Source organism: Promicromonospora sp. NPDC057488 (genome assembly GCF_042802395.1).
In the GTDB taxonomy this organism is placed as follows: domain Bacteria; phylum Actinomycetota; class Actinomycetes; order Actinomycetales; family Cellulomonadaceae; genus Promicromonospora.
The window spans coordinates 1-57,223 of sequence record NZ_JBHVEG010000002.1 but is presented as its reverse complement, the minus strand read 5'-3'; the positions used below and the strand labels follow the sequence as shown (position 1 = coordinate 57,223).

General features: G+C 69.6%; 55 protein-coding genes and 1 pseudogene (1 of these 56 cut by a window edge). 47 read left to right on the top strand and 9 right to left on the bottom strand.

From position 1 onward, the window contains the following. From mobF to ACFU5G_RS00895, 3 genes are all read right to left on the bottom strand, one after another. Window positions 1–3,787, bottom strand: the 5' portion of a protein-coding gene (mobF, locus tag ACFU5G_RS00905; RefSeq protein ID WP_377239803.1) for a MobF family relaxase. It extends 1,532 nt beyond the left edge of the window; 3,787 of the gene's 5,319 nt are visible here — the first part of the coding sequence; it begins with the start codon at window positions 3,785–3,787; the stop codon falls past the left edge of the window. Between the two features lie 371 nt (window positions 3,788–4,158). After that, window positions 4,159–5,910, bottom strand: a complete 1,752-nt coding sequence (locus tag ACFU5G_RS00900) for a hypothetical protein (protein ID WP_377239801.1) — start codon at window positions 5,908–5,910, stop codon at window positions 4,159–4,161. 131 nt (window positions 5,911–6,041) lie between these two features. Then, window positions 6,042–6,443 carry a multiprotein-bridging factor 1 family protein gene (locus tag ACFU5G_RS00895; protein ID WP_377239798.1) on the bottom strand — a complete coding sequence of 134 codons (402 nt, stop codon included), beginning with the start codon at window positions 6,441–6,443 and terminating at the stop codon, window positions 6,042–6,044. A gap of 405 nt (window positions 6,444–6,848) precedes the next feature. Here ACFU5G_RS00895 and ACFU5G_RS00890 point away from each other — a divergent pair, with 405 nt between their 5' ends. The 30 genes from ACFU5G_RS00890 to ACFU5G_RS00745 all read left to right on the top strand — a co-directional run bounded on the left by ACFU5G_RS00890 (window position 6,849) and on the right by ACFU5G_RS00745 (window position 36,268). Then, window positions 6,849–7,664, top strand: a complete 816-nt coding sequence (locus ACFU5G_RS00890; protein WP_377239796.1) for a hypothetical protein — start codon at window positions 6,849–6,851, stop codon at window positions 7,662–7,664. Window positions 7,665–8,122: 458 nt separating this feature from the next. Beyond that, a complete protein-coding gene (locus tag ACFU5G_RS00885) occupies window positions 8,123–8,641 on the top strand; it encodes a hypothetical protein (RefSeq protein WP_377239794.1) in 519 nt (172 codons plus the stop codon). A gap of 36 nt (window positions 8,642–8,677) precedes the next feature. Next, on the top strand, window positions 8,678–9,415 hold the full coding sequence (locus ACFU5G_RS00880) for an SAF domain-containing protein (protein ID WP_377239792.1): 738 nt from the start codon (window positions 8,678–8,680) through the stop codon (window positions 9,413–9,415). Beyond that, on the top strand, window positions 9,415–10,251 hold the full coding sequence (locus ACFU5G_RS00875) for a hypothetical protein (RefSeq protein ID WP_377239790.1): 837 nt from the start codon (window positions 9,415–9,417) through the stop codon (window positions 10,249–10,251). The genes ACFU5G_RS00880 and ACFU5G_RS00875 overlap by 1 nt, the downstream gene beginning before the upstream one ends. Beyond that, complete coding sequence (locus ACFU5G_RS00870) at window positions 10,248–11,798, top strand: CpaF family protein (protein ID WP_377239788.1); 1,551 nt, start codon at window positions 10,248–10,250, stop codon at window positions 11,796–11,798. The genes ACFU5G_RS00875 and ACFU5G_RS00870 overlap by 4 nt, the downstream gene beginning before the upstream one ends. After that, window positions 11,795–12,661 (top strand): type II secretion system F family protein, encoded by an 867-nt coding sequence (locus tag ACFU5G_RS00865; protein ID WP_377239785.1) that lies wholly within the window; start codon window positions 11,795–11,797, stop codon window positions 12,659–12,661. The genes ACFU5G_RS00870 and ACFU5G_RS00865 overlap by 4 nt, the downstream gene beginning before the upstream one ends. Further along, window positions 12,658–13,563 (top strand): hypothetical protein, encoded by a 906-nt coding sequence (locus ACFU5G_RS00860; RefSeq protein WP_377239783.1) that lies wholly within the window; start codon window positions 12,658–12,660, stop codon window positions 13,561–13,563. The genes ACFU5G_RS00865 and ACFU5G_RS00860 overlap by 4 nt, the downstream gene beginning before the upstream one ends. A 36-nt stretch (window positions 13,564–13,599) precedes the next feature. Beyond that, the gene (locus ACFU5G_RS00855; RefSeq protein ID WP_377239781.1) at window positions 13,600–14,064 is read left to right on the top strand and encodes a TadE/TadG family type IV pilus assembly protein; all 465 of its coding nucleotides are present in this window, start codon (window positions 13,600–13,602) and stop codon (window positions 14,062–14,064) included. A 53-nt stretch (window positions 14,065–14,117) separates the two neighbouring features. Further along, complete coding sequence (locus ACFU5G_RS00850; RefSeq protein WP_377239779.1) at window positions 14,118–14,510, top strand: TadE/TadG family type IV pilus assembly protein; 393 nt, start codon at window positions 14,118–14,120, stop codon at window positions 14,508–14,510. Between the two features lie 35 nt (window positions 14,511–14,545). Continuing rightward, the gene (locus tag ACFU5G_RS00845; RefSeq protein ID WP_377239777.1) at window positions 14,546–14,974 is read left to right on the top strand and encodes a pilus assembly protein TadG-related protein; all 429 of its coding nucleotides are present in this window, start codon (window positions 14,546–14,548) and stop codon (window positions 14,972–14,974) included. Window positions 14,975–15,195: 221 nt separating this feature from the next. Beyond that, window positions 15,196–18,591, top strand: a complete 3,396-nt coding sequence (locus ACFU5G_RS00840; protein ID WP_377239775.1) for a LysM peptidoglycan-binding domain-containing protein — start codon at window positions 15,196–15,198, stop codon at window positions 18,589–18,591. Window positions 18,592–18,672: 81 nt separating this feature from the next. Further along, window positions 18,673–18,984, top strand: coding sequence for a hypothetical protein (locus ACFU5G_RS00835; RefSeq protein ID WP_377239773.1), 312 nt, complete (start codon window positions 18,673–18,675; stop codon window positions 18,982–18,984). 406 nt (window positions 18,985–19,390) lie between these two features. Then, window positions 19,391–20,149, top strand: coding sequence for a bifunctional DNA primase/polymerase (locus ACFU5G_RS00830; RefSeq protein WP_377239771.1), 759 nt, complete (start codon window positions 19,391–19,393; stop codon window positions 20,147–20,149). Further along, window positions 20,146–20,535, top strand: coding sequence for a hypothetical protein (locus ACFU5G_RS00825; protein ID WP_377239769.1), 390 nt, complete (start codon window positions 20,146–20,148; stop codon window positions 20,533–20,535). The genes ACFU5G_RS00830 and ACFU5G_RS00825 overlap by 4 nt, the downstream gene beginning before the upstream one ends. 38 nt (window positions 20,536–20,573) lie before the next feature. After that, complete coding sequence (locus ACFU5G_RS00820) at window positions 20,574–21,482, top strand: hypothetical protein (RefSeq protein WP_377239767.1); 909 nt, start codon at window positions 20,574–20,576, stop codon at window positions 21,480–21,482. Continuing rightward, entirely contained in the window at window positions 21,475–22,527 is a 1,053-nt protein-coding gene (locus ACFU5G_RS00815; RefSeq protein ID WP_377239765.1) for a ParB N-terminal domain-containing protein, read from the top strand. The genes ACFU5G_RS00820 and ACFU5G_RS00815 overlap by 8 nt, the downstream gene beginning before the upstream one ends. Before the next feature lie 2 nt (window positions 22,528–22,529). Beyond that, window positions 22,530–23,231, top strand: coding sequence for a hypothetical protein (locus ACFU5G_RS00810; RefSeq protein WP_377239762.1), 702 nt, complete (start codon window positions 22,530–22,532; stop codon window positions 23,229–23,231). A 9-nt stretch (window positions 23,232–23,240) separates the two neighbouring features. Beyond that, window positions 23,241–24,431: a M23 family metallopeptidase gene (locus ACFU5G_RS00805; protein ID WP_377239760.1), complete on the top strand. Its 1,191-nt coding sequence runs from the start codon at window positions 23,241–23,243 to the stop codon at window positions 24,429–24,431. A gap of 200 nt (window positions 24,432–24,631) precedes the next feature. Further along, a complete protein-coding gene (locus ACFU5G_RS00800; RefSeq protein WP_377239757.1) occupies window positions 24,632–25,663 on the top strand; it encodes a hypothetical protein in 1,032 nt (343 codons plus the stop codon). A 300-nt stretch (window positions 25,664–25,963) separates the two neighbouring features. After that, a complete protein-coding gene (locus ACFU5G_RS00795) occupies window positions 25,964–26,272 on the top strand; it encodes a DUF6112 family protein (RefSeq protein ID WP_377239753.1) in 309 nt (102 codons plus the stop codon). Window positions 26,273–26,363: 91 nt separating this feature from the next. After that, complete coding sequence (locus tag ACFU5G_RS00790) at window positions 26,364–26,738, top strand: DUF6112 family protein (protein ID WP_377239750.1); 375 nt, start codon at window positions 26,364–26,366, stop codon at window positions 26,736–26,738. Window positions 26,739–26,887: 149 nt separating this feature from the next. After that, window positions 26,888–28,117, top strand: coding sequence for a conjugal transfer protein TrbL (locus ACFU5G_RS00785; protein WP_377239747.1), 1,230 nt, complete (start codon window positions 26,888–26,890; stop codon window positions 28,115–28,117). Window positions 28,118–28,121: 4 nt separating this feature from the next. Next, window positions 28,122–29,576, top strand: a complete 1,455-nt coding sequence (locus ACFU5G_RS00780) for an SCO6880 family protein (RefSeq protein WP_377239744.1) — start codon at window positions 28,122–28,124, stop codon at window positions 29,574–29,576. A gap of 53 nt (window positions 29,577–29,629) precedes the next feature. Continuing rightward, window positions 29,630–30,049 carry a hypothetical protein gene (locus ACFU5G_RS00775; RefSeq protein ID WP_377239742.1) on the top strand — a complete coding sequence of 140 codons (420 nt, stop codon included), beginning with the start codon at window positions 29,630–29,632 and terminating at the stop codon, window positions 30,047–30,049. A gap of 51 nt (window positions 30,050–30,100) precedes the next feature. Continuing rightward, a complete protein-coding gene (locus ACFU5G_RS00770; RefSeq protein ID WP_377239740.1) occupies window positions 30,101–30,556 on the top strand; it encodes a hypothetical protein in 456 nt (151 codons plus the stop codon). A gap of 107 nt (window positions 30,557–30,663) precedes the next feature. After that, complete coding sequence (locus tag ACFU5G_RS00765) at window positions 30,664–31,650, top strand: hypothetical protein (protein ID WP_377239738.1); 987 nt, start codon at window positions 30,664–30,666, stop codon at window positions 31,648–31,650. Between the two features lie 74 nt (window positions 31,651–31,724). Next, window positions 31,725–32,195 (top strand): hypothetical protein, encoded by a 471-nt coding sequence (locus ACFU5G_RS00760; RefSeq protein WP_377239736.1) that lies wholly within the window; start codon window positions 31,725–31,727, stop codon window positions 32,193–32,195. Then, window positions 32,192–33,742 (top strand): ATP-binding protein, encoded by a 1,551-nt coding sequence (locus ACFU5G_RS00755; RefSeq protein ID WP_377239734.1) that lies wholly within the window; start codon window positions 32,192–32,194, stop codon window positions 33,740–33,742. The genes ACFU5G_RS00760 and ACFU5G_RS00755 overlap by 4 nt, the downstream gene beginning before the upstream one ends. An 862-nt stretch (window positions 33,743–34,604) precedes the next feature. After that, window positions 34,605–35,687 (top strand): DNA-processing protein DprA, encoded by a 1,083-nt coding sequence (locus ACFU5G_RS00750; RefSeq protein WP_377239732.1) that lies wholly within the window; start codon window positions 34,605–34,607, stop codon window positions 35,685–35,687. A 50-nt stretch (window positions 35,688–35,737) separates the two neighbouring features. Beyond that, on the top strand, window positions 35,738–36,268 hold the full coding sequence (locus ACFU5G_RS00745) for a hypothetical protein (RefSeq protein WP_377239730.1): 531 nt from the start codon (window positions 35,738–35,740) through the stop codon (window positions 36,266–36,268). Window positions 36,269–36,363: 95 nt separating this feature from the next. On the opposite strand, the gene ACFU5G_RS00740 is transcribed toward ACFU5G_RS00745, so the two are convergent. Continuing rightward, on the bottom strand, window positions 36,364–36,507 hold the full coding sequence (locus tag ACFU5G_RS00740; RefSeq protein ID WP_377239727.1) for a hypothetical protein: 144 nt from the start codon (window positions 36,505–36,507) through the stop codon (window positions 36,364–36,366). A 283-nt stretch (window positions 36,508–36,790) separates the two neighbouring features. Between ACFU5G_RS00740 and ACFU5G_RS00735 the strand changes: the two genes are divergently transcribed. The 17 genes from ACFU5G_RS00735 (at window position 36,791) to ACFU5G_RS00655 (ending at window position 51,946) form a co-directional block, all read left to right on the top strand. Continuing rightward, window positions 36,791–37,891, top strand: coding sequence for an ArdC-like ssDNA-binding domain-containing protein (locus tag ACFU5G_RS00735; RefSeq protein WP_377239725.1), 1,101 nt, complete (start codon window positions 36,791–36,793; stop codon window positions 37,889–37,891). A 17-nt stretch (window positions 37,892–37,908) separates the two neighbouring features. Further along, window positions 37,909–38,541: a hypothetical protein gene (locus ACFU5G_RS00730; protein WP_377239723.1), complete on the top strand. Its 633-nt coding sequence runs from the start codon at window positions 37,909–37,911 to the stop codon at window positions 38,539–38,541. Window positions 38,542–38,570: 29 nt separating this feature from the next. Further along, a complete protein-coding gene (locus tag ACFU5G_RS00725; RefSeq protein WP_377239720.1) occupies window positions 38,571–40,409 on the top strand; it encodes a type IV secretory system conjugative DNA transfer family protein in 1,839 nt (612 codons plus the stop codon). After that, window positions 40,409–41,422 carry a hypothetical protein gene (locus tag ACFU5G_RS00720; protein ID WP_377239718.1) on the top strand — a complete coding sequence of 338 codons (1,014 nt, stop codon included), beginning with the start codon at window positions 40,409–40,411 and terminating at the stop codon, window positions 41,420–41,422. The genes ACFU5G_RS00725 and ACFU5G_RS00720 overlap by 1 nt, the downstream gene beginning before the upstream one ends. A gap of 181 nt (window positions 41,423–41,603) precedes the next feature. Then, the gene (locus ACFU5G_RS00715; RefSeq protein ID WP_377239715.1) at window positions 41,604–42,635 is read left to right on the top strand and encodes a hypothetical protein; all 1,032 of its coding nucleotides are present in this window, start codon (window positions 41,604–41,606) and stop codon (window positions 42,633–42,635) included. Then, on the top strand, window positions 42,544–43,761 hold the full coding sequence (locus tag ACFU5G_RS00710; protein WP_377239712.1) for a hypothetical protein: 1,218 nt from the start codon (window positions 42,544–42,546) through the stop codon (window positions 43,759–43,761). The genes ACFU5G_RS00715 and ACFU5G_RS00710 overlap by 92 nt, the downstream gene beginning before the upstream one ends. A gap of 191 nt (window positions 43,762–43,952) precedes the next feature. After that, a complete protein-coding gene (locus ACFU5G_RS00705; protein ID WP_377239710.1) occupies window positions 43,953–44,957 on the top strand; it encodes a hypothetical protein in 1,005 nt (334 codons plus the stop codon). Window positions 44,958–45,019: 62 nt separating this feature from the next. Further along, on the top strand, window positions 45,020–46,000 hold the full coding sequence (locus tag ACFU5G_RS00700) for a hypothetical protein (protein WP_377239707.1): 981 nt from the start codon (window positions 45,020–45,022) through the stop codon (window positions 45,998–46,000). A gap of 108 nt (window positions 46,001–46,108) precedes the next feature. Next, window positions 46,109–46,423, top strand: a complete 315-nt coding sequence (locus ACFU5G_RS00695) for a hypothetical protein (RefSeq protein ID WP_377239705.1) — start codon at window positions 46,109–46,111, stop codon at window positions 46,421–46,423. A gap of 74 nt (window positions 46,424–46,497) precedes the next feature. After that, window positions 46,498–47,187 (top strand): hypothetical protein, encoded by a 690-nt coding sequence (locus ACFU5G_RS00690; protein WP_377239703.1) that lies wholly within the window; start codon window positions 46,498–46,500, stop codon window positions 47,185–47,187. 6 nt (window positions 47,188–47,193) lie between these two features. Further along, complete coding sequence (locus ACFU5G_RS00685; protein WP_377239701.1) at window positions 47,194–47,583, top strand: hypothetical protein; 390 nt, start codon at window positions 47,194–47,196, stop codon at window positions 47,581–47,583. 271 nt (window positions 47,584–47,854) lie between these two features. Beyond that, entirely contained in the window at window positions 47,855–48,265 is a 411-nt protein-coding gene (locus ACFU5G_RS00680; RefSeq protein ID WP_377239698.1) for a single-stranded DNA-binding protein, read from the top strand. Then, on the top strand, window positions 48,262–49,149 hold the full coding sequence (locus ACFU5G_RS00675) for a hypothetical protein (protein ID WP_377239696.1): 888 nt from the start codon (window positions 48,262–48,264) through the stop codon (window positions 49,147–49,149). Before ACFU5G_RS00680 ends, ACFU5G_RS00675 begins: the two co-directional genes overlap by 4 nt. A 104-nt stretch (window positions 49,150–49,253) precedes the next feature. Then, the gene (locus ACFU5G_RS00670; RefSeq protein ID WP_377239694.1) at window positions 49,254–50,111 is read left to right on the top strand and encodes a hypothetical protein; all 858 of its coding nucleotides are present in this window, start codon (window positions 49,254–49,256) and stop codon (window positions 50,109–50,111) included. 47 nt (window positions 50,112–50,158) lie between these two features. Next, entirely contained in the window at window positions 50,159–51,160 is a 1,002-nt protein-coding gene (locus ACFU5G_RS00665) for a hypothetical protein (protein ID WP_377239692.1), read from the top strand. Window positions 51,161–51,202: 42 nt separating this feature from the next. Then, window positions 51,203–51,724 (top strand): hypothetical protein, encoded by a 522-nt coding sequence (locus ACFU5G_RS00660; protein WP_377239690.1) that lies wholly within the window; start codon window positions 51,203–51,205, stop codon window positions 51,722–51,724. Between the two features lie 33 nt (window positions 51,725–51,757). Further along, window positions 51,758–51,946: a hypothetical protein gene (locus ACFU5G_RS00655; protein WP_377239688.1), complete on the top strand. Its 189-nt coding sequence runs from the start codon at window positions 51,758–51,760 to the stop codon at window positions 51,944–51,946. A 27-nt stretch (window positions 51,947–51,973) separates the two neighbouring features. Here the strand turns inward: ACFU5G_RS00655 and ACFU5G_RS00650 are convergent, their stop codons facing one another. From ACFU5G_RS00650 to ACFU5G_RS00630, 5 genes and pseudogenes are all read right to left on the bottom strand, one after another. Further along, complete coding sequence (locus tag ACFU5G_RS00650; RefSeq protein ID WP_377239686.1) at window positions 51,974–52,615, bottom strand: hypothetical protein; 642 nt, start codon at window positions 52,613–52,615, stop codon at window positions 51,974–51,976. 288 nt (window positions 52,616–52,903) lie between these two features. After that, on the bottom strand, window positions 52,904–54,175 hold the full coding sequence (locus ACFU5G_RS00645) for a tyrosine-type recombinase/integrase (RefSeq protein WP_377239684.1): 1,272 nt from the start codon (window positions 54,173–54,175) through the stop codon (window positions 52,904–52,906). Then, a complete protein-coding gene (locus ACFU5G_RS00640) occupies window positions 54,121–54,360 on the bottom strand; it encodes a helix-turn-helix transcriptional regulator (protein ID WP_377239874.1) in 240 nt (79 codons plus the stop codon). Before ACFU5G_RS00640 ends, ACFU5G_RS00645 begins: the two co-directional genes overlap by 55 nt. A 295-nt stretch (window positions 54,361–54,655) precedes the next feature. Beyond that, window positions 54,656–55,612: pseudogene (xerC, locus tag ACFU5G_RS00635) on the bottom strand (tyrosine recombinase XerC). A gap of 987 nt (window positions 55,613–56,599) precedes the next feature. Then, a complete protein-coding gene (locus tag ACFU5G_RS00630; RefSeq protein ID WP_377239682.1) occupies window positions 56,600–57,178 on the bottom strand; it encodes a hypothetical protein in 579 nt (192 codons plus the stop codon). Between the last annotated feature and the right edge of the window lie 45 nt (window positions 57,179–57,223).

Here is a 57,223-nt window from a genome sequence, read left to right as displayed (position 1 = left end):
GGGTGGCCTTCTGCCGGGTCCACCAGGTCCACGCATGGCCGGTGATCTCGACGACCAGGTCACGCTCCCCCGCTTCGACGAAGGGCTCCTGAGCACCGGCCATGGACGCCTTGCCATCCGTGCCGGTCGGGGCGCCCGGCCCCGTCGCGCTGCTCTCGGTGCCTGCTTCCTGCCGCGGTGCCTCGGCCGACGGCGTGGTCGCGAACGGGTCACCGGCCCCGTCCGCGCCGGCGGCCGGGACGTCAGCCCAGAGCATCGTGTCGGTGGTGTCGGGCGAGGTGGTGATCCAGACCGGCAGTCCCCGCTCGTCGTGGTCATGGTGTCGGGGCAGGCCGATGCGGTGATGGAGGACCTTCGCGATAGACCGCGCGTTCCCGAACCCGGTCCCGGCCGCGCGGCGGACCACGGTGGCCGGGTCGATGCCGGCGGCCTCGTGCATGGACAGCCGCTTGGCCAGCACCGGCCAGACCTCATCACTCAGGACCCAGTCCGCGACCCGGCCGGGCAGCACCGATCGCACGGCCTCGGCGAGGCGGCCGGTGCGGTCGGGTTCGAGGAAGGAGAGGTAGGCGTCCTCGTACTCGGGGACGAGGCGGGCCAGGGAGTGCGCGTAGTCCCACTCGTCCTCGATGACCCGCGAGGCGGACTGTTCCTCGCCGTCGCGGTCCAGGACACCCTTCAGAGCGTTCAGCACCGCCCGCTCCAGGTCCGGCTGGCGGTGCGGGTCGAGGTCCAGGACGTCGTCGGTCTCGACGTACACCCGGTTGGAGTCCGCGCCACGGGTGATGGCGGTGTAGAGCTCGTTGCGGGTCATCCCGACGCCGACCATTGCGTGGGAGGTGTCGACGGTCATGCCCTGGACCCGGTGGATCGTCGCGGCGTACCCGAGCTCGACATGCTGAGCGACGTAGTCTGCCGGGAGCACTACGGTCGCGCCGGTCTCCAGGTGCCGAGCCTGGACGGCACCGTTCTCGTCGCGGGCGGTCACGCGCCAGAGGTCGCCGTTGCGGACCCAGTCCTTGCCCCAGTCGATGTGCCCGTCGTCGTGCCGGGCACGCAGGTGGCGGTTGTTCAGCCGGGTCACGATCACGTCTCCGATCCCGGCCCGGTTCTCGTCATGCAGGACCACGCCGTCGTCCTCGACCTCGCCTCGCGTGACGCGGTGCAAGCGGGCGCGGGCGGACAGCTCGTTGACCAGGGTGTTGGTCGCGGCGATCATGACCGTCTTGCGGCCTTGGTCGGAGTCGGTCTGCCAGTTCGCGAACATCTCCTCCGCCATCTGCGCCGCACTGCCGCCCTGGGTGCGGCGCCCGGTGATGTAGAAGTCCAGGCCCCGGTGGTCGCCGTCGCGCAGCTGGAGCGAGGCGGTCGCTTCGCCGGGGGTGTGGAAGCGGTGGATCTGGGTCAGCTCGACCGCACCCGCCTGCTGCGCGACCAGCCGCAACGCGCCGCCGGCGGCGACGGCACCGAGCTGGGCCGGGTCACCCAGCAGCCGGACACTCCCACCAGCGGCCCGAGTGAAGGCAAGGACGTCGGCGAGAGCGAGCGTCCCGGCCAGGCTGGCCTCGTCGACCAGGACCACCGTCCCGGGCTCCACCGTGAGGCGTTCGCGCAGACGTTCACTTCCCTCGCCGCGGTTGGCCAGGAGGAACATGTCCAGGGTCTCCGCGGTGATCCCGTCGCCGAGGTCGGCTCCGAGGACTTCCGCGGCGGCGGCCGACGGCGCCAACGCGATGAGCCTGCCGCCCGACTCCTGGACCACTGTCGCGAAGGCGCGCATGGCGGTCGTCTTTCCGGTCCCGGCCGGGCCGATGCCCGCCGCCAGCACCGTGCTGGCTGCGAAGTGGGCGACCAGGTCCCGTTGCCCGCGGTTCAGGACCCGGCCGCGGTCAACCCGGACCTGGTCGATCGTGCGCTCCACCGCGCCCGGGTCGATCACCAGACCACCCGGGGTGCGGGCCGCGGCCAGGAGCTGGTCTTCGGCTTCCAGGACCGCGAGGGAGGTGTACCGGGTGGAGCCGTGGACAAAGTAGACGCTCTCGCCGTCCTTGCGCCGCATGACGTCCGGAGGCTCATTCAGGTCAGGGGGCGTGATCACCAGGCTGCCGGCTTCCGCATGTCCGGAGATGGTCGCGGACAGGGCGAGGAGGTCGGTGCCCTGGGGGGCGTGCTCCCGTGCGAGGCGCGTGGCTTCTGCCTGCAGGTGGTAGGTCGTCCACGTTGCCCGCTTGCCGACCACGTTCGTCAGGCACAAGTCGACCAGGTCGCCCTGAGCGAGCACCTCCTGTGCGAGTTCCGCGAGTGCCGCTTTGCGGCCGGCAGGTGTGCGCCACCGCAGCGGCCGGAAGACCTGGGCCTGCGGCCACTTGTGAGCGAGCCGCTCCACGGAATCCGTGACGTCCTTGGCCGCCCACCGGGCGACCCCCCGACCGGCCAGATCCTGCGCGACGGCAGGCCACAGGTCTTTGAGCTCGTGGACCGCGACCCGCCTCACGTCCGGATGGGGGTTCAGGGCGCGGGCGAGCATCCGCGCCACCGCGTCCGGGCCGCCCAGGACCACGAAGGCCACCTGCGCCCACTGCGGGAGCCGGTGACGCAGCCCGACCGGGGCGCCCTTGCCCTGCCGGGTGTCCAGGTTGGCCTGCTGCGTCAGCCCATAAGCGGTCTTCGGGGCCGGCTCGTGCCCGTACTTCGCCCGGTACTGCGCCCGCAGCGACTCGTAGGACTCCTGAATCGCGGCCCGCCGCCGGGAGAACGCATCCCGCAACACCTTCGGGATACCGACGATCTCGCGCACGCCCTGCTTGCCCCGGCCCCTGGTCTCCGTGTGGAACGCGACCCCGAGGACCTCGACCAGGAGCTGCTCGATGCGGGTGTTGTACCGCTCGGAGGCGGCAGCGCCCAGCGAGTACAGCACCCGACCATCCAGGGCCCGCCAGATCCCGTCGACACCGAGCACCTTCGTGGAGAGCGCGACATGGGTATGCAGGTTCGGATCCCCGGCCCGGGAGTCGAGATGGTCGAATGCGACAGCGGTTAGACCGTGGGTGTCGAGCTGCCGCACACCACCCGCACCCCCACGAGTGAGCGCCGCCTCGGACTCGATCCACGCCAGCGTGTCCTGCCAGGCCTGGGTGTGCGCCTTCGTGATCGCCTCCCGCGTCGCCGGATCACCCAGACCCCACAGGACCGAGATGCTCTTGGCCGGCGTGAACACCAGGTCATACCCCGCCACCGCCTTCCGGGGCTGCTGGCCACGCTTCGCCAGCCAGGTCGCCACGTCCTTGTCCGAGACACCGCCCGAACCGCCTTTCTCGTGGTGCTCCTGCTGGGCCAGGTTCCGGGCGACGTTCCAGCGGATCAGGTCCCGCTCGACACCAGCCTCCGGCGGCCGGTCGTTCTCGGCGGCGAACCGCGCGAACGCCGCCTCCAACGCGGCGGTGTACCCGTCGTCGGGCCGGGTCTTGAACTCCGGGAACGCGCGCCCGAGCGCCCCCACCCGGGCCGCGTCCTGCTTCGACATGCCCCGAGCGAGGGCCTCGACCTCCAGCCGCTCCGCGTCCGGGTGGCGGCCCTGCCCGAACAGAGACTTCATCTGCTTCTCCAACACCTGCCCCGACACCCCAAGCTGCTCCAGTCCCGACCCGACCCAGTGGCCGGGCGGGTTGCCGTGCTGCATGTAGTAGTCCGTCAACGACATCCCACGACCCCGCGGGACGTCCCCGGAGGCGACCTGCTGGGTCAGGTACGTGTACCCACTGCCCGCGCTCAGCGCGTGGACCGTCATCACGAGTCCCCCTTCCACAGGTGCTTGTCGGGCTGTTCCAGGTCGCCTCGGCGACCTCCGCTCACGGCTTGTGCAAGAGGTGTGTGGCCTTCGTCGTGGCGGTCCGCGGGACCCGCCGTCCGCTGCCCGCCTGCCCTCGTCACGCAGCCGCGTGCGTCGCGTCACTGCGTCCGTCGTGTGTGCGCGTCGTCGTGCGTGTGCGTGTCGCTGTCGCTGCTTGTCGCCGGTGCTGGCCGGGGACGTCGGCGGCGAGGTCCCCGCTGAGGGTCCCTGGGCGGGGGCGGCCGGACTTCCCCCGGGCACACGAAAGAGGCCGCCATCCCCCGGTACAGGGATGGCGGCCTCTTAGACCCGATGCTAGGCGGTGAGCATCATCGAGACCCGGCAGTGGCAGGCTGCGGGACGCTGGTGGTCTTCTGCTCCTGCCTCGCGGCCTTGTGCGTCGTCGGCGAGGGGCTCGCCTCCTGCGTGGTGCTCGCGGTCGTGCTCGCTGCCTTGCGCGGGTTGTGGGCGGGCTTCGGCTTCTCGGTGCCCTTGGTCTTGGCCGAGGTGGCGCGGGCAGGGCCGTTGCTGGCGGGCTTGGCCGGGACCTGGCGCTTGCTCTGGCCCGTGGCCTTGGTCGCGGTACCAGCCGAGGTCGGGTCAGACGTGGTCGCGGCCTTGACCGGGGCGCTGGACTTGGGCGCGCCGTTCGCCTCGGCGGACTGCACGGTTCGGTCGTCCGGGATGGCGGTGCGCAGGCCTGCGGCGATCTCCTCGACCTTGTCCAGGTCGTAGCCGAAGTCCCGCAGGGCCAGGAAGTACCGGGCCTCGCGCGTGCTACGCCAGGTCTCCTTGTTGGTCCGGGCCTCAATCGCGGCCAGCGCCAGGACCAGAGTGATGCGCTGCACCCGTCCAGGCCTGCCCGCCTTCGCGGCCTTGCTGATCATCTCAGCGATGGCCGTGCGCGCCCCGTACCCGGGGTTCTTGATGCCGAGCCACTCAGCGGCCAGGGCGTGCCCGGTGTTGCCCGCCTTGTCCAGGCTGCTGCCCTCCATCAGCACCGACATCGCGATGAACTCGTCCGCGCCCTTCGGAGCGGTCGTCTTCTTGGCGAAGTCGGCCAGCCAAGCGCGGCGCACGTCCGTGGCTGACTTCATACGCGGGTTGAACTCTGATACCGCGTCGCGCTCGGCCTTCTCCTTGCCGCTGAGCGGCATCCCCAGGACGCGGCCGTTCTTGGCGTGCTTGTTCGCCCTCGGGTCGGTGCACACGTAGGCGACCTTGGTGCGGCTGTACTCGTCCAGGTAGGCGGCGTGGCCGGGGCAGGTGCGGTGCGTCTCCTCGGTCAGGCGGTTGCCTTGCGCGTCGGCCAGGTCACCCAGCCGGGTGATCTTCTTGTTGCCGTACCCGGGGTTCGGGATCTCCCGCACATGAGCCTCGCGCAGCGTCGCGCGGACCTGCGCCAGTTCCTTGGCCCGCTTGAGCGCGTCGCGCTGCTGCTGGGCCTCGTGCTCGAACTGTCCCGGGTTCTTGGTGGCGACCTCGGTCAGCTTGGCGACAACCTTCGGGTGGTCCTCGAACTCTGCGATTACAGCAGCCTGAACGATAGTCACGTTGTGGTCGACCAGCGCGGCCCAAGCGGTCTTCGAGTCGGCGACGCCGAGCGCGGCCTCCACCTTTGCCGTGGTGGTCTTGGTCCGCTTGGCGATCTGGGCGGCGGTCGCGCCGAACAGTGCCATCTGCTGGTACCCGGCTGTGCGGTCGGCATCGTTGATCCCGACCCGCTGGTCGTTCGCGTGGAACTGGTTCACCAGCCGGTCGAGCGCGTTGCTGTCAGTGCTGCTGGGCACCACGATCACCGGGTAGAGCGCCAGGCCCGCCTTGATCGCGCCCCAGGTGCGCCGCGCACCATCATCGACCAGGGTGAGCGTCCCGTCCTGGTCCTCGTACACCGGTGGCGGCATCCGGACCCCCAGGTCTCGGATGCTGTCGACGAAGTCCGCGTCGATGGTCTTCTCGACGTCGCTGCGGACGTTCTTCCCGAACTTCACGGTACGCGGATCCACGTACCGCAGTTCCGCCTTCTCGAAGGCGTTACCCGCCACCTTCTCGGCGTTCTTGTTCTCGGTCTGCACAGGCATGATCGGCTCCTTGTGCCGTCGTGGCCTGGGATAACCCCGGGCCGGTACATCGATTCTACTCAACAAAGAGCGATCAGACCACTTATAAAAGCCACAATTCGCACGTTTGGCTGATCATTTATTTTTGTTGTTCAGTCTTCGTGGTCGATGGCGTCGATCTCGGCGGCTGTGCCGATTCGAGTGCCGGGCACGTTTCCTGCCGCGCGCGCGGCGACTGCGCGCCACCAGCGCACACCAAACCGCGCGACAACCGGAGGCTGTGGCTCCCTGTCCAAGTAGACGACCACCACCGGTTGTGGCATCTGCCGCAGGTCGGCAGTCAACCGCTCGACCTCTTTCGTGGTGATCGCTTCTAGCTCGTCCATCTGCTCGCGAACCCGGAACGGAACATTCAGCTTTCCACGCTCCCAGTCGCGGACGATCTCGGCGCGGTTACCGAGCAGGTGCCCAAGGTCCGAGCGCTCCAAGCCCAGCGCCTCGCGCGCGCACCAGACCTCGCTACCCGTCATCCTCTGTAGCGGTCGTTCACCCATGCCGCCCTCGTTCCACAGCCATCGCCTTGGCATCCTTTATCGCTCGGTCGACATCCGACTGGCAGGTACCCGACTCGCGCACCCGATGCTAGTTCGGCACTCATCCCACGTCCGCCCCGCGAGCCAGCACTGCCCCGTCGCCGGCGACGCGTCCAGACAGCTACGGCACCATGATTTCGCATAGTGAATTCTCCGGCTCGCCGTCTTGCAAAGCGCGCACACCTATGGTGTGCGCGCATTTGGACATTCGTCCAAAAGGGCTGCGGATATCACTCAAGCGCCGCCGAGAGATTCACGCGGACGACTTGGTGCGCGCACCTGAACTGCACCGATACCCGTGCACACCATGGTGTGCGCACCGCAGGGTGTGCGCAGAGCGCGCGCACACCTGCCACTGTTCGAGGTGTGACCTCCACGACGAATTCGACGCCAGCGCTCAGCGCGGCCTGTTTCGCGCGCGTAACAGAAAGACCGTTTACCTTGCGCGAACGATCTGGATCGGCGGTAATGGTTTCCCCCAGTTTTCACCCGCGCGACAATCTCGACCTCGTCGGCGATCACCGCGTGCCGTCCCGGCGGCGCACCCAGGGAGGCAGGCCCCCTAGCATGCGCACTACACGACCTGTTCTCACCGCAGCGCTGCTGTTCGCGCTGGCTTCAGGATGCACGACCGGCGGGTCAGCTTCGCCTGGACCGAGCGAGTCGGCGAACGCGCCCACCCCGTCTCTTTCGGCGTCGCCTTCACCGAGCCCCACGGATCCGAAAGCGCTCGCCCGTACAAATGCCGAGGCACTTGCGCGCGATTACTACGCGGTCACGGACGAGGTCGGTCAAGATCCCGATGCCAAGTTGTCCGGGCTTGGCAGAGTCGCCACGAGCGTGGAGCTCAGCACCCGCCAGCAGATCGTGGAGCGGTGGCGCGCCGATGGCTGGCGCAAGACAGGGCGAACCAAGGTCGCCGAACTGATTGTCCAGTCCGTGAGCCTGGACAACTCGGATCCAGAAGCGGGGCGAGTCCCGACCGTACAAGTGGACGTCTGCTACGACGTCAGCGACGTCGACCTTGTCGATGAGGCCGGAGATTCCATGGTGAGCCCGGACCGTACCGATCGCGGATGGGAACGTCTGCACGTCGCCAATTACGACTACAAGACGGATCCCGCCAGCGGCTGGCGTGTCGCCTCACTGGAGACGCTGGAGAAGGCCCAATGCACAGGCTGAGGACAACAGCCATTGTCGCCTTGGTCGCACTCGCACTCTGCGGGGTTGCGATACCCGCATCAGCAAAGCCTCGGTGCAAAGCCGTAGACCGGGATTCCGGTGTCTGCATCATCGCCGCTCACGATCGTGAATCGTCCGCGGGGCAAGGCCCGGACAATTGGGCGTCAGGGACGGACGGGCGCTCCGAACGCCCAGCGAAACCGGCTCGCCGGTCGAGCATGGGGTCGGCGTGCACGTGGGAGCCACAGGGCAGCATCACGGCTCACCTCGAGAACGCAGGTGGACCGGTGCCGTGCACGTCGGAGCACGGGGTGTGGAGCGAACGCTCGAACTGCTACCTGAGCCGGGCTGTGCCGCAGCCGCCGGCCAGTGCTCCCGAATGGGACGGGCACGAGGCGGGCGACGGCGCGATTTACGAATGCCGTATCCCCAGCGGCGGGCTGCAGGGTGGAATCTGGATGGCGACACCCCCGGACGCCGCCGATGCCGGTCCCACCCCGGGTGAGGTGGCGCAGATCGCGGTGGAGCGGATGAACCTGCGTGCGGTCGAGATCGGGATGTCGCCGGATCCGGATGGGCCGGGGGTCGTGGCGTTGCCGACGTGGTTGTGGGTCCAGGACCCCGGTGAGCAGACGTTCGGTCCGATCACGCGCACCGCGTCGGCGGGCTCGGTGACGGTGTCGGCGACGGCCCGGGTGGAGCGGATCGTGTGGGACATGGGTGACGGCACCCAGGTCGTCTGCACCGGTCCGGGTACCCCGTACGAGACCCGGTTCGGTCGGGACGCGTCGCCGGACTGCGGGCACACCTACACCTGGGAGTCCGGGTACCGGCCCGGGCAGGAGTACACGGTCACGGCCACCAGCGAGTGGATCGTGGACTGGGAGAGCGCCGGGCAGTCCGGGTCGCTGGAAGTAGACGACTTGTCGCGCAGCGTGCAGGTCTCGATCGGCGAGGCACAGGTGCTCGTGAACTGACGGGCTGGCAAGCAGGGCAGTCACAAGGGGGCAGGGATGACGAGCACAACCATGCAGGGACCATCGGCGCCAGGGGCGCCACCGGCAGGGGCCAGGCTCGCACCGCCACGGTTAAAGCGACGACCGGTGCTGGCGGTTGTGATGATCGCGGCGATCGGTGTCGGCGCGTTGGGCGCCGTGCTGTTGTGGGCGACACTGACCGACACGCGCACGGTGCTGGTCGCCCGGGACACGATCGTGCGGGGCTCGGTGATCACGGCCGAGGACCTGACGGAGACCCAGGTCGGGGCCGACGTCGCCCTGGACCTGATCGGCGCCGGGGCGCGAGCCGAGGTTGTCGGGCAGCGTGCGGCGTGGGACGTCGCGTCCGGCGCCGCACTGACGGCTGGGGTCGTGACTGAGGAGTTGGTCCCGCCGTCGGGTATGTCGGTGCTCGGCATCGTCCTGCCGCCGCCGGTCGCGCCGGGCCTGAGCCTGTTGCCCGGTGACCAGGTGCGGGCGGTGGTCACGGCCGCTGACGGCGGTGGCAAGCAGACCCCGACGTTTCATGAGGCCGAGGTGGTCGCGGTCAACCCGCCCGCCCCGGACGGGCAGACCGTCGTGGATGTCCTGGTCTCCCACGAAGAAGCCATCACGCTCGCCGCCGAGGCCGCCGCCGGGAAGGTCACGCTCGTCCTGGACTCCCGCGAGCTCGACGAAGACACCAGCCCACCCGATGACGAAGCAGAGCCCTCCGCCTCACCCAGCGCATCATCCACCACCGGGGAGGGCTGATGGCGGTCATCGCACTGTGCTCCGCCTCCGGGTCACCTGGCGTCACCACGACCTCGCTCGGGCTGGCCATCGCATGGCCGCGTCCGGTGCTGCTGGTCGAGGCCGACCCGGTGGGTAGCTCCGCGATCCTGGCCGGGTGGTTCCAAGGCGCCCGGGACCACGACACCGGGCTGCTGGATGTCGCGTTCTCCTCCGAGTCCATCGCACAGGCACTGGACCGCGTGGCAATCCCCGTCAACGACGGGGTGCGGTTCGTTCCGGGGGTCCGGTCGCACCTGGAGGCACGCGAGCTGGGCAATCTGTGGTCGCCACTGGCCGGGGTGCTGGCCGGGTTGGACGCGACCGGGCAGGACGTGATCATCGACGCCGGCCGTCTCGGCATGGCCGACTCCCCGGGGCCCCTGCTCGAGCGGGCCGACATGACGCTGCTGGTGACTCGGACGGACCTGCCCGCACTGGCCGCGGTCCGGTCACACGCCGACCTGATCGTGCGGACACGGCTATGGAAGCAGGCCGGACTGCTCGTGGTCGGCCCCGGCCGCCCCTACTCCGGGCGGGGCGCGGCCAAACTCCTTGGGCTGCCGCTGGTCGGTCAGATCGCGTACTCCCCCAGGGACGCTGACACCTACCACCAAGGCGCAACGCCACGGCCCCGGTTCCACAAGGGGGCCTTGGCTCGTTCGTTGGACGAGGCCGCGCGCCACCTGCGCCAGCGGACCTCCCTCGGCATCCATCCGGAAAGACCCGACGCGACAGCGAACGCGCCGCGAGGGCCGGTCCTTGGTCCGGCAGCGATCTGGGCCGCTGCAGCCGATCGCCGACAGGAGCAGGCATGACGGCCGAGCCGCGCACCGAGTCACCCGAGGGCACCGACCCGGCAGACATCGCGTACCTGACGCGCCCGGTCCCGCAGGAGCTGCCGCCGAACCTGCGCCGCCCGACCAACCCGTGGGTCAGCTCGGGGCAGCCGGACTCCCGCGACCCGGTGGACGGGGCGTCTGCCCGACCTAACCGCTCCGCCGCCGCACTGCCTCGGCCGGTTGAGGTGGACTGGGCCCTGGTGGACGCGTTGCGGGACCAGGTCTCTACCGAGCAGGCCGAGCGGTTCGAGCCTGGCACCGACGCCCTGGTGCGGGAGGAGGCCGGCAAGGAGGCCATCAACCGGCTGGTGAAACAGGCCTCCACCGACCGGCGCAACGACGGCAAGGCCGAGTTCACGCTCGCCCAGCGGGAGACCCTGCGGGATGCGGTGTTCAACAGCCTGTTCCGCATGGGCCGGCTGCAACCCTTGTTGGACAACGACGATGTCGAGAACATCGAGATCTACGGCCACCGCACCGTCCAGCTCCAGCTCGCCGACGGCACCTGGGTGGCCGGGCAGCCGGTCGCGGACTCCGACGATGACCTGATCCAGCTGATCCAGGACATCGCCACCCGCACCGGCTCCGGCGCGCGCCCGTTCTCCGAGCGCAACCCCTACGTCGACATGCGCCTACCCGGTAGCGGTGCGCGGCTGGCGGCGTCGGCGTGGGTGACCGACCGGCCGGTGGTGGTCATTCGGCGCCACCGCTTGATCCAGGTCACCATCGACCAGCTCGTCGGGCTCGGCATGCTCTCCCCCGTGGCCGCATCGTTCCTCGCGGCAGCGGTCCGGGCGCGGAAGTCGATCGTGGTCTCCGGGGCGGCCAGCGCCGGCAAGACGACACTGACCAGGGCGCTGTGTGACCAGATCCCGGCCGGGGAACGGATCGCGACGTTTGAGACGGAGTACGAGCTCGGGCTGCAGGACCTGCGCCCGAACGTGATCGCGTGGGAGGCCCGCCCCGGTTCCGGCGAGGTCGGCCCGGACGGGCGGCAGGCCGGGGAGTCGACCATCGCCGAAGCGTTGTGGCGGTCCTTCCGGTACAACCGGTCCCGTCTGATCGTCGGGGAGGTCCGCGGTGCGGAGGTCTGGCCGATGATCAAGGCGATGGAGTCCGGCACCGGGTCGCTGTCCACGACACACGCCACCAGCGCTGTCGCCGCGATCCGGAAGCTGGTGACCTGCGCGATGGAAGGTGAGGAACAGGTCACCCACGACCTGGCGACGTCCAAGCTGGCGCACGCGATCGACCTGATCGTGCACGTCGACCTGTCCTACGACCCCACCAACCAATCCCCGCGCCGCCAGGTCGCCGAGATCATCTCCGTCGCCCCCGGTGAACGGGAGACCGGATACGCCACCACCCAGATCTTCGCCCCCGGACCCGACGGGAACGCCGTGCCGAAGACGATGCCGGACCTGGATCACCAGGGCCTGGAGGCCTACGGGTTCGACCTGCAGGGATTCACCGAAGCCCTGCACCACCCGGCGGGCCGGACCGCGGCGGGGGTGCGGTCATGATCATCGCTGCCCTGTGCGGCGCCCTGGTGTGCGGTGGCCTGGTCGGCCTCGTCTACGCGCTACGCCCCGTGCCGCCGGCACTGCCGGTTGCCGCGCGGCCGCCGCGCACCAGCCTCGTCGACCGGGCCCGGGCCGCGTTCTGTCGGATGCCACGTCGGACCCGGATCCTGCTCGGTCTCGGTATCGCGGCCGGCCTGGTCGCCTGGCTGATCACGGGCTGGCCGCTGCTCCTGTTCGTCGGGCCGGTCGTCTCGGTCGGAGTCCCGTCGATGCTGTCCAACCGGGCCCAGGGCGAGCGGATCGCGCGCCTGGAAGCGATCCAGGACTGGACGAGGTCCCTGGCTGGATCGCTCTCGGGCGGTAAGGGCCTGGAAAGCGCTCTGCGGTCGACGGCGTGGACCGCGCCGACGCCGATCGCACCGCCGGTCCAGGCGCTGGCGGCGCGGCTGGAGTCGAGCTGGAACCCGCGGGTGGCGCTGGCCGCGTTCGCGGACGACCTCGCCGACCCGACCGCGGACATGGTCGCCCAGTCCTTGACCACCGCGATCGAGCTGCGCGGCCCCGTCGCCAAGGTGCTGGACGACCTGGCCGACGACGTCGCCGACCAGGTCCGCGCCCGCCGCGAGGTCGAGGCCAGCCGAGCCACCTACCGCGCCACAGCGACCTGGCTGACCGTCATCACCGTCGGCACCCTCGGCGCGATGCTGCTCAACGGCACCTACATCGAGCCCTACCGCACCCCGCTCGGCCAGGTCGTTTTCCTCGTCCTGGCCGCCTTCTTCGCCCTGACCCTGTTCTGGTTCAACCGGATGTCCAACGGCACCGGACCCACCCGCCTGTTCACCAGCGGGGGGCGCTCATGACGGGCCTGTTCTGGGCCGGCCTGACCGGCGGATCCATCGCCCTGGCCCTCGCCCTCCTGATCGTCCAGCTCCTGCCCGCGCACGTCGACCTCACCCAGGGCTTGACCCGCCTCGCCCCGGCCGCGCACCCGTCCCGCTCCCGGCCGCAGGAGCAGGCCGTGCCGGGCAGCACCGAACGGCTGGGCCGATGGGGCCGCGACCACCTCCCGGCTGGGCTCTGGCTGCGCACACCGCAGCGCGACCTGGCCCTGCTCGGCATCCCAACCGCCCGCTTCTACGGCGAACAGCTGGTCTGCGCCGCACTCGGCGTCCTGACCGCTCCCCTGCTGACCATGGGCCTCGGCGTACTGGACATCCAGGTGCCGTTCACCGTCCCCGCCCTCGCGGCCGTGCTGCTCGGTGCCGCCCTGTTCCACATCCCGCACTACACCGTCGCGGACAAGGCGACCAAGGCACGCACCGAGTTCCGCCGCGCCCTGTCCCTCTACACCAGCCTCCTCGCGCTGCGGCGCATCAGCGGTTCAGGTGTCCCCCAGGCCACGGAACAGGCCGCCCAAGGCACCGGCTCCTGGGTCCTGAACCGCATCGCGGTCACCCTGGCGCAGGCCCAGATGTCCGGGGCACGGCCCTGGGACGCGCTGAAGGACCTGGCCGACCAGGTCGGCGTCGGCGAGCTGCGCGACCTGGCCGAGACCCTGGAGCAGTCCGCCACGGAGAACACCGCGATCTACGACAACCTCCGCAAGAGCGCCAAGGCCCAACGCAACGCCCTACGTAACCAAGACCTGGCCGCTGCCAACGCGATCGCCGTCCGCATGAGCGCCTCGGGCGCCGTCATGGCCCTGACGTTCATCGCGCTTCTCCTGGCGCCGTCGGTCATGCGCTTGCTGACCCCGGTCTAGTCCGCACACCTACCCCGCCCCGCTGGAAGGACCGGCATGCCCGCTACAACCGCGCACACCCTGGACCAGGCACCCGCGCCGATCCGGCTTGCGCGCACACCCAGGTGTGCGGGCCGCCTGGAGGCCGGGCAGGCAGCGATCCAGACCGCGATCCTGCTGCCGCTGGTGCTGCTGCTGATCATCGCGTGCATCCAGGCGTCCTTGTGGTTTGCCGGCCGCCAGGTCGCGGTCGCCGCCGCCAGCGAAGGTGCGCGCAGCGCGGCCGCCGAGACCGGCACCGTCGGCAGCGGTCAGGCCGCCGCCGTCGACTTCGCCAGCACGACCGGACGCGGCTTCCTACTCGCGCCCCGTGCGACCGTCACGCGCAGCGAGACCACCGCGGCGGTCACCGTGACCGGCAGCACACAGTCCCTGATCGAGGGGTGGGACCTGACCATCACGCAGACCGCGACCATGCCCGTCGAACGCCTGACCGCTCCTGCCGGAGCGGGTGCTCCATGACGGCGCCCACCACACGCGCACACCCCGGGGTTCGTAGGCGGGAGGCCGGGGTCGTGGCGATCGAGCTCGTCATCACCATCCCGGCCGTCGCGCTGATCGGCTGGGCGATCGTCGTCGGTGCCCTGTCCGTGCTGGCACAACAGTCCGTCCAAGCCGCTGCCGCCGACGCAGCCCGGACAGCATCCCTGGCGCGCACAGTCTCCACGGCGCAGGCTGACGCGTCCGCGGCAGCTTCGATGTCGCTGGCCAACCAGGACCTGCGCTGCGCGTCGACCGACGTCACCGTCGACACGACCGGGCTGCTGGCGCCGGCCGGGCAGCCATCCACGGTCTCGGCCACCGTCACCTGCCACCTGGACCCCCACCGCCTAGGGATCCCCGTCGGGCGCCAGTTGACGATGCAGGCGTCCGTGTCTTCGCCCGTTGACACCTGGAGGTCCCAGTGATCCAGCACCAGCCGGCCAACACTGCGATGAGGCCAGTGAACGAGCGTGAGGCGGGGTCGGTGCTGCCGTTCTTGGTGGTGTGCGTGGCGACCTTGCTGGTGTGCGCGGCGTTCGTCGTCGAGTTCGGCGGGACCCTGCACGCCCAGCAGCGCGCCAACGACCTGGCCGCGCAGGCGGCACGCACCGGTGGCCAACAGATCGCACTCACCCAGGGCGGGACACCCGGGTCTCAGAGCCTGACCGTCGACCCCTACGCCGCCCGTGCCGCCGCTCAGGCCTACCTGTCCACGGCAGGGGTCTCCGGGTCGGTGACCGTGGCCGACGCCACGCTCACCGTGTTCGTCACGGACACCTACCAGTCACCGATCATCGGCTCGATCGTTGGCCCCCGGCAGGTGTCCGGGTCCGCGACCGCGCGCCTGGTGCGCACCCTCGCCGGGACAGAGCAGGAAGGACGCTCATGACAACCCCACCCACCTCCAGGCGCGCACCACAGCGCGCGCACCCTGGTGCGCGGCCCACGACCAGCGACCGGCTGCGCGGCCTGGCCGCCTCCATGGGGCTGCTCCTGCTCGTGGTCGGGATCCCCGTAGTGCTGGAGCTGGCACGCCACCGGCTCCTGCCCGCCGGGTTCGGGTGGGACGACCTCGGGCTGGTCCTGACCAGTGCCGGCAGCACGACCCTGGTGGTCGTGGTGCTGGGCTGCGTCACTTGGGCCGCCTGGGCCTACCTGACGTTCACCATCGTCCTCGAGGCCGTCGCCCTGAGCGGCAGGATCGCGGTCCCGGGACGGCTCGGGTTCCAGCGCGGTCTGGCCCGACGCCTGCTGACCACCGCGTCCCTGCTGTTCGCCGTCTCCATCCCACCGGCCTTGGCCCAGACCCCGGCCGACGCGGCCACCTCACCCACCGAGACCACCGCCCCGCACACCACCTCGGCGGGCTCTGACGCACCGCGCACACCTGCGCACACCTCCGCGCACACCACGTCCGACCAGGACGAACACAGCTCGGGACCCGCGCGGCCGCGGACCGTGTCGTACACGGTGGTCGCGGACGACAGCCTGTGGAGCATCGCCCGCGACCAACTCGGCGACCCCATGCGATTCACCGACCTCAAAGACCTGAACCAGACGGTCTTAGCCGGCCGACCCGACTTTCTCGTCCCCGGAACCGTCCTGCGTCTGCCCGCCCCTCCAGCCGACGACGGCGTCGAGGACAGCACCAGGCAGGACGTCGCCGCAGCCGAGATGGAGGCCAACGACGAGGCGCCGCGCGAGGAGACTTACACGGTCCGGCTCGGGGACATCCTGACTCAGATCGCGCTCGACGAGCTGGGTGACGCCGACCGGTACCCCGACATCGTGCGCGCCTCCGAGCAGACCGTGCAGCCCGACGGCGGCCAGCTGACCGACCCCGACCACATCAAGCCAGGCTGGCGCCTGACCATCCCCGCCCTCACACCTGCCCCGCCCAAGCCCAAGGCATCCACCCCGGCAAGCGAGACAGCGGCAGAACGGTTGGCCGACACGGAGACCGCTGCCGAGGACTCGGGCGCCCCAGAGACAACGGCCGTGCAGGACCGTGCACAGGAGCACGCCGCCTCCGAACACGAGCCGGACGTGGACACCAATCCCGACGGCGACCGCCCTGAGACGGATCGCAGTAACGCCGGACCCGATCGAGCGGTCCCAGCTCAGGACGAGACCGCCGCACACCAAGGTGTGCGCGGTGTGGCTCCGTCCCCGGACGCGACCGAGGCGGCCCCTCGCACCAACCCCTGGGCGGGGCCGACGCCCCCACCGGGTCCCCAGTCCATGCCCGCACCCACGGTTACCGACGAGCTGCAAGCCACCAGTGCCCTGGAAGCCCAGGAAGACCTCGGCTCGGAGGAGCAGAGCGAGGTCGTGGGTCCCGCGTGGCTCGTGTCTGGGCTCGCCGGTGGTGGCGCGATACTCGCGGCGCTGCTCGTAATGCTGCTGCGGCGCCGCCGGGCAACCCAGTGGCGCTACCGGCGCCCCGGCCACCGCATCACCCCCGCCCCCAGCAGCACGGTGCCAGTCGAACGCACCATCACGACTACCGGGCAGGCCTGGATCGGAGACATCGACGCCCTGGACCGCCTCCTGCGCGGCCTGGCCGCATCGCACCAGGGTGACTCGACCGGGGGCATGCCGGCCCTGGTCGGTGTCGAGCTCACCGGGACCGACGCGATCGTCCACTTGGCCGCGCCGGCCGACCTTCCGCTGCCGTGGGTCGGGTCTGGTGCCCGGTGGGCGGCGGCTCTGTCGGAGGCACCGGCGGAGACCGTGACGGACGATGTGCTGGCGCCGTACCCGCTACTGGTGACCGTCGGCATGGACGAGGCCGGGCATGTGTGGTTCCTGGACCTCGAACGGGCCGGCGCCGTGACCGTGACCGGCGAACCCGGACCGGTCGAGGCCTTCGGGCGGTACATCACGGCCGAGCTGCTGCTGCACCCCTGGACGGAGAACACGACACTGCACACCCTGGCCACCAGCTGGGACGTGGCGGGCCTGTCCGACTTCCGCCACCACCACGCGCTGTCCGACGACTACGACACTCTCGCCTGCGTCAGCGAGGTCGAAAGCGCGGTCAAGGCCACGCGACGAACAGCTGAGCCAGAACGGGACGAGTCGCATGCCCTCATCGCGGCGCCAGGTATCGGGACGACCACCCAATCCGCTCTGCACACCCTCGCCGCGGACCTGGGGACCGAACAAGGACGGGCCGGTGCTGCGGTCGTTCAGCTCGGTGCAGCTGCCGAACCGTCACCGGTGCTCGCCGAGCCGACCACACCTGGGCTCGTCGTCGACGTCCGCGACGGCAGGCTGCGCGTACCTGCCCTGGGGTGGGATCTGGCCGCGGTCGGGCTGGCCGAGCACGAACTGGCCGCGTCGGTCGCCATCGTCGAGGTCACCCGAGCCGCCGAAGAACCACAGGCCGAGCCCACGGCCCTGGAGCCCGCAAGTCTCATGGCTCCGCCCTCAGAGGCCGAACCGGTGCTAGCGGGCCATACACCGGCTCCTGGCTCCCTGGAGAATCCGGCCGCGCAGCCGCGCCCCGTCGACCCACACGCACCGGCCGGGCCTTGGTCGATCCTTCCTGCGCCGACCGCCGACTACATCGAGGCCGCTGCCACCACAGTGCAGGACGTCGAGACCCTGGCACCTGTAGTGCCACCACAGCCAGCTGGCAAGAAGGTCCACGACGCCGACCCCACCCTGGACCAGGACGTGGCCGCATGGTTCGACCCGGACCGGTACCGACGTCCGCGGCTGATGCTGCTCGGGCCGGTGGCCGCGACCGGGTACGGGAGGATCACCGAACCCACTGCACGCCTCAAGGCTCTGCACGTGGAGACGCTGGCATATCTCGCTCTCCATCCTGGGGGTGTGACTTCGGCCGAGCTGGCCGAGGACTTCGGCATCGTCAAGGGCCGTGGCCGCTCGCTGGTCACGGGGGTGCGGGCCTGGCTCGGCACCGACCCCGTCACCGGCCGGCTCTATGTCCCGGACGCGACCGAGACGGCCGCGTCCGCTGCGTCGGGTACGCCCGCGTACCAGGTCGAGGGGCTGCTGGTCGATATCGACCTGTTCCAACGTCTGCAGGCCCGGGCGCGGGCCCGGGGCGCCGACGGGATCGATGATCTGGTCACGGCGCTCAGGCTCGTGCGGGGCCGCCCCTTCAGTCAGACCCGCTCCAAGGGGTGGACCTGGCTGTTCGAGGGCGACCGGATCGACCACACCATGACCGCAGCGATCGGTGACGTCGCCCACCTGGTGCACACCCGAGCGATGGCCGAGGAGAACATCGAGCTGGCCCGGTGGGCGGCACACGTCGGCAAGCAGGCAAACCCCGACGACGAGACCTCACGGCTGGACGACATCACCATCCAGTACGTCACCGGACACGCCGAACTGGCCCGCAAACGCCTGGCCGAAGAGATCTACGACCGCAGCGACGACGAGTGGCCCCCACCGGACCCGCCGGAACGCACCAGCGAGATCACCGCCCGGCGCGGCATGACTCCACAACCATCGGGCAAGAAGAACCGCTGAGTCGGCAGTCTCGTCCGGTGCAGGCTCGCCGATCGAGCGTCTCCCTGCCGGAACCAGAGTCCGGCTGGAAGGATCGGCGGCATGAGCGGCGAGGACACCCTGGCGATCGGCAGCACACCCCAGCGACTTGGCTGCCTCGGATGGTTCACGGTCGTCACCTTCGGTGCCATCGTGCTGCTCGGCGTCGGTGCGGTCGTCGACGCTGCCTGGGAAAGGTATCGGCCGATCACTGACGACGACATCGTCAGCGCATGCGGCCAGCTCGTTACGGACGCCGCGACCGACTGGCACAGCAGCACCCGAACCTACGTGACCGAGACATGCAATAGGGCGCTCACCGACCCGGCCCTTCGAGAACGCATCCGCGAGTACCTCGACGAACGACGTAAGTAACCCCGCACCGGGGTGGTGCGTCGTCGGGTGTTGCTCCCGCTGGTGATGGCCGATCTATCTCAAGCACCAGTGCAGCCTTCCGGCCTGCCCGTACCAGGCGGACAGACTTTGCCTCGGGCCGATCGTGCAGCTGCGGACGTCATGTCCCATCGCGAGCAGCCGTACAGCCCGGCACAGCCGTGTGCGCGCACCTTGGGTTGAGGCGCGCACACCTGCCGCAGATTGGGGCGCACGCCTGCCGCGCACCCGCTGCATTCCAAGGTCGAGTTCCCCTCTTGCAGCCGCGTCAGCCCCTTGTTTGAAACGACTTGGTGCGCGCTGCTGACCTGCACGTACACCGCGCGCACCCGTGGTGTGCGCACGTTAGGTGTGCGGAAAGCGCGCGCTCGATCGCCAAGGTCGAGCCATGGACACCACGCACAAGCTCGACCCGGCACCGCTGGACACGGTCCGCCGCGCCGCGGGCACCAGGGGCACCGCCGAGGCAGCACTGCTGCTAGCCGACGCGGGCGTGCCGGTCTTCCCTTGTATCCAGGGCAGCGCGCGTCCTTTGCTGCCCAGTGGGCCGCGTACCGCGTCGTCTGATCTGGACCGGGTGGCCTCGTGGTGGTCACGGTACCCGGCCACTAACCTCGCGGTTCCGACGGGTGCCGCCTCGGGTCTCGATGTCGTGGAGGTCTACGCCGACCGCAACCGGTCGGGCTTCAGTGCCCTTCGCCTCGCGATGCGGGCAGGTCTGCTGCCCCCTCCGGGGCTGGCGATCAGCACACCGACCGGTGGACTGCATCTGGTCTTTCCCCACCCGCCGCAGGCAACCCAGCCGTCCTGGGACGCGCCGCGGTCGGGTCTGGGCTTCCACGGCGAAGGTAGCCACATCTTGCTGCCGCCGTCGCTGGTTCTGCGCGCCGACGGCGTCGTCACCCGCCCCCAGCTCGTCGGCCCCGGAAATACACGCACGGGACCAGTGAACGCGGGCGCACTGCAGAGCCTCGTCGATCCGGCCGCCGCGCGAGACAGGCGACTGTCCCTGGCGCACAGCGGCGCGGTGCCGCCGGGCCGCCGGCATGTCCGCGCCACGGACCCGCGCCCGATACCTGCGGGCGCACAGCCGGCGTTCCCTGCCGACGGCTCGAGTCGTCGGCCGCCTGAGGTGGTGAGCCTGTGAACCCGCATTCCCCGCACTCGCAGCACAACCGGGGCCCGCGTACCCAGCCGGTCCCGCCCACGACCCCGGCCAAGTTGCCGGGCACCGACGCGCACGCGTTCGACGCCCGGGCCCGCCGCAAGACCACCCGGGCAGAGGCCCCGATCCTCTCGCCACGCGGCCGGGAGGTCATGTGGGTCCGGTCCGGAGACCTGCCGTCTTTGGTCACCCGGAAGGTCCTGGTGCGCGGCGTGGACCTGCATGCCGCGATCGTGCGCCGCGCGCTGCGTCGCCCGACCGTGGCAGCGAAGAACACCATCAAGGCCGCCAAGCGGGTGCTCACCCCAGGGGGCCGGCGCCAGGAACCAACCGCACCACAGCACGGCTCCGAGAGGACGGGTATCTGATGACCACGACGACGCTTCCCATGACTCACGCACCCGCTATGACCGCGGACAAGGAGCCGTTGTTCATGACCGGTGAGGGCCTGCGGATCCTGCTGCTGCGCCTGCACATGGACGGCCCGGACGCCTGGTCGACTGATCGGGAGGCGACGGAGCTGATCGAGTTCTGCATGACCAAGTACGCGGGCATGGCGAAGAAGTACCGGCAGACGCCGCACGACGCCGCGTTCGCCTCGTTCGAGGTCCTGCGCGCGCCGGCGACCGCGGAGGCCGACGACCCGTGGGGTGTGGTGACCCGGGCCGTGCAGCTGTCGCTGATGGCCGAGGACCGCGCCAACGGGTTGCTGTGCGACCAGTCGCGCGCCCGGCGGCTGCTGACCTCCGACCAGCACGACGCGACGAGGTTCAGCGACTACGAGCTCGACGGCGCCCGATCAGTTGAGGCCATCACCGGTGAAGCGGTCTCGGTCGACCCAGCGCTCCTGGATCACCTCGACACGACTGGGGCCGTGGTCGCATCGCAACCGTCACGGGTCGCGACGGTCGAGACCCGCATCGCGCTGGACCTCGCCACGAAGGTCCTGGCGGGCTTCGGCTGGAGGGTCACCCATGCCCGGGCGTGCCTGGACTACATCACCGAACGCCTGACGATCACCGGGGACACGACTCGAGCGTTCGAGTACCTGCGCCGTGACAAGACGGCGCTGGGCCGGTTCGATCTGGAGCTGCGGCGCTGGACCGCACTGTGCGCCGTCGTCCTCGGCCACCCCCACCACCCGGCACTAGCGGTCCGCGACGGGCTGCTGGAACGGCTGATGCGCGGGCAGCGCACCGCCAAGCTGCTCACCGACGAGCGACTCGTACGCGCGCTGATCACCACCAGCCCCGCCCGCGCCGCGGCGCCCGAAGGCACGGTGCGGCCCGACCTGCGGGTGGTGTGCGATGCCTGAGCCCCGGGGGCAGAAGCAGGACACCGCGGAAGGTGTGTTGCGCCTGGACGTCGCCGTCGACGCGATCACTGTCGGCGAACGGCACCGACACGACCTCGGCGACATCGATGCCCTTGCGGCGTCGATCGACCAGTTCGGGCTGCTGCAGCCGATCACCGTGACCCCGGACCTGGTCCTGGTGTGCGGGTACCGGCGCCTGGTCGCGATCCACCGTCTGGGCTGGACCACCACACGACCGTGGGTACGCAGCGGGATATCCGACCGGCTCCAGGAGGTGCTGGCCGAACGCGACGAGGAACAGCTGCGCAAGCCCCTTGATGATGTCGAAGCGGCGCAGCTGTACCGGGAGATCAAGCAGCTCCTGGCCGAGGACGCCGCACGCCGACAGTCGGACACCCGCTTCGGCGCGGAGAACGACGCCCCGGGCACTGCCACGGAGCCCGGAGAGGCGGGGGCTAATTCGGACATCGACGGTGGTGCCAAATTGGCACCACCGCGTGACCTGCGCGAACGCACTCGGGCCCAGGCAGCGCGCATGGTCACCGGGAAGGCGTCCTACTCCCGCCTGGACCGCATCGCGACCCTGTCCGACATCGCGCAGGACCCCGCCCGCCCCGAGCGGGTCCGGTCGCTGGCGGCCGAGGCCCTCGAACAGATCCGCGAGGGAGCGTCTGTGTTCCCGCTGTACGACGAGGTCAAGGCGGAGCTCGCCGCCACCGACCCCACCGCTCAAGCGGTGGAGCCGGTCAGCCAGGAGGAGGTCGACGAGGTCGTCGCCGCCGCGATCCAGCGGCTGAACGATCCCGAGTCGGATCGGGACGCGCGCGGCAAGGGCCGGCACTCGCTGCGGGCGTTCGCGCTGCTGTGGCAGGGCCTGGACGGGTGGTGGGAGCACTACGACCCCACCGATGTCGGCGCCGGCACCCACGATGCCGACTGGGCGGTGTTCGAGAACGTTCTGGACCAGACCACCCGGTTCGCAGCCGCCGCCCGCGCAGCCCGCGACCAGGCTCAGGCAGCCCGCCGCGACCACACGGAGGCATGACCATGATCAACCCACGACACCTCAGGTCATGGGTCTCCGAGCACCGCGCTCTCAGCATCCTGATCGCCGCACTGGTCCTCGTCTTCGTCGCCGTCGGGCTCCGGCTCACGACCCCGGGCACCACCCTCGAGGACGACGTCACCGCGTCGTCGGAGGCTCCCACCGCCACGGCGAGCGAGATCGAGAGCCCGGCCGACAATCCCATCAGCCCACCACCAGTGCCGAGTGCGCCGGTCCCTGAGACGACGAGCCCCGATGCGTTCGCGCGGTCGGTGGCCGAGACCGTGTTCACGTGGGATACGACCAACTCCAACCTGCCCGACCTGACCGAGCAGCTGCTGGTCGTCGCGGACCCGACTGGTGAGGAAACCCCGGGCCTATTGCTGGACCTTCGGACCTACGTGCCGACCTCGAAGGCATGGACGCACCTGACGCAGTACCAGACCCGGCAGTGGCTCGAAGTCACCGACGTCGTCGAGCCCGCCACGTGGCGCGACGCCCTGGCGCAGGCCCCCGACGGGGCTGTCCTCGAGGGCACGACCGCGCGCACCGTGACCGGGATACGGCACCGGGCCGGGACCTGGGACGGCGCTGCCGTCTCGGCGAGCTCGCAGGTGCAGTTCACGATCTTCATGGCCTGCGCCCCGGCCTACGAGCAGTGCCATCTGCTGCGCCTGTCCACCTCCGACGCCGCCCTGCTCTGAGGAACACCCATGATGCGCGTCCTCGCTGTCATCGCCGCGGTGGTGTTCCTGTTCGGGCCGCCCACCGCGCTGACCGCCTACGCCCTCCTGGCCCCCACCACCGGATGCCTGCCCGCTGGCAACACGGTGGGTCCGGTCGGGAAGCTGCCCACGCAGCTGACTGCGTCGACCACGGGTGGCGCGGTCGTGCGCCTGGACCGGGTCCAGCTCGGTCACGCCGCCACGATCATCACCACTGGCTCCACGACTCAGGGTGTGGGACGGCACGGGGTCCTGGTCGCACTCATTGCGGCACTGACCGAGTCACACCTGCGGATGCTCGCCAACCCCGGTGCCTACCCCGACTCGACGGCCTACCCGCACGACGGGACCGGGCAGGACCACGACAGCCTGGGCCTGTTCCAGATGCGGCCCGCGGTCGGCTGGGGAACCGTCGCCCAGCTCATGGACCCGAGCTATCAGGCCGCGGCATTCTTCGGCGGACCGACCGGCCCCAACCACGGGTCACCACGCGGGCTGCTCGATATCCCTGACTGGCAGCAGCTCTCCAAGGGCGCGGCCGCTCAGGCGGTGGAGGTCTCCGCGTTCCCGGACCGGTACGCGCAGTACGAGCCCGTCGCACGCGCGATCATGGAGCGGCTGACGTCCTCGCCTGATGCGACCGACGCCAAGCACGACGGCGCCTCGACCGTGTCGTCACGCGTCGTGTTCCCGCTGCCGACCGGCATCTGGACTCGCACGCACGGATTCGGGATGCGGATCCACCCGGTGACCGGTGTACGGAGACTGCACGCGGGGACCGACTACGCCGCCCCGGCAGGTACCCCGGTGCTCGCGCTGACCGACGGTGTCGTCGCCTACGCAGGCCCGGACCCACGCGCGGGCAACCTGCTCGTCATCGACCACACCCTCGCCGGGCCCGAGCGCCCGCAGCACGTGGCTTCCGCGTACTCGCACCTGAGCGACGGCTCCATAGCCGTGACCGAGGGCGACCTCGTGACCGCCGGGTCCCAGGTCGCGCAGGTCGGTTCCACCGGGCAATCCACCGGACCACACCTTCACCTGCAGATCCACCCCGGTGGGTTCGACGCCGACCCCACCGACCCCGAACCCTGGCTCGCGTCCCACTCCCCCACCGCCCTGGACGGCTCGGCCGCCCTGCCCGCCACAGGGTCCTGTCCGCATCTCACTGACGGATAGAACGAGCTCCCGCTCCTGGCATTTCGCTGCGGATCAGTGGTGCGACAACAGATGGCCCGAGGTGCAGCGACGGGCGTTGTTGATGTGCCACCGACTCCGATGTCGCCGCCAGGCGGGGATCGATCCAACAACCAACCGAGACAGAAAGCAATTCTGGCCAGGGATAGCGCCGCGCACTGTCAAAGTGCGACGATTGCCCGATGTTGGACGTGCTGATCGGCGCAGTTGTGGCAATTGGGTGCGCCGCGCTAGGCGTATGGGCCACCCTTCGCGCAGCAAGGCCGCGCCGGCCCGAACCCAAAGTGGTGTCGATGGACGCCATAGCGGAATCACATGGCCGAGAGAAACATGCTCCGGCGGGACTCGTCATCATCAGCCAGGAGTCCTCGATCGAATACGCCAACGATTCTCAGCGACTACTGGATAGCGAGCAGTTCCGCCCCGATCTCGAATATCTAAACCGGGCACTGCTCGACATAAAGCTGATGAATAGCGGAGGCGGCTCCGCATTCCTTACAGCCGTAATTCTAAGCATCGATCACGTCACAAGGATCCCGAGATTTTCACTACCCCCCATCGAAGCAGTCAGTGTATTGGAGAGTCGATTAGCACCCCAGGCTTTATACGGCGGAGTGCGGTTACCCGCGCCCTTGGCGGCCCCCGGTGCGCGGGTAACCGTACCAATTTCTCACGTGATTGCACCAGACGAAGGTGACCGGTTCCAGATTGAAGTCGGAGTGGGCACGCCCGATGTCATCGACTGGGTGTACATGATTTCTGTCGAGATGCAGCACGGTGCGGAACATAAGCGGATCGCGGGCCCAAAAGTCGCCTTCGCGTTCGAGGTCCGCCGAACGGACTCCATCAGTCCGAGGGCGATGAAGTCCGCGGTGGACTCGTTTTTCACCGAGGTCCGCGACCAACGAAAGCTCGTCGAGCAGGCGGCGGCCGCGCGCGGCGAAAAGCTCGACTGGGGACAGATCGGGACTCTGTCAAAAAATCGGCGGAGATACGACGGAGATCTTCTCCCGGCTTTTTGGCAGCCCAGAGCTGCCGTAAATAGGGAGATCGATCTATTCGAAGAGTCCTGCCAAATATTCTTGGCAGATCTCGGCGATTCTCATACTTTACCCTCCGGCCTGAAGAGAGTACGTCACGAAATAGAGGCCTGCATGGCGAAACTACCCGATCTCCGGGCCTACGCTAACAGATCAGGTAAGTTCCCTCTCTGATTTTTATTTTATTTCCTAAGGCGCCAAATGCCCGTAACAGTTTCCACGCTGCGGCCGGCGGCATCCATCTTCGACTGATATCGGGGCGCCGCAAGGTTGCTCCAGATGACCCTCCTGGGTGACCTTCTGGGCCTGGCCAACCACCGCTTGCCCGCCGTTGGCCGAACAGACCGGACCAAGAGCGAACTACCTACGCATTCAGCCCACCCACCGCCCTGCGGGTGCCCGAACTCCAGCAGGTTGCCAAGCCAGGCCCGAATGCCGACCCTTCGGCCGGCTGCTGCCGCACACCTGCGCCCCATGACAAGCTCACCAATCTCCTTCGCGGTTGCCCCGATCCTGGTCGCGGGAGTTGGCCCGAACTTCGGCGCGGTAGCCAGTAGTCGCCTGTACTGGATCATCGGGGCCCTCTTGACCGTCGCCATGGTCGTCGCCGTCGCGACGTTCATCGTCTGCGCATTCGTCTGGGCCATCGCATCGGCGTCCGGCAACTGGCAGACCACGACCAAGGCTCGCACCGGCGTCCTTGTCTCCGTCGCCGGCGCCGTTCTCGACGGCGCAGCCCTGGCGTGGACGAACTGGCTGATCGACCTCGGCCACATCCTCTAGCAGCTCCCCCGATGCTCAGTCTGGCGGCCCCCATTGGCGCCGGCGGCACACCTATCCAGCGCAGACACCACCGCGCTGAGGGAGAACCGCCATGCTGCCCATCCAGACCGCCACCCACGCCGCGTCCGTCGCGGCCACCAACATCGCCGAGCACGCCACCCTGATCGCGGCAGGGATCGCAACCCGCGTACCCGAGGACATCGACATCCGGCCGAACACCCGTGGCCTACCCGGGATCCCCCAGCTGAAGGAGATCGTCGGCGCGATCATGAGCATCGGCCTGATCCTGGCCGTGGTCGCCCTGATCATCGCCGCGATCGTCTGGGCCTTCGGCGCCAACTCCTCCAACCCTCACCTCGCCGGCCGCGGCAAGACCGGGATCCTGGTCGCCGCCACGGCCGGCGTGCTGTGCGGGGCCGCCGTCGCCCTAGTGAACTTCGGCTGGGACCTCGGGCAGCAGATCTGATGGACATCTGCTCCCTCCCCTTCGTCGCCCAGGTCTGCGCGGGATCCGCAGCGACAGCAGCCTCGCCGATCCAGCCGTTGGCGGACCTGGTCGGAGACCTGGCTGCCTGGGTCATGGAAGGCATGTGGTCCCTGATGGTGACCACGACCATGACCGACGTGACAGGCGTGCAGTTTCGCCGGGTCTACGCACTCGTGTTCGGGATCGCGATCCTGGTCATGCTGCTGTTCTTCCTGCTCCAGGTCATCACCGGCATGGTCCGCCGCGACCCCGGCGCCCTCGGGCGCGGCGTCCTCGGGCTCGGCAAGTCGATCCTGGGCTCGTTCCTCGTGGTCACGCTGACCGCTGCGTTGCTGGAGATCACCGACCAGCTCTGCCACGGCTTGGTCCAGGCAGCCGGGACCACCATGGAGCAGGTCGGCGACCGGCTGATCGTCATGGTCACCGGCATCTCCATCTCGTCCACGGTGGTCGGGGTCGGGCCGCTGTTCGCGGTGTTCCTGGCGGGGCTGGCGTTCACCGGGGCGTTCACGGTCTGGATCAGCCTGCTGGTGCGCTCCGCCCTGATCCTGATCGCCATCGCCCTCGCACCGCTGGCCTTGGCCGGGGCGTCGTGGGACGCGACCCGTGGGTGGGTGACCAAGTGGGCTACGTTCACGATCGCACTGATCGTGTCCAAGCTGGTGCTGGTGGTGATCTTCCTGATCGCGACCGAGCAGATGTCCGCACCGATCCAGGCCGACATCGCCTCCGTGGCCGAACCCCTCACGGGGATCGTGCTCCTGGTCATCGGTGCGTTCGCGCCGTACTTGACGTACAAGTTCCTCAACTTCCTCGGCTTCGACCTCTACCAGACGATGACCACCGAGACCGACGCCAAGGAAGCCCTCAACCGTCCCGTCCCCTACCTGCCCGGCGGATGGCCCCGCCCGAACCCGGCCAAGGTTCTGGACTCCGGCGGAGGCAGCGGCGGTGGCGGTGCCGCTGACGGTGCGGGGGGCGGCGCCAGGGCCACGACTGCATCGGGCGGTACCAGCGTGGGCGGCAGTACCGGGGCGGCGGGAGCGGGCACCGAGGCCGGGACGGGTGCGGGCGCAAGCTCCGGGGCCACGGCGACCGGGGCTGCCGGTGCTGGAGGTCCGGTCCTCGCGGGCGCTGCACTGGCCAAGACTGCGTTCGACTCCGGCGGCAGGACCGGGCAGGCCCTGGGCGGCCAGGCCGCACAGACCGGCGAGGACGCGACCGCCCCCGCCGGCGACCAGCCCGCACCGGCCGGTACCCCGTCCGGTGCACGCCCGACGGCCCCGGCCAGTGACGGCTCGCAGCCGTCGGCAGCGCTCCGGGAGCAGCCCGGGATCTTGTTCCAGGACGGGGAGTAAACCCATGAGCGACCAAGCGCAGACGGGCGGACCGCTTCGCGCGGTGAAGTTCTCGCGCCTCTCCAAGCGGGCCCTGCTCCTGGGCCTCACAGCGACCCAGCTGGCCACCATCGGCATCGGTGGCCTGCCTCTGGTGATCGCGCTGTACACCGGCACCGGAGCCCACTACGCGATCGTCCTGCTCGCTGGGGCCGCGGCCGCCGCACTCGTGCCGGTGGGAGGGCGACAGGCGATCACCTGGGTCCCTATCGCGGGCTCGTGGGCCTGGCGCACCGTGACCGGGCAGCGCGACTTTCGCGCCCGCACCACCGGCCGGGTGGCACGGCCACGCCCTGCCGGAACCCTGGCGCTACCCGGTGACGCCGCGGCGCTGCGTCAGTACACCGACCCGATCACCGGGGCCGTCCTCGTCCACGACCCGCACGCCGCAACTCTGACCGCTCTGCTGCCGGTCACCCACCCGGCGTTCATGCTCCTGGACCCCGGCGAGCAGCAACGCCGAGTCACCGCATGGGGACGCGTACTGGCCACGGTCTCCCGATCCGGGCACATCGCCGCCCTGCAGGTCACCGAACGCACCCTGCCCGGCTCGGGTGCCTCGCTGGCCGACTGGTGGCAGGCCCACGGCACCCACGATGAGTCCTTCGCCAGCAGGACCTACGCCGACCTGATCGGCCGCGCCGGACCTGCCGGGGAACAGCACGCCACCACTATCGCCCTGTCCCTGGACCTGAATGCCGCCGCCCGCACGATACGGGCCGCCGGAGGCGGGCTGCGGGGCGGCGCCACGGTCCTGCGTCAGGAGGTCGAGACTCTGACCATCGCGCTCCGCGCCGCCGACCTCACCCCCGGTGAGCCGTACGACGCAGGGCGGCTCGCGGTCCACCTGCGCACCTCGTACGACCCGGCCATCGGCCCGGCCCTGGAACGCCATCCCACCCTCGGCCGGGAACTGGCCGCCGCTGGGCCCATCGCAGTGACCGAGACCTGGGGGCAGCTGCGCGCGGACGGCGCCCGCCACTGCGTGCTGTGGATCGCTCAATGGCCCCAGTCCCCGACGTACCCCGGTTTCCTCGCCCCTCTGCTGCTGTCCTCCGGCGTCGAACGGACCATCTCCCTGACCTACCGGCCCGTGCGGACGGACGCCGCGATGCGCGAGCTGCGGCGCCGTCGCACCGGGCACCTGTCGGATGCCACCCAGCGCGCCCGCATGGGACAGACCTCCGACGCGACCGACCAGGCCGAGCTTGCCGACGTCCTGCAGCAGGAAGCTGACCTCGCCGCCGGGCACAGCCTCCTGACCACCACGGGTCTGATCACCATCAGCGCGCAGGACGCCGAGCGGCTCGAGCACGACGTCGCCGCCGTCGAGCAGGCCGCGATCCAGGCAGGGGTCGAGACCCGACGGCTCTGGGGGCAGCAGGCGCAGGCGTTTGCTCGCACCGTCCTGCCCAGCTGAGCCGAGGCGCGCCCCACCGAACTGCCGCGGGGATGCCCGAGCACCTGCGAGGCATGAACGCACCCACACTCCAGCTCAACACGGGGCCGGTCGTCACCCAGGTCGGCCCGCGCTACCTCTCGCTGCAGCACACCGGCGACGAACCTGGCGAGAACGGCAGCGTTCGGCATCGGTACAGCTACCTCGTCATCAACCAGCAGCCCGCCGGGCAGCTGCACCGCGCCACCGACCTGCACAACCAGGGCCCTGTCGATACCGATGCAGCCATGTGCTACCTGCTCGGGCACCTGTGGGCCATCGGACACACCGTCCGTGACTGCGAACCCGACGAGTCCATGGACTACCTGCCCCAGTGGCTGCGGACCATCACGGTCGACTTCCTCGACGAGCTCATGGAAGGCATGGAACTGCACGAGGAGGTGCTGGTCAGGCCGACCGACAAGACGTTCGACCTCGACGACCCCGAGGCCTGACCCGTCTTCGACGACCGCCCTGAACCCCTCTGCGTCCGAGAAGGAGCCACCATGACCGCCTCCCCCTCACCCTGGGCCCTCGGCTCGCACCCCACCGAGATGGATGCGGACCCGGTCGAGACCGCTGCTGCCATCGCGAAGACGATGCGGCGCCTGGCCCGCGAGACCAGCAGCCTGACCACCCTGGACCACCAGGCACCCAAGATCACCGAGGAGCTCCTGAGCGCACTGAGGGAAATGGCCACGGTCACCACGCACCTGGCCCGCCTCAGCTACGAGCAACCCGCGCCCCCGACGCCGGCCGGCGACCTCGGTGCCTTCCCCCGTCGCACGCCTGCCGTGAAGGCGGCTGACGGGTTCACCGATGCCACCAACCTGATCTACCTCGTCTGCCAGCCCCTGGCCGGCGCCAAGAACGAGACCACCCGCCTGACCAACCCCACACCGCCGAACCCCAGTTCTGGCCACTCCCGACGAGAGGAGCCCACGCACCAGCCCTCGCTGTAGCCGCTACCTGCGGCCAGTACCGGTCGCAGTCGATGTCCACATGTCATGACCGGCACTGCCCCTACCATCGGCCGCACGGGACAGTTCGAACCCGCGCGGCCGGTGCCATGCCCGACCGCCGACAGCTTGACCCGATCATGCTGGCGTACGTCGGAGCACACCTGTCCGGCATGAGCAACGCCTCCCCCAGCACCCGAATGCTGGTCGCACGCCATGCGGGTTCTCTTCACCTGGCGCTGTGGCACGACGGGGCCACACCGGACGAGCACGGCGGCTACCGCCAGCGGTACGGCTACCGCATCGCCGATGCCACCGTTCCCGGCGCGTTGCCACACGACGGGCGGGACATCCATTCCGGCGTCGGCGCCGACGTCGACACCACCGCGGGCATGACCTCTCTCGTAGCGTTCCTGTCCGCGGCGGCCGAGGCCTACCGGTACCAGATGAGCAACCCGCTCAGCGCCCCGGAGAACCTGAACCTATTCCCCGCTTGGGTCACCGAAGCCGCCTACCTCAACTCCGACGAACTGACCACGCTCGCCCTCGAACTGGAGCACCCCGACGGCCTCGGGCCCAACGAGCCGGCCACGGCGGACCCATCACCGATCACATCTTCTGATCCAGAGCCCATCGACGAGAGGCCGGCATGGCCGCCCGGGCGGTACTACTCGGTGGTCTTCCTCCAGGACACGGAAGGACACGCCGTGGTGGATCTCCTGCAGGAGCAGGGCACCCAGGCCGCGATCGACCACCTCGCGCAGTGGGACTACGGGTCCGAGACCCTCGAGGCGGCCCTGTTCAACCAGGACTACCACGCCGACGTCCCGCGCTACTCGGGCACCCGCGAAGCCAGCGACGGCCCGTACGTCCTGAGCTTCCAGCCCGGTCTGGGCACGGTGCACCTGCTGCGTGAGTTCCCCGCCCAGGCCCCGGATGGCTGGCCCAACCGGTACACCGGCGTCAGCGACCCGGCCCCCGGCGCCGCGGTCGCACGCACGGATGTGCGGCAGGCGACTGCACCCCGTACCGCAGCTCGCCACGTGATACATCCCGAGCCCCCAAGAACGAGGCCCGACGACGGCCTGTCCCTGTGACGGCATGAGCAGCTGACGGCGCCGGCCACGCACCTGCTCGGTGTTCACGTTCACCGAGGCACAGGGAGCTCGTCATGGAGACCACCAACCCGCAGCACGACGCCGAGGACGCCGCCGAGGCCCTGCGCCGGCTGGCGCACTCGACGCAGAAGCTCGACGACCCCGCGGACACCTACTGGGTAATCACCGACCTGGCCGCCGTGGTCCGCCGCCTGGAACAGGTCACCACCCAGGTCCAGGCCGCCCACCGCGACAACGTGGACCTGGCCCATGACGACCTGGGCGCGGCCGCACCCGGGCAGGTCCATGCCCTGACCGCGGTCGAGCATCTGCGCAAGGCCGTCGAGCTGTTCGGCCGGGCCTACGTCAATCTCGACCTGGCCATGGGCCACTCCGGTGCCATCGCCTGGTACCCCGCCACCAACACCACCGCGGCCGCTGCGGGAGGGCGGCCCCGCGCCCAGGCGCGTCACGCCCGGCACGAGAGCGACACCGACGGCGCCCTAGATGTGCCGCGTGTCCGGACCGCCAAGCGGTCGCGATGACCACCTCAGGCCCCGGCCAGGGTACGGAACGGACTTCCCACCCCGGCAGCGCCCTACCGCCGGAGCCCGAGCGGTTCCACACCGCGACCCTGACCACCGGCCGCGAACAGAGGTCGGTCCGCCGTGCTCGCCAGCGGGCCGCGTCCGCTGTGCTGGCCCGGGCCCGTCAGGACCGGATGCAGTCCGCCCGGCAGCGCCTGGACGCGGAACGGGCTGAGACTCAGGGCCTGCGGTTCCTGCGCCGTTCCGGTGACCACGGCCCGGCGACGCTGCGCACTCCCATCCGGTTCCGGGTCGCGCAGCATCAGGACACGTCCGCGACTTGGGGCGCGGCGTACCCGTTCCTCGCCGAAGGCGGCCTTGGAGCCGACGGCGTGTTCGTCGGCCGCGACCTGCACTCCGGATCCTCGTTCGTCTACGACCCATGGGTGCTCTACCAGCGGGGCCTGGTCACCGCACCGAACATGGTCGTGGCCGGGATCGTCGGCGCCGGCAAGTCCGCCCTGGCCAAGGCCCTCTACCTGCGCTCCCTCGCGTTCGGGCGCCGCGTCTACATCCCCTGCGACCCCAAAGGCGAACACACCGCCGTCGCCCACGCCGTCGGCGGCCGAGCCATCGCCCTGGGCCCTGGGATGACCGCGCGGCTCAACCCGCTCGACGAAGGCCACCGCCCAACCGGGACCGACGACGCGGAATGGGCGGAGCAGGTCGCCGCCCGGCGGCGGACCCTGGTCGGCGCGCTGACCGAGGCCATGCTCGACCGGCCGCTGCACCCGGTCGAGCACACCGCGATCGACATCGCCCTGGACGCCACCATGCGCGCCAATGACGTGCCGGTCCTGCCGACCGTCGTCGACCACCTCCTGGCCCCCGACAAGAACGACGACCTCGACGGGCGGCTGACGGAGGACGGGCGCCACGTCGCTCACGCATTGCGCAGGCTCGTGCGCGGTGACCTTGCCGGGTTGTTCGACGGTCCTTCGACCGTCACGTTCGATCCATCGCTGCCGATGCTGTCCCTGGACCTGTCCAGGGTCGCGGAGAACAACTCCGCCCTTAGCGTCCTGATGACCTGCGCGTCAGCATGGATGGAAGGCGTCCTGGCCGACCCCGACGGCGGGCAACGCTGGGTCGTCTACGACGAGGCCTGGCGGCTGATGTCCCACCCGGCGCTGCTGCGCCGCATGGACGCGCACTGGCGTCTGGCCCGCCACTACGGCATCGCGAACATGCTCGTCATCCACCGCCTGTCTGACCTGGACAACGTCGGCGACACCGGCACCGCGCAACGCTCGCTGGCCGCCGCCCTGCTGGCCAACGCAGAGACCCGGGTGATCTACCGGCAGGAGACCGACCAGCTCGGCGCCACCGCCCAAGCACTGGACCTGACACGGACCGAGGCCACGCTGCTGCCCACCCTCGGCCTGGGGCAGGGCCTGTGGCGCATACGGAGAAGGTCCTTCCTGGTCCAGGCACAGCTCCATCCCGACGAAGCCCGACTCTTCGAAACTGGAGCCAAGGCATCAGGGGCTCGGCCGCAAGCATGATGTCCAGGAGCACCGAACTCGCTCGTGAATTGCAGGCAGATAGCAAGCATTCCGCACGCATTCTGAAGACAGTTCGCAAGCAGGCAGGCTGGCATCGCCGCGCAGTCGGATAGATCCGTCGCAACCATTGCCAATGACTAGCAGCGACCTATCGCAACCAATTTCTCCCCTATGGATAGATGCTTCGCAATGATGTATCGATCCGCACCTTTCATGGCGATGACCTGCGTCGATACCAGAGTTACAGACTCCCGGAGTACCGAACTCCGGAAGTCTGGAGAATCCAGACTGCCAACCTCCGGGAGTCCGGAAATGCGAAGTTTTGGTGCCGTTGACAGTCCACGATGGGGCATCTATGTTCTCCGCCATGAACCAGGAATTTCTGAAGAAGTGCGGGACATGTCTCCGGCGACGTCCAGTTGCAGAATTCGCCAGATCATCACGACGCTCGCGCGACGGTCTGGCGAACGTCTGCAAGGCATGTGTGAGGCTTCTGAACGCCGTCCGCACCGGCCAGCTCGACGAACCGGACGCGCCGGTCGGATCCGTCGACACTGTCCTGTTCGACCACGGGTACCAGTGGCGGGTCCGTCGTCCTCGCGGGGGCCTGGCACAGGTCCGGGTGCTGCACGGGCCCGACGGTCGGCCGGTGGACGTGTCCGTCGCGATCGCTCAGATCGAGACAGTTCTTGGCGTCTCGGTCAATTGCTGGCGGCCCGCAGAACGTCGGCATGTCTGCCGTCAGTCGTGCTGCAGGCGGCGCCACCGCCCCTGACCGAATTCTCGGACGCGTCGCCGCTGAGCGTCTGACGGTGCGGACGCACCTGGTGGGTACCAAAAGGACCACACCAGGGGGCACAGCATGGACGAGCAGGAGCCGCACCGCACAGAAACAGAAGAGGATCTGACGCGGGCCCCGGAGCGGGACCTGGCGGAGATCGCCGAGATCGCCGGGGATGAGCGCAGCGCGCGGGTCGTCCTGGCCCTGGGGTGTGAGCCCGGTGACGAGCTCGCACCCCAGCTCGTCTCCACGCATGGCGCCGTCGAGCTGGTGCGGCGGATCGCCGACGGCTCGCTCCAGCACGAGAGCCAGCGTCTGGCCCGCTGGCGCCAGGACGTCGTCAGCCGGCTGGACCTCGCGGAGGTCAGCCGGGTGCTGCTGCGCACCGAGGTGCTCGGGCTGGGCACCCTGATTCCCGGTGAGCCCGGCTGGCCGATGCTGGCCGGGGACCCATCGACCCATCCGCTGGTGCTGTGGACCCGCGGTGACACGTCGCACCTGACCAGCAGCGCGCCGCGGGTGGCAGTGGTCGGGGCACGTATCCCCACCGCCTATGGCCGCGACGTTGCCCGCACCCTGGGGGTGGACCTGACCGATCGAGGAGTCACGGTGCTCGGGGCCGGCTGGCCGGGCATCGACGCCACGGTGTTCCACGGCGTCGCGCTCGGCGGTGGACCAGCGATCGCAGTGCTGCCCGCGGGGCTGGACCGCCGCACCTACCCCGCCGACGAAGCCGCGCTGTTCCGGTCGACCGTGTCGACCGGGGGCGTCCAGGTCACCGCATGCCCGCCAGGCCGGCCGTCGAGCCGCGCCCGCGCCCAGGCCCGTAACCAGCTCGTGGCTGCGCTGGCCGACGCCGTCGTGGTCACCGAGGGCGCCTACCGCTGCGCAGCGATCAAGGTCGCCCAGCACGCCGTTCGCCTCGGCATCCCTATCGGCGCCGTTCCCGGGCCGATCACCAGCGTCACGAGCTCCGGCAGCAACGAGCTGCTGCACGCGCGCGTGGCACGCATCATCACGCACGCCACCGACGCGATGAACCTGATCACCGCACCTCGCCCAGCCACACCGGCCCCAGCCGGCGGCTCGTCCGGCCACAAGCTCGTGCCGCCCGGCCCGGGGCCCGACGGGCCGCCGCCACCGCCCGCGTTGATCCCGCTCTGAAGCCAGGAGACGCCCGAGACCTGACCGCGCCCCACGATCTGGAGACAGTGATGACTGATGAACTGATGCTTCCCCAGGTGTGGGAACTCCCAGTGCTGCGGGCGGTGGATGCCATCAGGCTCCTGCCCGGCCTGGGCCCGGACCATGTGGAGTTCGACCGGGTCCGGTTCGCCGCACCGAGCATGGGCGGCCCTGCACGGTCAGCGATGATCCATGCCTACCAGCCCGTGACCAGGGTGCCGTTCACCGTGAAGTTCGCTCTGCGCGGCACCACCTATGCCCTGCAGGGGCACGGTCCCCAGCCTCTGGCTGTCGCCGACGTCGCCACCCTGCTGTGTGTGCCCATGTCCAGCGCCGACAGGGTCGTCACCTTGCTCAAGGCCGGGCTGACCGGAGCGCTGAGAATCCACAACAAGGTACATAGTGCACCTGGGTTGGCCGGAACGTCGCGGCCGGATCGCTCGCTGCCCTTCCCCCTGGCACCTGGTGATGGACGGGCCGTCAACACACCGAGCCACGCGGAGCCGTGGCCGTTCGCCGCCCGCACCGGAGCGCCCGGCTCATCGGGTCCTGCCCTCTGAACGCACGCACCCTCCCGCCCGCGCGTTCGACGCGAGGGGACACGACACGGGCACGTCGAACTGCCGTCACCGGTTGAACTTGGCTGGTCGATCCGTCATCGCGGTGAGTTCGCCAAGCCCGGTTCGGGTGGCTGCTCGGTGGGGCGCCCGACGATTCGGTCGCGGTCGGCGCGCCAGCGCCCGATGAGGTAGCCGCCGAAGAACGCCAACAGGATGACCGCTGCCATCAGCAGTGCCATCAGTTGGCTTGTCACGAAAGCCCCGCGCCTGAGCCCACGTGGCAGGCCGGCCGCGCGGCGACGTGATGGCCGGGGACCGGTCGGTTCACTGCGGCAGCGTCGTGTTTCACCCTCTCATCGTGCCCGGCGTCCGTGTTCTGCACGACCGGGAACACCCACGCGAGCGCGAGCCGCACTCGCTGCACAGGGGCAGATAGGCGGCTCCCGCCCTCTCGAATTACCGGCAACCAGGGCATGGTGTCGCTGACGCACCTTCCTCCCACAGGACCTGTGGGAGGGCCAGATGCGTAACGACACCCGCTCGCTCGAGCAGAAGATCGCGGACCGTGAGACCAAGCTCGACGCGCTGCGTGAGCAGCTCACCAGCGCCGTCGAGCGGCTGGTCACCGGTGATGACTGGCGGCGCGCGATCGAGTTCGCCGCCCGGTTCCGGAGCCGGTCGTTCAACAACACCCTGCTCATCTGGGCGCAGCACGCCGCGGCCCATGAAGCGGGGCGGGTCCCGGACCCGTACCCGACCCGTGTTGCCGGTTTCAAACAGTGGAAGGCCCTGGAGCGGAGTGTAGACAAGGGCCAGGCCGGCTATCAGATCCTCGCCCCCGTCACCGCACGGGTCGCGGTCACCGAAGACGGATCATGGCGCCGCTTGGGCAAGGGCGAGAAGCCGGAGCCAGGCGAGATCGCCAAGAGCCGCATGGTCGGGGTCCGGCCCGCCTACGTCTGGGACGTCTCCCAAACATCGGGCGAGCCGATCCCTTCGCAGCCCATGCCGACGCTGCTGCAAGGCGAAGCGCCACCAGGACTGTGGGACGGTCTGGCCGACCAGGTCCAGGCCGCAGGCTTCACGCTCCACGACGCCCCGAACTCCGCCTCCATCGACGGCGCAAATGGCGTGACGCACTGGCTCAAGCGGACCGTCCACGTCCGCGCCGACATGGAGCCGGCTGCCCGAGTCAAGACGCTCGCCCACGAGCTCGGGCACGTCATCCTGCACGACAGGGACAACGTCGACGCCGTCGTCCACCGAGGCATCGCCGAGGTCGAGGCTGAGTCCTTCGCCCTGATGATTGCCGCCTCGCACGGCATGAACACCGAGCAGTACACGGTGCCCTATGTCGCGACCTGGGCCTCCCGCGTGCCCGGGCAGGAACCGGTAACGACCATCCAGCAGACCGCTGCACGCGTCCGTAGCGCGGCCCTGCAAGCCCTCGACCGCCTTGAGACACCACAGGTCTCGGACGGCGAACCACCCACCCCAGCAGGCTCCACACCGGTGGCCGACACCAAGAAGACAGGGCAGCCGCACACAGCGCCACCTGTCGAGCGATCAGCACCCCTGCGGGCTGCTCCGAGCACGCCGCCCACAGCAGGGCCGGCACTGTGAACCGCCGACAGGTGCCGGTGACGCTGCCCCGAGCTCGCTTCGATATCGACGTCGACGGGCACCTGACGGTCACTGTCGATGGCCAGCTCTGGCAGCCCTCGTCCAACGATCCGACCAGGCCCGCCCTGGGTACGGTGCGGCTGGGTCGTAGGGATGTCCCGTGGGCCCGGCAGCAGGTCGCGAACGACCTGGACACCCCCATCCGTGTCGAGACCGTCGACCGCGGGCGGTCCCGCACCGACATCGTCCTTCCCGACGGCTACCAGTCCACAGATCCGGATCGTCCTGAGGCGACTGGCGAGGGCTCGGGCCCGTATGCGCCGGGTGAGCCGGTCGTGGTCAGTGTCGTCATCGACCACACCCACGCCGACGAGCACGGGCAGGTGCACTACGGGCTGCCGGCCGCGCTCGGCAACCGAGCAGTTCTGGTACACGGCGAGATTTCCGGGACCACCCTCCCACTGGACCTGTCGCCGCTCCCAGAGCCGCCCACCGATGCGGTCCAGGCGCCTTCGCGATCGTCGTTCATGAGCCGCAACCGCAATGCCCGCCAGAGTCAGCCCCGTTCAAGCACCACCCCGCGTCCCGCCGAGGACGCACCTGCGCCAGCACGTCGGGATGCACCTGATCACGGCTTGGGGTCGCTGTGAAGACGCCGTCCTCCGCGCCTGGGCGCGCGATGGGTGACGAGCTGACCGACCTCGGCCTGATCACTCTCGGGGCGGTGCTCGGACTGGCCGCCGTGCTGCGCACGGCCGGCAGCCTCGCGGCCTGGGCCACCGGGGCCAGCGCACCGACCGGGAGCGCACTCACAGGGCTGGGTGTCCTGCTCCGACCGGCCAACCCCGCCGTCGTGCTCGGAGCAGACGGTCTGCACCCGGTCGCGTATTGGGTCACGTTCTCTCTGCTCCTCGGTGTCGTGGGTGTCGTGCTCTGGCAGGTGACCAACGCCGTCCTGGGAATGAACCACCGCCATACCCGCGACCCGCACCACACCCCCGGCACGGCGACCCGTCGCGACGTCGCGCAGAGCGCCTCGGAACGGGTCCTGCTCAAACGGTCACGCACCCTGCGCCCATCGCTGCGCAAACCCACAGCGCCGGAGGTCGGGTACCAGCTGGGGGCAGCGCACGGGCAGGGCGTGTGGGCCTCGGTCGAGGACTCCCTCCTGGTGCTGGGTCCGCCGCGGTCGGGCAAGGGCCTGCACATGGTGGTCAACGCGATCCTCGACGCCCCCGGGGCGGTCGTGACCACCTCAACACGACCCGACGCCCTGACCGTCACCCTCAAAGCACGAGAACGTGTCGGCCCGGTCGCGGTCTTCGACCCGCAGCACCTGGCCAAGGGCCTGCCGGCCGGCCTGCGGTGGTCGATCGTCCGCGGCTGCGAAGACCCCCTCACGGCTATGATCCGCGCCACCGGCCTGGCGTCGGCCACCGGGCTAGGTGGGGGTGGGACGGAGAACGGCGGGTTCTGGGAAGGCATGACCCGATCCGCGCTGCAGGCCATGCTGCACGCCGCCGCCCTCGACGGGCGATCGCCCAGGGACCTGTTCGCGTGGTCCAACTCCCCCTCGGCCGCCGAGGACGCCGCCGCGATCCTCGCGTCCCACCCCGACGCAGCCACGGGGTGGGGACAGTCGCTGGAGTCGATCATCCAAGCCGACCCCCGCACCCGGGACAGCGCCTGGATGGGTGTCAAGCAGGCTCTGGCCTGCCTGGCCGACCCCCGCGTCCTGGACTCGGTGTCTCCCGGACAGGACGAGTCGTTCGACCCCGAGGCGTTCTTGCGGGACAACGGCACGCTCTACCTCCTGGCCACTGGGGCCGGGTCGGTGACGTCCGGGCCGTTGGTGGCGGCGTTCATCGAGGACCTGGTCGAGACCGCCCGGCACCTCGCTGCCGCCTCACCCGGTGCACGCCTGGACCCGCCCGTGCTGCTGGCGCTGGACGAGATCGGCAACCTCGCCCCCCTGCCCTCGCTGCCAACCCTCATGGCCGAAGGCGGCGGCACCGGACTGACCACCATGCCGGTGCTGCAGTCCCTCGCTCAGGCACGAGACAAGTGGGGCGAGAACGCGGCCAACGCGATCTGGGACGCCTCCATCGTCAAGGTCATCCTCGGCGGCTCCTCATCCTCCAAGGACCTGGCGGACTTCTCGAGCCTGATCGGGGAACGCGACGAGTTCACCGACACCCACATCCGCGGCGAGCGAGGAGCTCGCACCCTGCAGCGGGCCGTGCGCAGGGTCGCGATCATGCCGCCGCAGGCGATCCGGATGCTGCCGTTCGGCATCAGCTTGGTCCTGCTGCGCGCTGCCCCGCCGATCATCTCCGACCTGCGCACCTGGACCACCCGACCCGACGCCGACCAGCTCACCACGGACCGCACCCAGGTCGAGGCCCTCCTGCAGGCGACCGCCCGCACCAGGCATCACACGGCCGACTTCCACGACCAGTCACAGCCCGGAGATGGCCCCGTGCCCGAGCAGGACGAACCACCGGAGGAGAGCTCGTGATGGACGACAACCCGTATGCCGACGACGAGATCGAATCGGCGTGGCAGCGCGCCGACGACCTCGCGATCCAGGACCACAACAAGACCGACGCCTCAAAGGTGCACGCCATGGTCGGGTTCCGGCTCTGGACGGCGCTGCGGGACCTCGGAGCGATCCACGGCCGGATGCTGGTGACCGGCATCGACCCGCACGAGTTCGCCCAGCTACCACGTGACCGGGTCCAGGTCATGGACGGAGACGGGTACGGGATGCTGGTCGCCGACATCCCACCCGACCGGCCACGCACCGACGATGGCACGGACGACCCGCACGAAGTGTCGGTGGAGTCGTTGGTCGATGAGCCGGGCAGCCTGTACGACGTCGTGATCCACAACGCGCACCTCGGCGACGTCACGGTCCACCAACCTGGGCTTCGCGAGCACTTCCTGCAGATTCGGCATGTGGCCCTGCTCACCGGCCTGGCTCGTACCAGACCCGGTGGGCTCTTCGCCGCGTTGATGCCCCGCGAGGTCATGGACGACCCCCACCCTGGGGTACGGGAGGCGGTCACCGCCCTTGGCGACGTGCTGGGCGCCGTCCGGCTGCCTGGCGGGGCGCTGCGCAACGTCGCCGGCTGCGACAACCCGACCGACCTGATCCTGGTCCGTCGGCGCCCGGATCAGGATGTGCCGACCGATCAGTCCGCCTTTCTGCATGTCGAGCATCTGCTGCCCCCGAGCGGTATTCCTCGCGGCCACGAACACGTCAACCGCTACTACGCCGAAAAGCCCTGGCAAGTGCTGGGCACTCTCGATGCCCGGCCAATACTCGGCGGGTTACCCCGTCTCACCGTGCGGCCCGATGACTCGCCTCTGGCAGACCAACTGAGCCGGTCCCTGCGGCGGATCGTGCGCTCGGCGCGGTCCCGGAACCTGGTCGCGGGACCTGGGCCGCGCCAGGCGGACAGCCCGCACCCCGCACGTGGACCATCCCACCGGCCCGAGCCTCCGCACGGGCCAGAGATCGACCTGTAGCCCCACCCAACCGGGCCCACCCAGGGCGCCGTGGGCCGACGACCTGCGCATGACGGTCCGCGACCGCCCTTGGGCCCCGTGCCGGTGAGGTACGGCACCCGACCGGTCCTTGCGCGGTCGTGGGTGCGGTGCGGGTTGCGCACCTGCCCTACGGCATCACCTGCGCGGAAGGGAGCCCACGGTGAGTACAGCGTTTCACGATGACCGGTCCTTCTCGATGGGTCACCCGGCCGTTCTGGCCGACATCCTGGCCGTGCGCGACCATGCCCAGACCAGCGCCGCCGAGGCACACGCTGCCTTGGCGAAGCAGATCTGGTCCGTGCTGCGTGCCCTGGGCGTGACCGGCGGCCGGATGCTGGTCCGCGGCCTCGACCCGGAGAGCCTGGCCAGCGCCCTGCCTGTCCAACGGGCCCCGCATCCCGGCCGCCTCGGGCAGCTGCACGGTGCGATCCCTCGCCCCGGGACCCAGCACCGGGACCTGGTGCTGACCGAGTTCGATCCCGGGTTCACGCCAGGCGTGTTCGACATCGTGCTCCTCAACGCGCCGAACTCCGACGTCGTCCACCACGATGGCCGGTTCCGGTTGGAACGGTGGCGCGAGCACAACCAGGACGTCCTGAGCTCTGTGGCCTACACCGCGCCGGGTGGCCTGGTCGCGGCCGTGGTCAGTGCCGACGTCCTGGACGCCGCGGACGCAGCCCCGCGCAGGGCCATGGCGGTGCTGGCCGATCTGCTCGGTGCCGTGCGTCTGCCAGCGGGTGCGCTGCGCAACGTACCCGGGTGCGACAACCCCGTCGACCTCCTCATCCTGCGCCGCCGTGCCGATGATCAACCAGGTCGTGGTGCCCGGTTCGAGACCAGCGTGCCGTTGCGGCTCGACGGTGTCCCGGTCCGCCCGAACGAGTACTTCCATACCCGGATCGGGGACGTGCTCGGCCGCCCGACTCTGCGGCTGCTGCCCTACGGGCCCGCGCGGCTGACCGTCGAGCCCGACCAGGTCTCCCGGCGTCTGGACCTGGATCTGGGGCTCGCCCTCGCTGAGATCGTGCACACCGCCCTCGACCGCGGCTTGGTCTGCGGTACCGGCACGGCCGGCGCCGCACGGGGCTCCCCCGCGGACCTTGGCCCGCACGGTATCGGGCCTGGCGGCACGGGTCTGCGATCACCGCAGCCGCCTGATGCCGGGCCGGGCCGCCCGGACCCATCGCTGTGAACCGGCCCGCCGGTCACGCGCCGCCGCTCGCGGCGAGAACCAGGACACGGCCCCAGCAGCACCGGAGGGATTCATCATGAACAACCATGCGGACACGCACGACGGTGCGCGGAACGAGCGGCCCGCCGGTGGTTTCGGTCTCGCCGCGCAGCTGATCATGGGCCCGGACGTTCCCGCCACGGACCTGGTGGGTCAGGCCAAGGCGGTGATGGACGGCCTGGCACTGGAAGAGCACTTCCGGCTCTCGGCCGCGAATCGGCACTGGCAGATCGCGATCCACCTCTGGCCAGCACTCAAAGCCATCACGGACACGACGGGCCGGCTGACCGGGTCCCTGGTGGCCACCGGCGTCGATGCCGACCTGCTCGCCGGCGTCGGTCCGCACCCGCACTACCCGAACGACCCGCGCCGCCATCTGAGCTTCCACGCGCCGATCCCACCCACGACGAAGTGGCCGCACCACGACCTGCCAGGTCATGGGCTCGGAAGTGGCGACGATCCGGGTCGGTACGACCTGGTACTGCTCAACCTGGCCTTCCACGACGCGGCCCTGCTCGACCCAGACCGGCGAACCCGACTGGGTGAGTACCACCGCGAAGTACTGGTCAGTGCGCTGGACAGGACTGCGCCGGGCGGGTTCACGGTCGCCCTAGCCTCGCCCGTGTTCCTCGACGACCCCGAGGCCGACCTGCGTCGGATCATCGCCGAGCGGGCTGACCTGGTCGGAGCGGTGCGGCTGCCGGCCGGTGCGATGCGCCCCGACAGCCACGCCCAAGGCCCGACCGACGTCCTGATCCTGCACCATCGCGACCCGAGCCGGCCCGGCCCCGGGATCCCCGCAGCACGCGAGGTGAAGACCCGCACCGGGCAGGGACACCTGAACGAGTACTGGCTCGACAACCCCGACCACGCGCTCGGTCACCTCGAGCTGACCGAGGCCGGCACGTTCACGGTCCTGCCCGGACCCGAACCGCTGGGCCGGCTCCTGCAGGTCGCGTTCGACCAGATCGCTACCACCGCCATCACCGTCCTGACCACTGGGCCGAGCACGTCGCGGACTGACCCGCCGCCAGGCCTTTCTGCGCGGTCGCATTCCGTGGACCCGGGCGACTCCCCGCTTCTGTAGCCGCGGCTAGCCGGTCGTGCCGCAGCCGGAGCGTCGGGTGGTGCGGTGCGCACACCTGAACAACGACCGCAGTGCGAAGCGAAAGCGCACCAGTCCAGATCCGCATTCCGGTCATCGCACGGGACGCGGGCACGCACCGGGCAGGTCGACGGCGCGGCAGCTCAGGAAGCAGGAACTCAGGAAGGGGTGTCATGGACCGGTACGAGGAACGGTTGGTCGAGGCCGACCGAGCCGCGATGACCGCGCACTCCCGGGCTGACGCGACCAGCGGGCACCAGTTCCTGGCCGGGCAGATCTGGCACACCGCCCAAGCCCTGGGCGTCCCAGCGGGTGCCGACGTGCTGGTCGTGGGGTCCGGGTCCGCGCAGCTGATCGGCACCACGCCGGTCACGCACCCGACCGCGAACATGTGGGAAGGATCAGTCCCGTGGCAGGCGCAGGTCCCGCCACGGTGGCCCTACCCCGCCTACACCGTCAACCCGCAACCAGCCGCTGGCCGGGCCCGGGGACCGTTCGCCGTCCAGGTCATCTCCCAGGTCGGGCTGGACGTGCACGTCCGCAGCCTGGCGGCCTGGTCCTACCAGCAGCGCCGGTTCCACGAAGACCTCACCACGGCCCTGGAGAAGTCCACACCGGGTGGGCTCGTGTTCGCGCTGGCCAACCACTCCATCCTGGACAGTGCCGGGCTGGACAACTCCGCGCACACCCCATGGGAACGGGCCGGCCAGACCGCCGACTTCCTCGGCGCCGCCCGCCTGCCGTCCCACGCTTTGCGGGCCGAGGACCGGTGCGACGCACCGGCCGACCTGATGATCTTCCGCCGCCACTCCCCCAGATCAGACCGGCCAGGCACCGGACTCGTGGTGCCGCGATCGCAATGGATGCCGGGCGCCGGGATCCCTGTCACCACCTACTACCGCTCCCGTCGTGAGCACGTTCTGGGCCTGCCAATGGCCCGGACCGACCAGTGGGACCTGGAACAGCTGACCGTCATCGACACCAAGCGGACCTGGCAGAACCGGCTCCCGCGCGTGCTGGACCAGATCACGCACGCCCACGCGCCAACGGCCCGGCCGGGAACGTCCTCCAGTATCGGCATCTCGCCCACGCCCTGGCTGACATCGCAGGCACCGACCCGGGCCGGTGCCGAGACGGACCGGCCAGCTCCGGCCACGGACCCCGTACCGCCTCTCTGACCCGCCAGGACCGTGCTGGTCCCGGCCCGGTGAACACGACCGCTAGCGACAGGAGCAGTCCGATGGAGCCCTCGACGAAAACCACCAACCCACCATCCCGAGGCGAGCTGCGCCGCGCGATGGGCGCTGGCGACCCGGTCGCCCTGGCCGATGCCTGGCAGGTGAGCCGGCACCTGTGGCCCATGCTCCGGGCACTGGGCTACGAGAGCGGTTACCTGGGCGGGCGCGGCGCCAATAGCGACGCGCTGGCCGGCCGCGCACCGCACCTGCGACCCGCCGGCACACCACCCGGGTACCTCTCGTTCGTCGCGATGGTCCCTGACGCGTCCGAGCACGACCGGATCCAGCTGCATCACCCGGGAAGGGACCTGCCGCGGCTGCCTGAATACCGCGGGCAGCTGGGCGTCGTGCTGCAGGACGTCCCGTTCCGGCAGTCGCCCTCCACAGGGCAGCGCGCGCAGGCCCTGCCCGACTACGGGAGCAAGGTGCTGACCGAGGGGATCGTCCTGTCGGCGCGAGCAGGGATCAGCGTCTCCCTCGTGCATTCCCTGGTCCTGGACAGCCCCGACCCCGCCGGGCGCAGGAACCTCGCCCGGCAGGCCGACCTGGTCGGCGCGTTGCGGGTGCCGCCACGCCCGTCCCCCGACGGGCTGGGTGTGCCGTTCGACGTCGTCCTGCTGCGCCGTCGCCCTACGGGTGCCCGGAGCGCAGGCCACGCGTTCACGGACACCTCCCCTATCGCGCTCGGCCAGCGGCTTGTGACCATCAACGAATACTTCGCCGCCCACCCTGAGCATGTCCTGGGTCGGGTCCTACCCGGGCCCGACGGCGCAACATTGCTGGCCCCGTCGGCCGACCGGACCCGCCTGGGTCAGCGGATGCAGGAGGCGTTCACGCGGATCGGGGGCACCGCGACGCAGCAAGGCCTGACCGCACCCGGATTCCTACGCACGCCGACGTCGAACCAGCCGCAAGCCCCGGCCGCGCCGCGACCCATCGGTCAGGGCGACCGGCCGAACGCGCGCGACGACCTGCACCTCTGACGCCCGGGCGCTTGCCGCCCAATGCCCGGCAGACGGTGGCTGTCGACGACGCCACCACGTGGCTCGACAACAGAATCGGCACACACGGTCGCGACCGGCGGCGGCGGCGTGGTCACCGGCCGTGTCACGGAGATCACCCCCGAGTTCCTCGCGCGCGGCACGTGTGCGTCAGGGGTCGGCCGCATCATGGTGCTGAGCGAGACCATCAGAAAGGGCACCAGCATGAAGGCCGTGGCCACGATCGACACCCGCGCCGCCGTCCGCGGCGAAGAGAACTCCCAGGCCCGCGAGATCGAAGCCGAGGCCGCGACCTACGAGCAGGCCCGCGACATCCTGTTCGGCCAGGTGCCGGAAGACTGGATGATCATCGGCGGCATCGGCGTGCCCGACCGGGCCGACACATACCAGCCGCGCCGCCCCTAACCCAACCCGGGGCCCCAGCACCCAGCTCTGCGGCGGGCCAGTAAACCGCAGTGTTCGCACATACAATAGAACGCATGTTCGATACCGTGGCGCCTCCGACGACACTGGAGCGTGCCCGTGCTGCGCTCCAGATGGTCGAGCGTCGAGTCGGCGTCGAGCACCACGATCAGGTCGTGGAGCTCGCCCCGCCCCCGCCCGCCCCCCTGACCGCGCTGCTGCCCGACGGTGATCTGCCGACCGGCGCGGCAGTCACCGCCCGGGACTCGGTCAGCCTGATGTGCTGGCTCCTGGGCGCGACACAGCGGGAGCGGTGGATAGCGCTGGTCGGCTGGCCTGACCTCAGCCCCGTGGCGCTGGCCGAGGCCGGCGTCGACCTGGAACGCGTCGTTGCCGTGCCGAACGCTGGCGGCCGGGCGGCTGATGTCCTCGCCGCGCTCCTGGACGGCGTGGAGATCGTCGTCGCCGGCCCTCGAGCTGTGTTGACGGTGAGCGAGCGACGCCGGCTCCTGGCCCGGGCCCGGCACCGCGCCACCACGATCCTCTCTCCCGGCCCCTGGGAAGGCGCAGCGCTCGCGCTCGACGTCGAGCAGGCGAGGTGGAGCGGCCCGGACCATGGTGCCTACTGGCTGCGAGAGACCCACCTGTCCGTGACCCGTCGATCTCGCATGGACGGCGCCGGCGCACGCTTCGACGTCGCCCGGCACGGCACCACCGCCCCGACCGCGCTCGCCACCCGCGCCGCGGCCCGCCGACAGGCGGGGTGACTCGTGGTGTACGACCTCACCGGGCTGATCAACGACTGGCCCGCCGCCGCCGTCGGCGGCGTGCCCGTCAAGCCCTCCTACTCCTGGGACCCGGTCGCCGTGGTCGCGCGCCTGTGCTGGCCCGACCGCGCGATCTGGGTTCCTGGGCACGCCAACCGATGGAACAACACCTTCGTGCTCGTCTACGTCACCCCGAACGAGAACGACCGCCGCACCGATACCGGCCTGTGGCTGCACTGGACCGACGTCGCCCGTGTCGTGCCCGCAGAACCCTCCAGGGGACCGACACCGCCCGACGTGCCCAGTTCACGAGCACGTCAGGAGGCGCAGTACCGGACGCTCCCCCGCGCACCTGGGCGGGCTACCCCGCGACGGACAGGCTCATCGCCCGGCTGATCTCGCCCAGAAGCGGGTTCCGCTCGTGCACCAACTGGTGCCCGGACGGCGCAGCAGGCAACAGCAACCACGACGGTGTGGCCCGCTTGCAGCCGAGGGCCGAGGGCCGAGGGCCGAGGACCTTCGCGAGACCTCTGCCCTGGGTGCCTGCTCACTGCGTGAACCAGCACCCGCCCGGCTCCCACACTGCGTCGGCAGGTGGTGGTCGTCGTGCACCTGGCAAGGGAGACGGGACGCACTTCGGCGTCCGTGACCCGAGCAGGGAGCCACCATGACGATCCCGATTCGCCAGAGCTTGGAGGGCGTGCTTCTGACCGGGCTGCGGCCCGGCACCACACGCACTGGCGTACCCGTGCTGCGAGCACGGGTACGCGCCCAGCAGTGGCAGCGAGAGGGCGAGACGTTCACGCCCGGTGAGCCGGTCACGTGTGACCTGGTCGTCTTCCACGAGTCCACGCAGCGCACCCGGACCCGGTTCCGGCCCGGTGACGCGTTCATCGCCTCCGGGCACGTCAACACCTACGACATCACGCGCGACGGTCAGATCGTGCAGCGCGAGGAGTTCGTCGCTCGCCGGCTCGGGCACGACGCGGCACGGACCCGGTACAAGGTCACCCGCACCCGCCGACGGCCGCGCCCGGCCACACTCGCTGCGGTATCCGGCTCGGGGCGTGCGTCGTGAGCGGCCCGGACCAGGTACACGGCGCCGACCCGGACGACCCCCGCCCTCCCGGCCCGGCCCCGCAAGACGAGCTGCCGGCCGCACAGAGCGGTGTGCCTGCCGATGCGTCCGAGCTCTCGCTCTTGCGGATGCTTGGGTGGCGACACGGAGATCCGCTGCCCGACGTCGACGGTCTGGATGACGCGACGGACGAGACCAGCGACGTTCTGCCGTCTCCCACGATCCGTGCGGCTGCCAGCCCGGGCGGGGCCGCGACGCCCTCGGATGCAGACCTGCTGCTTCCGGCAGAGCCGGAACCGGTCATGCCGATCAACTGGAACACCCTCGACGCTGACCGGGCCGAGCACGAGTGGTGGCAGCTGGACGCGTTCGTCTACTGGCTGCGCGACGACTTCGGGCTGACACCGCAGGAGCTGCCGCCGATCTGGCACCGGCACCCCGAGCTGGTCTGGGAACTCTCGGCGCTGCGGACCTCGTGGCTGGCCGGGCATGCCGAGGACGCCCACCCCGGCTCCCCACTGATGTGGCTACGCGACCTGGGCGACACGCGGCGCCGCCTGCGGGACTGGGTGCAGCGCTGCGGCACCACCCTGGCCGAGGACCGCCCCACCCGCCGCACCACGTGGCCCGGTGAGGACCCGGCGCCCAGCCCGGTCCCAGTCGCAGTCACCGACCGGGCCGCGGACTTCGCGGCCTTCGTCACCGATGACGTCGCGCGACGCCGCCAGATCGAAGCCGAGGCCCAGGCCGAGATCGAACGGATCCGTACCGAGCAGATCAGTCGGCTGCACCGGTCCTGGCACCTGCCGACACCCGACGGCGATAGCCCGGCGTCAGACGAACCTCCGGCCGGCCCCGACGCGGACGGGGAGGACCGGTCATGACCGCCGCATCGCATACGCAACTGGCTTGGGAGCGGGCAGACCGCGCCGCCCTGATCGCACAGGCTCAGGCGGAAGCTACGGGTGCGCACGCTCAGCTCGCGCCCATGATCTGGGACCTGCTGCGGGACCTGGGGGCGCCGGTCGGTGGGCGGACGCTGGCGTTCGGTGTGGACCCCCAGGTCCTGCTCACGGGTGACTCGAACTGGCCTCAGGCTCGCGACGCTGACGGGTTCCCGGTGCACGACCGATGGCAGGGCCCGGTGCCCGGATCCCGGCCCAGCACGCACTGGGAGACGTTCCCGGTCACGCGCAACCCCCTGAACCTTCAGATGGCGCGACCCTTCGACGTCGCGGTCGCGTCCATGCCGTACAGCGACATCCACCTGCGCAGCCGGGAGACCCGGGCGATGCGGCTGCACAGCTTCCATGTCCAGGCCATCGAGGCCCTGGACGCGTTGGCACCAGGCGGGCACGCCGTGTTCCTGGCCAACCACTCGGTCCTGGACTACCCGGACCCGTCGCGCTGGGCACGCCTGGCCAAGATGGCCGACTTCCTCGGCGCCGCACGACTCCCGTCCCACGCGCTGCGGGCCGCCCCAGCCTGTGACGCACCAGTCGACGTTCTGGTCCTGCGGCGCCGCGACAGCGGCTACCCGGACACGGGCCTGCAGTTCCCCGACGTCCACTGGTCGACCGAAGACGGCCTCCACGAGAGCAGCTACTTCACCACCCACCGTGACCGAGTGCTCGGCACCCGTGACGTGGGCACCGACTACTGGGGCATGCAGCAGCTCGCCGTCCACGACCCTGACCGCACCTGGCCCGGTCGCCTGGTCGGCGTGTTCAACGAGATCGCCCACCAGCACGCGAACAGCACCACATACCCGACCCCGGGACGTGGCGAGCCGGCACCACGGCACGCCACCCGTCTGCAGGAGGAACCACCCGGACTGCACCTGTAACCCCGACCAGACACCAACAACTACCCGGAGACCAGGGAGAGAACATCGTGGAATTCAGCAAAGCCAGGATGGACGCGGCGCTCGAGATTCTCGCCATCGATCTGCATTCCAACACCCCGGCGCTCGAGGCGCACCACACGATCTCGAAGCAGATGTGGGGACACATCAAAGCCCTGGGATACACCAGCGGGCGCCTATTGGCCTTCGGACGCGACGCCGAGATCCTCGCTGGTGCTCCCCTGGACGCGCCCCGCACTATGGACGGACTCGTGATCGTCGACGGCGTGGAGGCCGACGAAGGCCTCAAGGACCAGATCCTGCTCTCCGGGAACCTGCCCGGAGATACCCGGTGGCCCCACTCGGACCTCGATATGAGACCGGTCGACGATTCTGAGACCGGCCCGGCGGATGTCGTGATCGCTAATCTTTCCGCGGCCGATGTCCGTCTCATGACTCGCGACCGGCAGATCGAGATCACCATCACCCACCATGACCTGATCCTCCAGGCCTTGAACTGGCTCCGGCCCGGCGGGCTCTTGGTCGCCCTGGCCCACCGCCAACTCCTGGAAGGCACTGACGCAAGGCCGCGACGCTCGATCGCTGAGCACGCCGACCTCATCGCAGCCGTCCGCCTGCCCGCCGGCGCGCTACGCCGAGCGCCGCTCCTGGACAGCCCGGTCGACCTGCTCATTCTGCGCCGCCGCGAACCCGGCCACCCGCCAAGCGGCATAGCGTTCATTCGCCGCACCCCGGTCCGGGTTCACGAGCACCCGAACATGCTGATCAACGAGTGCTACGCCCTCGCGCCACAGGCTGTTCTCGGCAACATCGTCCCCGACCCCGTCCAGCCCGGTGTCACCACCGCGACACCGTTCGGTGGGGCCTTCGGCGTCGACCTAGGCGACGTGCTCCACGAGCTCACGGACATCGCGATCGACTTCAGGCTGCACGCCACGCCACGCCCCGCGCCCGGGCCCGGGCCTCACCCGTCGCCGGCTGCGAACGAACCGCACAGGTCGACGCACGAGGCCGACGGACCCGCGTTGTAGCACGCGGACCGCTCACCGACCAACACCGAGGAGAGAGCTGTCATGCCCGCGATGAACTTCGACCAAGCGCTGCGTGCCGAACGCTGGCATGCACTCACTCTCGGCATCGCTGGTATGAGCTCCGGAGCCAACGCGTCGCGGCTCCGCACCGCAAGACGCGTGTGGGACGGATACGAGGCTTACAGCCAGAAGGTCTACGACTCGCAAATCTGGACCTACGACCCCGATCCACAGCCCTCGTTCTGCCTGTACCCGCTGATCCAGGCCGCGGGGAGCATCCAGCGTGTCGTCGACGCACCCGACTTCGCCGCCGAGGTCCTGCAGGACTTGGGCCGCGGGTACCGGGAAGAGATCGTGTCCGACGAGGACGGAACCCGCTGGGAACGCTTCCGCCCAACGATCAACGGCTACCGCGCCGCAGCACGCGAAACCGCGCACATCCGCGCCCAGCTGCAGCTCCACGGCCTCATCCCGCCCCGTCCCCGCGGGCAGGCGGTGGCCTACGGATTCCTGCCACCCCGGGACGAACCACTCGGCGAGCTGGGTATCGAGCCCCCGTTCTGAACGGCCTCAGCCCCTGCTCGACCACACCCGGCGGTGGGTCGTGGAACGGACCAACTTCTGGAACTGCTGCGGCTTCAACATCGTGCGCGTCTGCACGAGCGCCGCGCGCTGGTGATCGAGGCTTTCGTCGCCCGGATCAACGCGGTCATCGTGATCCGGCGACTGATCTGCGAGGCATGGAAGAACCACCACTGGGACGGCCGACCACGCTGCCGCCCCTGACTGCACGAGCACCTACCCGCGCGATCTCTATGTAGGGCCTTGAACGTGCAGCTCGCTCCGCATCACCCCCAGGAGTCGATTACTGTGCTTTTCGACCATCGGGAGGTTTCTGGTGAGCTCACCGACGGACGATTGAATCGCTACGACCTTGACTTCCCCAGTTATTGCCCTGCTAGCGAGCCGCATGACGCGGGCCACACCCAGAAGCCTCCCGGAGACCTTGCGGACCTCATCACTTCCAAGCAGATTCACGGCGTCGTGCGCGCTCTCGAACTGCTGGAAGGCTGCATAGAACGCTTGGCGCTGCACATCGCCATGCTCTCTCCAGGCATCGATGTCGCTGTGCCAACCACTGAGATGCCGCGCTGTGATTGTGAGTTCGCGCCGCGCACCCTCCAGGCTCACATAGGCATCGCGGACAACGTCGAGCATGTGCTCGCGGCGTGCTCGATTCAGGTCGTTCTCATGTCGGCGATCCTCGGCTACTACAGCGGCCTCTCTGCGCTTCGCCTCTGCCTCCATCATGTTCTTGCCGCTGTACCAGTTGCTGAAGATCACGCCGCCAAGGGCGACAAGCGAGACGATGAGAGGCACGAGAACCGACGGACTCTCCCAGCCCGTTGAGCCCTCGGCCACGGCGGACACCGGCTCGGGCATCTGGACGATCATGGCGGAAGCCTACAAATCGACTATCGCCACCAGCCACCGTCACACATCGACCACCGCGCCTGAGCGTGACTTGGATCCCTCACCGCCTTGTCTTGAAGGGTCGCGCGGTGGCCGCACTAGGTCTCGTCGAAGACGATGGGCCTGGCGACTGCGCTCCGCCAAGATGTGAGGCTCAACTCGCCTAGCTCCACAGCGGCGCCTGATCGCAATCAGGCCAGCAAGCAATTCGTGCCGGTCGGATGAGGCAGCCCCTCGAGCTCACACCAGCCCCGCCATGGGCGATCTGTCCTATTGGTAGTCTCCAGCCTCGTTCAAACGGCTGGTGTGGTTTGGTGCGAATGTTTCGAGGATGGTGGCGGTGCGAGTGTCGATGTTCGTGTCGGGTTCGATGTAGTGCTTGAGGGTGATCTCCGCACTTGTGTGCCCCAGGAGCTGGGCCGCGAGATCGGCGCCGGCGGCCCGGTTGATCGTGGTGGCCACGGTTCGCCGGAAGGAGTGCGGCGTCACTCCGGTGACGCCCGCTGTGGCGAGGACGTCGCGCAGCCGCCGGCGGACGTTGTTCGTCGTCAACGGTGTCCCGTTTCGGGTGCTGAACACGAGGGTGCCGGGCTCATGGCCGGCGAGCTGGACCATCCGGCCGCGCAGTGCGGTGGCGGTGTAGGTAGGGATCGCGATCCGCCGCACCGACGTCCGGGTCTTGGGATGCGGCTGCCGGTAGGTCGGCTTGCCCTTCGGGGACACGATCGTGCCTGAAACCTGCAACGTGGCAGGGGTGGTCGTCAGGTCGATGTCGCACTTCCGCAGGGCGAGGACCTCCCCGATCCGCAGAGAGGAGCCGAGCATGACCTCGATGATGACCTCCAGCTGCCCGTCCGGCTTGGGCCCAGGCGCCTTGGTCTCGCGGCGCCAGGTGCGAGCCGCGGCCCGGATCGCCTGGATCTCCTCCAGGGTCAACGCCGTGGCCTGCGTGACAGGTCGCTTGAGGCGCTTCGTGCCGGTCACAGGGTTCCTCTCGATCGCTTCATACCGGTGCGCCATCCCCAACGCCAGGTTCAACACAACCTTCGCGTGCTTAGCCCGGGAGTAGGACTGCTTGGCGAGGGCGCGCAGGAACCGGTCGACCTTACTGATCGTGATCTCCCGCAGCACAAAATGCTCGAACACCGGCAAGACCAACGTGCGCATGTCTCGCTCGTACAGGTCCTTCGTGCCCTGGGCGAGGTCGGGGTCCAGGTCGAGGTCCTCGAGCCAGACGCGGACCAGGTCGGGGAACGGGCTGTGCAGGTGCAGGTCGCTCACGCCGGCGATGATCCGGGTGCGGTGAGCGAGCCTGACCTTCAGCTCCTGCTCCGCGGCCGTGGAAGTGGTGGCGGTGGCCTCGACTAGCCGCAGGACCCCGTCTGGGTCCCGGAACCTCGCCCGCGCGGTCCATGACCTGGGACCGTTCTGGGTGGTGTTGATGCTGCCGAACGTGCCGATCGGAATCCGAGCCCTGACCACGCCTGTCACCGCCCCACCGGGCGACGTCCAGGTGCGGACTCTCGCTGCGATGCGAGCCATGCCTGCACATCGCTGACCGCGTACCGCAGGTGCTTGCCCACCCACACGCCACACGGGCCCTTCCCATCGACGCGCCAGTCGCGAACCGTTGAGACGGGGATACCGAGGTACTCGGCCAGGTCGTGGGATGTCAGCAGTGGTTCGAGCCCACTCGTCAGGGCTTCGGGTCGTTGGTTGGTTTCCATGACTGTCAGGTGCACCCGAGACAACATCACTTCCGCCCGTACGAACCTCCCAACGAGAGACGACAGCAAGCCCGACCAGGCTTCCCTGAGGATTTACGTACCCACCTTTTTGCCACCGGATTGAACCCGTGCCCAACCCGATCCAGTCCGATATGATCGGGGCGGTGCGCAGCCGCGTACCTGCGAGATTCCAACGATTTCTGCGGAATCCCATCAGTCTTGATCGTCCGGCACAGGCCCCTGATTACTACAAGGGGTCGCAGGTTCAAATCCTGTCAGCCCGACAGATCGCCCCTCACCTGTTCACGCAGGTGAGGGGCGTTTTTCGTTGCCTTGAAGCCCTCACTTCGACGGACATCGGAACGGAACTTGTCCCCGATCCGTCCCCGATCCGGGTACATGCCGGCTCCGCGTCGTTGGCAGCCGGCGTAGTCGATGCCGCACTGCCGGCCGCCCACCAGGCACCGAACGTCGCCCCGGCGTCGGTCAGCGCTCGATGGTCCGGGTGCAGGTAACGCGCAGTCATGGCCGGGTCCTGGTGGCCGGCCACCCGCTGGAGCACATGGAGCAGCACCCCGCTGTCGGCCATCCAGGTAAGGGCCGTGTGCCGGAGCCCGTGCCGGACGAGTCCGGCGATACCGAGGTCCGTCACGAGCCGGTCCCAGTCCATGGCATCCCGAAGCGTCGCGGTCGTGATGGTGCCGCCGCGTGGTCCCTTGATCAGCGGCGAGTCGTCGAGCCGACCGGCAGCCGTCAGACGTTCGAGCGTCTCGCGAGCCGGCTAGATGATCGGCACGACACGATTGCGCCGGCCCTTGGTCGACTTCACGATCAGCCCGCCACGCCCGGGATACTTCTGCCGGCGCACGTAGATCAAGCCGGCCGTGAGGTCGACGTCACCGACAACGAGCCCGGACACCTCACTGATCCGCATCCCCGTCGTCGCGAGCAGCAGCACCATGTCACCCCAGCACTGATCCCCACGCGCTTCCACGACGGCAGCAACGAGCTTGTCGAGCGTCGCCACGTCAGGCAGCGCCAGCTCACGAGGATTGACGTCGGACCCGTCCTTGACCTGGCCCGGTTGCTTGCGCCGAGCACGATCCTTGGCCGGATTCCTCGGCAGCAGACCGTCACGCACAGCGTCATCCAGGACATGGACCAGGGCCGCGACCGTGCTCTTCACCGTCGAGTGGCCGGAGGTCTTCTCCCACCGATCGATCGCCCGATCGATGAGGCTGGCCGTGACCATGCCGACCGGGATGTGCCCGAGCTCCGGGATGACTCGCAGCTTGAGGCCGGCCGCGTACGGGTCATAGGTCGAGGTCCGATCGATGGATCGGGCCCACCGCTCCCCCATCGCGTTGATGTACGCCTCCAGGGTCTGGCCCGGGTTCACGCCGGTACGCGCGATCGACTTCTGCTCATCGATCCAGGCGTGCGCTGCCTCGTCCGACGAGAACGTAGCGGCGGCCTCTTCACGGACGTGCGACACCTGATGGGTCCAGCGAACCCGCGCCAGGTACCGGGTGCCGAGCCGCGCGCCTTCACGGGTACGGACATCACCACGCACATCCGCACCGAGCGGAGGCACTGCCTGCTTCTTCTTGGCCCCGGTCATGATGCAGCCTCAGCGCGCGAGGGCCCCGTCTGTGCGACATTCGCCCGGATCCACTCATCGAGCAACGCGAGCGGATACCGGTACACACTGCCGATTCGCTCGTCCTGGAAGTTGCCAGACCCGGAGCCGGCGAACAAGGCAACAGAGGAACAGAGCAAAACGAACCAACCCCGGCGTTCCCAGCACAGGCTTCATCTATCGGTCGATGCTCACCCGCGCGTTCCCGGCGATCGTCGCGGGCAGCGCCACCTTGGTCAAGGACGGCACCGTCGCACGGGCAGGTCAATGGCGTCCTTCGAGGTAGCGACACGGTCGTGCAGGGCCCGATCCGGCTGTCCCGGGCGTCCCGCTTGACCACGGTCCTGTCCGCGAACCAGCAGCAGGCCACCACCACCTGGTCCAACGACGGCCAGGGCCAGCTGCCCGGCGGGTGTCCGCGCTCGACCTGTCCAGTCTGTAACTGCCGTGCCAACACTCGACCATCGCGCAAGGCAGAGGCAGCTTTGCCCGGCGCTCTACATCGACTTCGACGTCGGCGGCGACACGCCAGCTACGGGGAATGGCTCAATGACGAACACAGCAGGGCATGCATCTCCATTGCCAATGCGGGACCAAGCACTAGCTGCGGCTTTGCAATACCGACCCTAGCTCGTCAGAAACTTCTCGCCGCTGCCGAAGACTGAGGAACGCAAGATAGACGACCACGCAGACGTTCAAAGCGATGGCCAGCGGGAGAGCCACGGACGGGAAATGCAAAAGAATGCCGGAACTCGTAAGCAGCGTTACCCCAAATGCCACCAATCCGCCAATCATAAGAAGCCGACGAGTAGGTTGATCCTTTCGAAAGATCGTCGCCGCGAGCAGAAGCCAGGCTCCCACAATCGAACCGGGCCCAATCAAAAAGAACGTTAGGAAGAACGCAGCGACTGCGATGGCGAGATCCACAAAGGCAACCAACACCCCAGCCTTGAGCCGGCCGATGATACCCGCACCGCAGATCACGCCCACGATTGGAACCACAAGAATGCCCAGTACAAGAATTAGCGGCCACCCGCCGTACCCGGTCGACCAGGGCACCGACCACATGGGAACCACTACACCAGCAACGCCCCCCAGCGCCGACGTCACGAGTACCACGAAACCAGCACGCTGTTCTGCCTCACTCGGCGACCCAACCATCTTATTCCCCGTTCGCATGTGTCGAGTATAGTTCCCGCGCCAAGCCCGACGCAGCCTCGTTCC

What these genes read in the sequence shown, in the direction of transcription:
- ACFU5G_RS00875 (WP_377239790.1), top strand. Translation starts at nt 9,415, where the DNA reads ATGGCGGTCATCGCACTGTGCTCCGCCTCCGGGTCACCTGGCGTCACC.
- ACFU5G_RS00745 (WP_377239730.1), top strand. Translation starts at nt 35,738, where the DNA reads ATGACTGATGAACTGATGCTTCCCCAGGTGTGGGAACTCCCAGTGCTG.
- ACFU5G_RS00645 (WP_377239684.1), bottom strand. Translation starts at nt 54,175, where the DNA reads ATGGCTCGCATCGCAGCGAGAGTCCGCACCTGGACGTCGCCCGGTGGG.
- ACFU5G_RS00765 (WP_377239738.1), top strand. Translation starts at nt 30,664, where the DNA reads ATGCCCGACCGCCGACAGCTTGACCCGATCATGCTGGCGTACGTCGGA.
- ACFU5G_RS00660 (WP_377239690.1), top strand. Translation starts at nt 51,203, where the DNA reads ATGCCCGCGATGAACTTCGACCAAGCGCTGCGTGCCGAACGCTGGCAT.
- ACFU5G_RS00670 (WP_377239694.1), top strand. Translation starts at nt 49,254, where the DNA reads ATGATCTGGGACCTGCTGCGGGACCTGGGGGCGCCGGTCGGTGGGCGG.
- ACFU5G_RS00735 (WP_377239725.1), top strand. Translation starts at nt 36,791, where the DNA reads ATGCGTAACGACACCCGCTCGCTCGAGCAGAAGATCGCGGACCGTGAG.
- ACFU5G_RS00830 (WP_377239771.1), top strand. Translation starts at nt 19,391, where the DNA reads ATGGACACCACGCACAAGCTCGACCCGGCACCGCTGGACACGGTCCGC.
- ACFU5G_RS00820 (WP_377239767.1), top strand. Translation starts at nt 20,574, where the DNA reads ATGACCGCGGACAAGGAGCCGTTGTTCATGACCGGTGAGGGCCTGCGG.
- ACFU5G_RS00835 (WP_377239773.1), top strand. Translation starts at nt 18,673, where the DNA reads ATGAGCGGCGAGGACACCCTGGCGATCGGCAGCACACCCCAGCGACTT.
- ACFU5G_RS00740 (WP_377239727.1), bottom strand. Translation starts at nt 36,507, where the DNA reads ATGGCACTGCTGATGGCAGCGGTCATCCTGTTGGCGTTCTTCGGCGGC.
- ACFU5G_RS00700 (WP_377239707.1), top strand. Translation starts at nt 45,020, where the DNA reads ATGGAGCCCTCGACGAAAACCACCAACCCACCATCCCGAGGCGAGCTG.
- ACFU5G_RS00855 (WP_377239781.1), top strand. Translation starts at nt 13,600, where the DNA reads ATGCCCGCTACAACCGCGCACACCCTGGACCAGGCACCCGCGCCGATC.
- ACFU5G_RS00750 (WP_377239732.1), top strand. Translation starts at nt 34,605, where the DNA reads ATGGACGAGCAGGAGCCGCACCGCACAGAAACAGAAGAGGATCTGACG.
- ACFU5G_RS00895 (WP_377239798.1), bottom strand. Translation starts at nt 6,443, where the DNA reads ATGGGTGAACGACCGCTACAGAGGATGACGGGTAGCGAGGTCTGGTGC.
- ACFU5G_RS00630 (WP_377239682.1), bottom strand. Translation starts at nt 57,178, where the DNA reads ATGCGAACGGGGAATAAGATGGTTGGGTCGCCGAGTGAGGCAGAACAG.
- ACFU5G_RS00870 (WP_377239788.1), top strand. Translation starts at nt 10,248, where the DNA reads ATGACGGCCGAGCCGCGCACCGAGTCACCCGAGGGCACCGACCCGGCA.
- ACFU5G_RS00780 (WP_377239744.1), top strand. Translation starts at nt 28,122, where the DNA reads ATGAGCGACCAAGCGCAGACGGGCGGACCGCTTCGCGCGGTGAAGTTC.
- ACFU5G_RS00720 (WP_377239718.1), top strand. Translation starts at nt 40,409, where the DNA reads ATGGACGACAACCCGTATGCCGACGACGAGATCGAATCGGCGTGGCAG.
- ACFU5G_RS00805 (WP_377239760.1), top strand. Translation starts at nt 23,241, where the DNA reads ATGATGCGCGTCCTCGCTGTCATCGCCGCGGTGGTGTTCCTGTTCGGG.
- ACFU5G_RS00900 (WP_377239801.1), bottom strand. Translation starts at nt 5,910, where the DNA reads ATGCCTGTGCAGACCGAGAACAAGAACGCCGAGAAGGTGGCGGGTAAC.
- ACFU5G_RS00640 (WP_377239874.1), bottom strand. Translation starts at nt 54,360, where the DNA reads ATGGAAACCAACCAACGACCCGAAGCCCTGACGAGTGGGCTCGAACCA.
- ACFU5G_RS00860 (WP_377239783.1), top strand. Translation starts at nt 12,658, where the DNA reads ATGACGGGCCTGTTCTGGGCCGGCCTGACCGGCGGATCCATCGCCCTG.
- ACFU5G_RS00770 (WP_377239740.1), top strand. Translation starts at nt 30,101, where the DNA reads ATGACCGCCTCCCCCTCACCCTGGGCCCTCGGCTCGCACCCCACCGAG.
- ACFU5G_RS00725 (WP_377239720.1), top strand. Translation starts at nt 38,571, where the DNA reads ATGGGTGACGAGCTGACCGACCTCGGCCTGATCACTCTCGGGGCGGTG.
- ACFU5G_RS00650 (WP_377239686.1), bottom strand. Translation starts at nt 52,615, where the DNA reads ATGATCGTCCAGATGCCCGAGCCGGTGTCCGCCGTGGCCGAGGGCTCA.
- ACFU5G_RS00795 (WP_377239753.1), top strand. Translation starts at nt 25,964, where the DNA reads ATGACAAGCTCACCAATCTCCTTCGCGGTTGCCCCGATCCTGGTCGCG.
- ACFU5G_RS00680 (WP_377239698.1), top strand. Translation starts at nt 47,855, where the DNA reads ATGACGATCCCGATTCGCCAGAGCTTGGAGGGCGTGCTTCTGACCGGG.
- ACFU5G_RS00800 (WP_377239757.1), top strand. Translation starts at nt 24,632, where the DNA reads ATGTTGGACGTGCTGATCGGCGCAGTTGTGGCAATTGGGTGCGCCGCG.
- ACFU5G_RS00705 (WP_377239710.1), top strand. Translation starts at nt 43,953, where the DNA reads ATGGACCGGTACGAGGAACGGTTGGTCGAGGCCGACCGAGCCGCGATG.
- ACFU5G_RS00790 (WP_377239750.1), top strand. Translation starts at nt 26,364, where the DNA reads ATGCTGCCCATCCAGACCGCCACCCACGCCGCGTCCGTCGCGGCCACC.
- ACFU5G_RS00810 (WP_377239762.1), top strand. Translation starts at nt 22,530, where the DNA reads ATGATCAACCCACGACACCTCAGGTCATGGGTCTCCGAGCACCGCGCT.
- ACFU5G_RS00880 (WP_377239792.1), top strand. Translation starts at nt 8,678, where the DNA reads ATGACGAGCACAACCATGCAGGGACCATCGGCGCCAGGGGCGCCACCG.
- ACFU5G_RS00815 (WP_377239765.1), top strand. Translation starts at nt 21,475, where the DNA reads ATGCCTGAGCCCCGGGGGCAGAAGCAGGACACCGCGGAAGGTGTGTTG.
- ACFU5G_RS00690 (WP_377239703.1), top strand. Translation starts at nt 46,498, where the DNA reads ATGTTCGATACCGTGGCGCCTCCGACGACACTGGAGCGTGCCCGTGCT.
- ACFU5G_RS00785 (WP_377239747.1), top strand. Translation starts at nt 26,888, where the DNA reads ATGACCGACGTGACAGGCGTGCAGTTTCGCCGGGTCTACGCACTCGTG.
- ACFU5G_RS00755 (WP_377239734.1), top strand. Translation starts at nt 32,192, where the DNA reads ATGACCACCTCAGGCCCCGGCCAGGGTACGGAACGGACTTCCCACCCC.
- ACFU5G_RS00775 (WP_377239742.1), top strand. Translation starts at nt 29,630, where the DNA reads ATGAACGCACCCACACTCCAGCTCAACACGGGGCCGGTCGTCACCCAG.
- ACFU5G_RS00865 (WP_377239785.1), top strand. Translation starts at nt 11,795, where the DNA reads ATGATCATCGCTGCCCTGTGCGGCGCCCTGGTGTGCGGTGGCCTGGTC.
- ACFU5G_RS00885 (WP_377239794.1), top strand. Translation starts at nt 8,123, where the DNA reads ATGGCGACACCCCCGGACGCCGCCGATGCCGGTCCCACCCCGGGTGAG.
- ACFU5G_RS00760 (WP_377239736.1), top strand. Translation starts at nt 31,725, where the DNA reads ATGGAGACCACCAACCCGCAGCACGACGCCGAGGACGCCGCCGAGGCC.